This is a genomic window from Spirosoma flavus, assembly GCF_054778555.1.
Genome location: NZ_BAAGZL010000009.1, coordinates 171,995 through 229,665, shown reverse-complemented (window position 1 = coordinate 229,665; position 57,671 = coordinate 171,995). Strand labels below are relative to the sequence as shown.

Genomic DNA, 57,671 nt, shown 5'->3' with positions numbered 1-57,671 from the left:
GGTGCGTCATCTCTGAGGTAAAGATGGTATCGCAGCGAGCCATCATCACCGGCAGCGTTTCTCCCATATGACCGATGATAAGTTGCAGGTTCGGATACCGCTCAAAGGTGCCAGATAAAACGAGCCGTAATACGTGGATAGCCGTTTCTGCGTGCCAGCCAAAACCAGCCATGCCCAACTGGGTGGACAAGGCCGTTGGTAATCCTTCATAATAGGCTTGCCGGACCGCTGCGGGCGGAATGTTTGGATGCAGATATAGCGGTACACCTAACGTTTGGGCTCGTTCCAGCAGCGGAGTAAACCGGGGATGGTCCAGAAATTGATCCTGCGTCAATCCATTTATCATCGCTCCGCAGAAATGCAGGTCGGTCACGCTACGTTCGAGTTCGTCAGCCGCTGCTTCGGGGGCCGTCATGGGCAGGTGCGCAAATCCAGCAAACCGATTCGGATGGGCGGCTATCTTTTGGGCCAGCGCATCGTTATAGTCACGGGCTAAAGCGGGCCCTTCGGTAGGGTCTAACAGGTCAGCTCCGGCACCGGATACCGACAACACTTGCACGGTAATCCCCGATTCATCCATTTTTTCTAAACGCTCCTCACCAACTTCATCAAGTTGCCTGGACACTCGCTGCATGGGTGAGTTGGGGCTGGAAGGAGGAGGCCAGCCCCGCGCCGTTATGGCTTCCTGTGGAATCCGGCGGGTCAACTCAGAAAGGCTAACGTGTTCTTCAAGAGCTACTGTACGCATGGAAAATGGTTTATAAATTCTTTCAGTAGGATGTATATGTCGATTTCTGGATCACTGTGACGCGTTGTCAGGGATAACATGAACGATGGTTATTTTTTGGCGCTGTCGGGCAGGATCTTGTCAACCGTAATGGGTAGCTCGCGATGCCGTTTACCGGTAGCGTGGTAGATGGCGTTGGCAATCGCCGATACGCTGCCTACAATCCCCATTTCGCCAATGCCTTTCACCCCCGCCGGATTGACGTCTTCATCCTCTTCGGCAATAAAAATCGTGTCAAGCTCCCCAATATCGGCGTTAACTGGTACGTGGTATTCAGCCAGATTAGGATTCATAATACGCCCTGTGCGTGGATCACGCAGGGTATCTTCATGAAGTGCCATGCTCAAACCCCAGATCATCCCACCCAGCAACTGACTGCGCGCCGTTTTTTGGTTAACGATCTTCCCCGCCGATACCACCGACAGCATCCGCGTTATCCGAACCTCTCCCAAGGCTTCATCCACCCGCACTTCGGCGAAGATGGCCCCAAAGCCATACATGGAGTATTTGTCCTGTTCAGCGCCCGCTTTCGATTCCTGCATCTCTTCCAGAGGTTTTCCTCCGTTACGTTTCAGCAGACTGCTTAACGATTCGCTTTTGCGGGGGTCAGACTGGCGATATAACCTTCCCTTTTCAATCTTGATTTCGGATTCTGGCGTTGCATAAAGGGGCGATTTGGTATCGTTGAGCGCCATTTTTTTGGCTTTCGTCAGCACCTCTTTTGCTACCTGCACTACCGCAGAGCCCGTGGTTACCGTCGTCCGCGAGCCACCCGACCCTACGGCTTCCGGATACCGGGTGTCGCCCGCGGCCAGTGTAACCAAGTCGGGTGAGATGTCGAACACCTCGGCTACCAGCTGCGTCAGAATCGTGAACGTACCAGTTCCTAAATCCTGGGTGGCCGTCTCGACCCGCAGAGTTCCGTCCGCATTCAGTTGCACTTTCGCCGACGACTCCCCCCGATTAACCGGATAGACCGTGGTCGCCATGCCCATGCCGATTAGTTGATTTCCCTCCCGCATGGAACGGGGTTCAGCCTTTCGACTCGACCAGCCGAACGCTTCAGCTCCTTTCTGATAACACGCTCGCAATGACTTACTGGAAAACGGCAGATTCTTATGGGGGTCCGTTTCGGCGTAGTTTTTTAAACGTAGCGCCAGTGGATCCATCTTTAGCTGCGCGGCCATTTCGTCGATGGCGCATTCCAGCACATAAACGCCGGGCGCTTCACCGGGTGCTCGCATGGGCGAGGTCAGGCCAATATTGGCGGGAATAAATTTGTGGGTCGTTTCCTGATTGGGAACCGCGTAAAGCATACGACTGATAACTCCAGCCGGTTCGGCAAACTCGTCGAAATCGTCGGTCTGCGAGATGGTATGATGCGCCATCGCCGTAAACTGCCCATCAGCTTTAGCTCCCAGTGAAAAGCGTTGTACGGTAGCGGATCTTGACCCTACCATGCCGAACATATGCTCCCGTTTGAGCACCAGCCTGACCGGTCGCTGGATGAATTTAGCCGCTAGCGGTCCCAGCATATTCTGCGAAAAAATAGTCCCCTTACTGCCGAACCCGCCACCTATATATTGACAGACGACCCGCACGTTTTCTTTCGGAATACCGAATAATTCGGCCACTCGCTTTTGCGTAGACGAAACCGCCTGGGTGGCTGTGTACATAGTAAGTTTATCGCCTTCCCAATAAGAAATCAGTGCATGTGGTTCGAGCGCGTTGTGCGTTTGGGTTGGTGTTCGATAGGTTTCCTCCAATCGGGTCGTCGCTTCGCTCATACCCGCTTTCAGATCACCCCGCTCGGTATCGACCTGATCGTCCCCGCGAGGCAATCGTTTTGGTTTAACGGCCTTGTCTATATTTGCCGGTAGTTCAGGTTTAAGAGGCTCAGTGTCGTAGGTGACACGCACCCGGTCAGCGCCTTCGGTTGCAGCTTCGAAGGTTTCAGCCAGTACCATGGCGATGGGCTGGTTATTGTAATGAACCTGGTTATCCTGAAACACATGCAAAACCCGGTCACTGGCTTGTTCTGAATTCTTATTTTTATCGGCCCCACGTATTTTCGGTACGTTCTCGTGCGACATTACGCCCAGTACACCAGGAATTTTCAAGGCTGCACTCGTATCGATCTGCCGGACGCGGCCATGGGCAATCGTACTCATCACCAGTACGCCGTGGACCAGATTGGGGCGTTTAATGTCGGCTGAGTAGCGGGCTGCGCCGGTCACTTTCTCCTTCCCGTCAATTCGGTTGATCGGATCACCAATAAGTTTCTTTGCCATACCGTTGAAAGGCGATTAGACCAGAGTTTGCAACGTGCGAATGATGGTGTTTTCGGCCAGTTTAATCTTAAACGCATTGTGTTCGTACGGCTTAGCGTTCGCCAGCAGTTGCTGAGCGGCCTCCCGGAACGTAGTTTCCGCAGCGGGTTTGCCTACCAGCTGTTTTTCAACATCAGGTATTCGCCAGGGCTTGTGCGCTACGCCACCCAGTGCAATTCGAACGTCACGAATAGTACCATTTTCGACCGCCATTCGAGCGGCTACGGATACGAGCGCAAAGGCATACGAAGCCCGGTCCCGAACTTTCAGATAATGCGATTTGCCAGCCAGTTGCGGTGTAGGCAGATCAATCGCCACAATCAGTTCGTTTGGTTCCAGTACGTTATCGCGCTGAGGGGTATTACCCGGTAGGCGATGAAAGTCCAGTATTGGTACCGATCGATTGCCAGTTGGCCCCTGAATCTGCACAACGGCATCGAGCGCACTCAGCGCTACGTTCATATCGCTGGGGTTGGTGGCGATGCAACTCTCGGAGGTACCCAAAATCGCGTGAATCCGATTGATACCACCAATAGCGCCACAACCTTTGGGGCCGGCGTTAGCGTCAGGATTGCGCTTGTTGCAGGGTTGACTGGTATCGTAGAAATAGTAGCACCGAGTCCGCTGCATTAAGTTACCGCCCATCGTTGCCATGTTGCGAAGTTGAGGAGAGGCCCCGGCCAGCAGCGCCTGTGCCAGCAATGGAAATTGAGCGGTAACGAGTGTATGAGCCGCTACGTCGCTGTTGCGAGCCAGCGCGCCGATACGTAGCCCCGCAGCCGTTTTTTCGACTTTGTCCAGCGGTAAGCGACTGATATCAATGAGCGTATCGGGGTTTTCAACGCCGTACTTCATCAGATCAACCAGGTTCGTACCTCCAGCAATGAAGCGAATAGAGGGGGCCGGACTGATCAGTTTTACCGCATCGGCTGGCCCATTCGCCTGGATCAGATCAAAATTTTTCATGATCACTGCCCTCCTTTTTGAACCGATTCCACCGCTGCGACGATGCCGGCATAGGCTCCACAGCGACAAATATTACCACTCATCCATTCTTTAATTTCTTCTCTTGATTGAGCATGACCCTCCCGAATGATGGCGGCTGCCGACATGAGCTGACCGGGTGTGCAGAAGCCACATTGAAACCCATCGTGCTCCAGAAAAGCCGTTTGCAGCGGATGCAGCTGATCTTTTCCCGGCGCCAATCCTTCAATAGTCGTAATCTCTCGGTTTTGCTGCATGGCGGCCAGCAACAAACAGGCATTGGCTGTTCGTCCGTCAACATGCACAGTACAAGCCCCGCATTGACCGTGATCGCAGCCTTTTTTGGAACCCGTCAAATCGAGCCGTTCGCGCAATACGTCCAGCAACGTTTCGCGAGGCTCAATATCGAGTTTATACACCTTCCGATTGATTCGTAGCGTAATCGAGCGTTTACTCATTGTATTTGAAGGGCCCATCGCTGCGGGTTTTGAGTGGACTGGATCAATCAGCGGTGGCATGAGTAAGACACCCGCTACGGCCGATGATTGCTTTAAAAACCAGCGTCGGTTTGACCCATCTACCAAATAGGGATTCTGTTTAGCCATTGCCTTAAGCGGATATATGCAGATAACCCCTTGTTCATGCCAAAGTGTTTGACGGAGTTAGTGCTTTAGGGTTAATTGCCAGGGCTGAGTTAATGACGTAACGTTTGCAGAAGGATACTCCCCAAAAGCCCTTTAGAAAGTGAGCATGTGGTACGTCCTCCCCACGAATGATAGCCCATCTCCATTACGTCCGTTTAAAAACCTTCTTGAACGTAGTGGCCAGGGTTGACTTTTTCTTTTGGCCGACTTAACCTGATAAATGCCGTATGGTGCCAAAGGCTCAACTTGATCGCAAATGATTTTCACGATATCCAGAGCTAGCCCACGTAACTCAATGATGTAAGAAATGGCTAAGTTGCTTTATTCGTATCAACTGCTCTTATATAACTTAAGCACTTGTAAATCAGGGACTATTTTCAAAAAACAAATACGCTAACCTGTATTCCTTACTTACACTAAGCACCTATCTATTCACCTCTAAGAACTTTCTAAGATTAGCTTAAGTCCATTCTAAGATAGAAAGGCCTCTTTTGCCCTGATTATAACTTTATAAACGTTATGAAGAGGCACACGAAACTAATTAGATCGCTGTTTGCGACATCATTGATGACCCTTTCGGTCGTCGCATTTCAAGGCTGTAACACAGATTCGAATGAATCCCGAACGGAAGAAGCCGTTGAACAAACGGGTGATGCCATGAAAGCTGACGCCAAGGAAGCGACCGATGACGCGAAAGCTAATTTCCGTCAGGAACGTGATGAGGCCGTCGCTGACCTGGAACAACAACGTGACAAACTTGACCAGGAAATCAACGAGTTACAAACCAAGTTGGACCGAAAAAGCGATAAAGCCAAAGCATCTATGAAAAACCAATTAGCTAAATTAAAGACGGAGCGACAGGAACTGAACAACGACATCGACAAAGCAAAAAATGCGACGGAAGATGCCTGGCAGGACATTAAAGCGGGTTTTAAGAAAGCGGGTCGCACGATAGGCAATTCGTTTGAAGAAGCAGGCGACCGGCTGGACAAAACCGAACAGTAACGATAAGTTGTAGCTTGACGAACTAGACTCGTCGCAAAAAATTCCTTCTTCACTTTTTAGACAAAACGGAATGAATCATACAACCGAACTAAAATGCAATCTATCGGTAGCCGCTGAGACATTTCAGTTACCCGCAAAGGCTATTCAGGAAACGCAATGGGTGGAAGAGCCAGCGAATCCAACACAACAAAAGGGCGGGCTAATTCGAAAAGGAGAAATCGTTTGGTTTGCGCATGATCTGTTTGGCAGTGGTCCGGGTTGGCAACAAGCTCTCTTTAACGACCATCGGCTGGGCTATGTTAATCAGCATCATTTTGCGCCGGTCAACGAGAAGCCCAAAACTTAACGATAGTTTTCGTTGTTCGAAAACCAAGCGGTTACTCTTTACGGAGCCTGTGCTCTGCTTAATCTGCCGGTATTTCGACAAGAAATACCGGCAGGTACTCAACCTGATGAAAATTTTCTTGAATGATGGTCGACTCCTTATTTGGTGCCCCACCTATCCCTCTGGACCAGCTCTGGCGGGTAGATCAGGGGGCGCCTAATCTAATTTTATGGGCTGTTCCGGTTATGATTGTGCTAACGGCGGCCGAAATGATTATCTCCTACATGCAGGAGAAACCGTATTACGAAAAATGGGAAACAATCGGTTCAATTCTGGTCGGCCTGGGTTCGCTGGCGATTGGCGTTGCGATTAAACTTGCCCTGCTCTACGGCGTGGTATGGCTTTACAATCAGTTGCCCTGGCGGATGGCCCTGCACTGGTGGACGCTGCTTCCCTGCTACGTTATCTACGATTTTTTCAGTTACTGGGCGCATCGATTCTCACACGAGCAGCGCTTCTGGTGGGCAACGCACGTCGTACACCATTCGGGCGAGCATTACAACCTAAGTGTTTCGTTTCGACTGAGCTGGATACAGAATTTAAAGATTATCTTTTTTCTGCCCGTTGCCCTGGTCGGGTTTCATCCCATTATTTTCTTCGTGACCAATCAGATAGCGGTCCTATTCCAGTTCTGGGTGCATACCGAATACATCCGCCGGCTTCCTCGCTGGATCGAATACGTGTTTGCTACGCCATCTAACCACCGCGTCCACCATGGTTCGCAGGAGAAGTACATCGACAAAAATTACGGTGCTACGTTCATTTTCTGGGATCGGCTGTTTGGTACGTATCAGCCTGAAGAAGAGCCGCCTATCTATGGCATCACGACCAACATTGGCAATAAGGCAAATCCATTGCACATCAATTTTCATGAAGTAATGGACATTATTCACGATGTAAAAAAGGCAAAAGGATTTCGGCAAAAGTGGTTTTTCATCTTTGGTAGCCCCGTTGCGATAGATCAGCATAAAAAGCAGAGGATGAAACCGGAAGAAGTCGCTATTGACGAATAGATTAGCAATTTGCCGACAACCGATGCATCCGCTTATGGTTATAATAACTTTCTAAGTTCTGTTTAAGCTCATTCTAAGGGTAAGGGGCGAAATTTGGGTAAAACCAAATACTTAATACGTTATGTCGCCTACGCTTACTCAAGTAACACTGTCCCTGTTTGCCATTTCTCTGGCTACCATATCGGTTTCTCTTTTCCAGCTCTGGCGATTTGTTGCTACGTTACGTCAGCGGGTTAACGTCCGTGCGTTTCTTCTGTAATGACAGATAACTGGCGTTTAAACGAGTGCTACGTTGCCACGAGAATGGTTGCAGTGGACTATAAACAGGATGAGCCAATGAATAATCTAACTATAAACCGAATACTAGTTCCAGTCGATCTGGATCATACATCACCGGACATTATAAATCTGGTTATTGCGATGAGTCAGCGACACAAAGCTGAAATCAGGCTATTGTATGTGATTAACCCTGAACACTATACCTTCGCTACTGACGATAGTCTGATGGTGTCGATGCCTCATGATGAGGTGCTAAAAACCGAAACCCAGCGATTGCAGCAATGGGCTGATGAAACGCTAAGCGATCAGTCAATTCCTTTTTCAGTCGAATGCAGGATTGGGCCAATTACAGACCGAATTACGGAAGCCGCCACCGATTTTGGGGCCGATTTGATTGTAATGGGTACACATGGCTCCACTGGTTTGCTTCAGTACGTAATGGGATCCGAAGCTTATCACGTTGTCAATCAGGCGCTGTGCCCAGTACTGACGGTGCCTGAACAGGCCAATGTGCGCGATTTCAAAGAAATCCTTTTCCCGATCCGACCAGTGCCGGAAGCCATCGCCAAATACGAGTTCAGCCGGACGATTGCTCAAAAGAATAATGCCCATTTGACCGTGCTGGGTTTAACCGAAGAACTGGATTCGGATGCTGGTAAAGCCATTAATGTCAACATGGCCTTACTCAACAAAAGCATTTCAGAGGATGCCATTGAGGCTGATTCACTACTGTCGCAAACCAGTTCTGCGGTGAATACCGTTCTGCAACAAGCCGATGAGCAGAACGCGGATTTGATCATTATCACGGCGGATCGGGCTAGCAATATTCGGCATTTATTTGTGGGGCCTTTCTTTAAACAGATGATCAGCCAGGCCAAGCGTCCGGTGTTGTGTATCAAGCCAGAAACGCCCGTCCATAGTCAGCCCGCCAGAGGAGAAGCCATACCGCTGTTTCCAATTTTAAGCGAATCTGGCTCCTCGTTGGCCGTAGGCTAGGCCACGTGAACGTAGTATCTGCTTATTTTTCTTTGAGCAAAGTGAGCAACACTCCGTTGGTCCAGCCGAAACCGTCCTGATTCGGATATTCACCGCCTTTGGCTGCTGCCGTATTTACTACGTCGTATTTTTCGACCAGCTTGCCCGATGCTTTGTAAACCCGCAAATTTTCGGCTACCCAACTTTTTTTTATTTTGGCTGCTAAAGGCTGTTGGCGATAATTGCGCAGTCCCTGAATGGCTATCCATTGCAGGGGAGCCCAGCCGTTGGGCGCATCCCATTGTTCGCCGGTACGGATCAACGTAGTGGCCAATCCACCTGATTTCAGAAACGATTGTTCCAGTTTGCGGGCCACCGCAACGGCCTGAGCCGACGTAGCGATTTTCACAAATAGCGGATAGACACCAGCCAAGGAATAGACCGAAGACGGTTTCTGAGCCACGAAATCATAGTCAAAAAAGAAACCGTTTTTCGGGTTCCAGCAGTAGCGCTGAATGGCGCTACGTCGCTGCTGAGCCAGTTGATCGTATTCTTTCGATAAAGCCACATTTCCCTTCAATCGATACGCATCGGCTAATGTTTGTTCCAGATTCACCAGCAGCGCGTTCAAATCGACCGGGATAAAATCCGTAGTGTGAATGGTACGTAGACGCTTGCCATCCTTCAGCCACCGGCTGCTAAAATCCCAACCCGATTCAGCCGCAGCCCGCAAATGACGATACACAACCTGCGGATTTTTGGCGGATCGGGCCAGCTGAACATCTTCCCGATACGACTCCGGACGTGGAGTCTGATTATCATCAAAATACCGATTCAGATACACGCCCTCGGCCAATCGTACTACGCGTCGAAAGGCGGGCTGCTGGGCGGTCAACTGAGCTTTACCGGCCATCCAGAAATCATATTCGCGCTGCAGTTCCGGCAAATACGTAAGCAAAATCCGTCGCCCCTGCGTTTCACTTAGCAGATTCACCATAAACGAAAAAAATGGCGGCTGCGACCGACCCAGAAAATACGTTCGGTTGCCATTCGGTACGTAGCCAAACGTTCGGATCAGGTACGCGAAATTATCGACCATGTTTCTGATTAGTGTCGTTTGGCCAGATGTCCGTAGGCCCAGCATGGTGAAATAACTATCCCAATAATAAATCTCACCGAAGCGGCCACCTGGCACTACGTATGGTTTGGGGAGCGCAATCAGCGAACCCATCAGCTCACCCGATTTCGGTTGGGACGTAGCGGGCCGAGTCAGTACGGACCACAAATCGGTGATGTGCTGCTCGACCGATTGCCCGGCTTTACTGGTATAGCCGGAGGCTGGTCTGACGGGTAACGAAAAATGCTGACCAACAAAGTTTTTCAGATTGAAACCAGACTGTTGCTTAGCCTGGTCATAGTTCGCCAGAATTGTGGCTGGTGGAAATTTAGGCGTGCAGTCGGCGAATGTTTTCGAATCCGGAAAAACTGATTTCAACTGGACGGCTTCGAACAAAGCCCCAAACTGCTCATCGGGACTAAGCCGTGTCTGCTGAATTGCCTGTGTTTGTAAACCCTGTCCCAGATGCTCAGCCGGGTTAATAACGAAGAAGAAACTAGCGATGAATGTGTATTGAATGAATCGATTCATGGGTAATTAATTACAAAATCCATATGGGTTACCAACCCAGCGAAGCTGCTTATTGTCGATAAATGGTGTTGTCCTAGCGGAACGTTTGTTCCATCGTATTTCGTGTCTGATAAACTCTCCGTAATGACAGTTTCAGACAGCCGATAATCCAGACATAGATAACTCGCACGTAATCAATTTGGGTTACGAGATCACACACGTTTGCCCACCGCATCTGATCCAAAGCATATCTTTAACGCTCTGATTCAGATGCGGTAGGCAAACGTGAAAATGCCTGACTAACGTAGTGTGCTACGTCGAAAAATGGGGTGATTAAATATCGGCTATCGTACCCAGCACCGCATCACTTTCCTGTAATACGTTTTCTTTAGTTGCCAGCCCCGACGTAGCAAGAATCGATTGAATGATCCGCAACGGAATACGTACCCAATCGGGACGACTTTCGAGTTCACGGGTCAAATCGGCGATGGATTTTTCGAGCAGATACGTTTCCAACATCATTTGCAGATCGGCGGACTGTTTGGGGAGAAATGAACTGCCCTGAACCGTTTCCAGATACGCTTCCATAAAGAAATTAGTCATGCTTTTCGCCCAGAATTCCGCGTATGGAAGCAGCGTGACTGTATCGTCGGCCAGCACCTGATTATTCAGCAGAAAACCCTCGTAGGATACGTAGTAAAACGAACGAATCATGGACGCTACGTCGCGCAGGGGCGACCGCTTTAGTCGGCGTTCGCTGTAGCTGCGACTGGGATCACCGCCGAAATCCTGAATGGCCATGTCTTTGCCGGTCAATAGAATTTTCTCTAGTTGTAAATCGCCGTGAATTCGAATTTTCGTGGTATCGAGCTTTTTCGCATAAATCCGTTTCAGCAGATTTAAAACGTCCTCTTTTTGCCCAAGTATCTGTTGCACATCCTGTCGAATATCGTCGGGAAGGCGTTGCAGATTCTTTTTCTGGGTCTGGTAACTTTCCCGAACCAGCGACTGCAAACCCGCAAACAGGGAGCGTTGATAATGCAGCGAAAAATCTTCGGGCGCAAACTGCGGATCGCCAGGATTAGACGCCAGCGCCTGGTGCATTTGCCCGATACGTTCGCCCAGCAATCGGGCCTGCTGAGCCGCCCGATGACCAATTAATTCCTGGGTTTCGAACGGCAACGTACTGAAAGCAACCGGCTGGCTGAACGTACCCATTGGAGCCGCCAGCGCAGCCGAGAGTTGCGTCTGATTGCGCGCCAGAATCCGTTCAATAAAGTTGTTGATCCGTTCCAGGACGTAGCGTTTTCCGTCGCCATGCTGGGCATTCATTTCCTGCATAACGCCCAACGTAATGGGTTCGCCCGCCGAAAACATGTCGATGGAGCCTGTAAACGTCGGTACGTTCGTAAACCCGGCCTGTTCAGATAGAAACCGCGTCATTTCTGTATCCGGATTGGCCAACAGATCCACCTTTCTATACATTTTCAACAGATAACAGTGGTCATAAGCAATGGATACGTAGTCGGAGCCCGCCGAAAGCAGTTTGGGTTTGATCGTATCATGCTGCTGAAAATAATTCTCCAGCGCTGGTTTACTCTGGAATACGAGATTACCGCCATTGGGTCTGCCCTGCTGAGCAACTTTCTGAAACAGTGCCTGTTGCACGTCGGGTAAATACAATCCATCGCACAGAACGCCCGATTCATGCCCTAATTCAAGCGTAGCCAGTACCGCCTGCGGACAACTGTGCGTCAGCTTAGCCGTCTGCGACTCGTTGGCAAAAGCGACGATCAACTGGAAAATTTCGGGTAGTCCCCGTTCATACGAAACTTCGAGCAGCAGAACATACGCCGAACCGACGGGCAGCATCAACGGAGCATGGTTAAAAATAGTGACACTCCGCATGGTTTGCTGTTTCTCGCGAAACCAGTCAGATCGGATCAGATAATCGGGTAATACGTTCGTTTCCAGCCGTTCGCGGGCGCCATGACTCAAAATCTGCCCCCAAAGGGCAACGCGCAGATCGGGCAACTGAAACGGAGTTTGCACATCGGTATGCGCCTTCTCCAGCACGAACCACTGATAATCATGCGGAGCCAATGTGAAGAAATACGTCTCCTTTTCGGAAACAGCGGGAAACGAATTTCGACTGAATACATCGACCGGTACGTAACCACCGAATCCATCTAATTCGATTTCAGTAGGTTGCGAATACTTCGACAAATTGATGATAATCAGCAGCGTTTCGCCTTCGTAAGTACGCGTGAAAGCCAGCACTTTTGGATTTTCTACGGGTAGAAATGTCAATTCGCCCCGCCCAAACGCTTTGTATTTCTTGCGAAGCGTGATCATCCGCTTCATGAACCAGAACAGCGAGGACGTATTGGTGCGCTGCGTTTCCACGTTGACCGATTCGTAATGGTACTCGGGATCAAGAATAGTGGGCAGATAAAGCTTATGCGGGTTCGCCGAAGAGAAACCGGCATTCCGATCCGGCGACCATTGCATGGGGGTTCGGACGCCGTCACGGTCGCCCAGATACACGTTGTCGCCCATACCGATTTCATCCCCGTAATAAATCACCGGCGTACCACGTAGCGAAAACAACAGGCTGTTCATCAGTTCGATTTTCTTGCGGTTGTTACCCAAAAGGGGCGCCAGCCGGTGGCGAATACCGAGGTTGATACGTGACCGGGGATCTCTGACGTACGTTTTATACATATAATCCCGCTCTTCGTCGGTCACCATTTCCAGCGTTAATTCATCGTGGTTACGCAGGAAAATAGCCCACTGGCAATTATCTGGAATGGCGGGAGTTTGATCAAAAATATCGGTAACCGGATAGCGATCTTCCATTTGCAGCGCCATAAACAAACGGGGCATCACCGGAAAATGGTAATTCATGTGGCATTCGTCGCCCTCGCCAAAGTAAGACGCCGAATCTTCGGGCCACATATTTGCTTCGGCCAGAAATGCAACACCCGGAAAATGCTCATCAATGTGCTGACGCAGTTTCTTCAGAAAGGCGTGCGTTTCGGGCAGATTTTCGCCGTTGGTGCCTTCCCGTTCAAACAGATAAGGCACTGCATCTAACCGAAAACCATCCACGCCCAATCCGCACCAGAAATCGATTATCTTAAAAATCTCGTCCTGAACCAGTGGATTATCATAATTCAGATCGGGCTGGTGATGGAAAAAACGATGCCAGTAATACTGCTGCGCTACGTGGTCCCAGGTCCAGTTGGAGTTCTCAAAATCCTGAAAAATAATTCGCACATCGCTGTACTGCGTTGGATCATCCGTCCAGACGTAGTAATCCCGTTCGGGCGAACCTTTGAGCGCTTTTCGGGCCCGTTGAAACCAGGGGTGCTGATCCGATGTGTGGTTGATAACCAGCTCGGTAATCACTTTCAGATTCCGCTGATGCGCTTCGTGAAGCAAGGTTTTAAACTGCTCAATGGTGCCATACGACGGATTGATGGTGTAATAATCGGCGATGTCGTAGCCATCATCACGCAGGGGCGACGGATAGAACGGCAATAACCAGATGGCCGTTACACCCAACTCCTGAAGGTAATCCAGCTTGGTGAGAAGCCCCTGAAAATCACCGATTCCATCGCCATTACCATCGCAGAAGGCTTTGATATGCAGTTCATAAATAATGGCATCCTTATACCAATGAAGATTCGGGTCTGCCTCTATAGTTGATTTTGTCATGATCGCTTCGAGTAAAATGATTACTTACCAATCTGTTCGTGGTGTCGCAACCAGGTCGGTCTTTTAGCAACTTCCGTCTCCAAGCTAAAAATCAGCTTATAATCCCATTAGAAATTACTTAGAAAATAGCAATTCTCCTGATAATCAATCTAATCGCTGACTTCTAAGCAGTTTCTAAAAATTGCTTAAGCTCCCTCTAATACCTGATTACTTCTTTTGTTTAAGGTGCTTAGCGCACTTAGCGGTATTGTAATCCGACTATCGTTATTCTTTACAAACTACCGACTAAAAGCCAATTGCGTACTTAATCCACGATACACTAACGTAACAAGGTCATGTCTAAAAGTTCTTTTTTATATTACACACCGTTTTTTCCACCGGGCCCTGTTTCAGAGCAAACCCGAAACCACGACAAAAACTGTTTCGCGAAGAACCTGAAAAGCCGGACTGGCTTAGGATGTTGATGACAGCCCTGTTTTTGCTGACGTTGTTTCTTCTCTGGATCGTTGATGTTCCCGGCTTATTGGTACGTTCATGAATACAGTATTGATAGACAACGCAAGACACCGGCTATTCAACCAGCAGTTTTATTTTTCTGCTCTTCGTACGGCTTTGCAACCAGCGTTCAATCCGACGCTTTTCGCTAGCTGTATGCCGACGAGAAAATTTGGCGTAAACCAGCATAACGGTATCGGGCTTATTGCTGCTGGCGTTCATAACCAATGAGCGGGCAGCGGTAAACGTTTGTACGTCGGGCATCAGCGTTTTGAGTTCGTTTCGCAAGTCAGCAACGGACAGCCGCGAAGTTTGGGTTAGGTCAATATAGCGTCGTAAAGAGTCGATGGTATGATCTTTTCGGGCAATCGTTGCCTGGCTATATTGTATGACCTGATCGGCCAATGTCGTCTTCAGGGCATCCACGTCGATTTCCGTATCTTTAAAATTACCCTGTTTGACGATGAGGTTGGCGTTGTCCAATCCATAAGCGGGCATTTTGGTACGTAACAGATTGATCGAATCGTTAGGTAAAGGTTCACCCACCAGCGAGAGTTCTAGTGTACTCTGCTTCCGATTGAACCGGGCGGTGTAATTGATGACCTGTCGGTACTGAAAATTACATTCAGCCGTGACAAAGCGTTTGGCTGCCTGTTCAAAAATCGTTTTGCGAACAATCTGATAACCCAGGTAGCTACTGGGCACGACTACGATGAGCACGGCGACCCAAATGGTAGTACGCACCCGCCGTTCCACCTCGGGTGAAGGGTATTCTTTCTGGTGAAAATTTAGAAACCGGACAATCAGTACAGTGGCTAGGCTAATGCATACACTGTTGATCAGAAACAGGTAAAACGCACCGGCAAAATAATACAGATTACCCGTTGAGAGGCCGTAACCAGCGGTGCAAAGTGGGGGCATGAGCGCTGTAGCAATGGCAACACCCGGAATAACATTGGTCACTTTTTCCCGGCGCGACCCGGCGACTATACCCGCCAGCCCGCCAAAAAAAGCGATGAACGCATCCCAGACGGTGGGCGAGGTACGGGCCAGAAGCTCAGACTGTGCCTGGTGTAAAGGGCTAATGAAAAAGTAGAGCGTTGAGGTCAACAGACTAATAAATACGGCAATGCTCAAATTTTTCAACGCCCGCTGAATCAACGTCAGGTCATTGATGCCAATACCCAGGCCGATTCCCATGATTGGCCCCATTAACGGAGAAATGAGCATGGCACCGATAATGACGGCGGTAGAATTGACATTAAGCCCAATGGAGGCAATAAAAATAGCGAAGATGAGCGTCCACAAGTTAACACCCCGAAACTCAATGCCCCGGCTAATCGACTGAATGATACCTGCTTCATCGGCCTTATCTTCATCCAGACTGAAACGCTCGCGAATCATCTGGCTGAACCGAGTGAGCGGATCCGTGCGATTCGTTCGTGGGATTTTAGGATTATTGGCAAGCATAGTTGAAGCAGGTTAATGGGATTACTAGTATAAAAACGAGTGGTTTAATGAAAAGTTAATGTATTCTTGTTCAATTCATCCAATACAACATGAGCCTATTTACCTTGATTACCCTTTTGATTGTCATCGCAGCCTTATTTGCCTATCTGAATACGCGCTGGCTAAAACTGCCTGATGCCATTGGAATTATGGTGTTATCCCTGGGGTTTTCGGCGATGTTAATTAGCGTAAACGCTATTCAACCTTCCTGGTTTGTACTGGTGCGACAGGCTGCCAGGGAAATTGATTTCGGACGTGTGCTATTCGACGTCATGCTGAGTTTTCTACTGTTTGCTGGTGCTTTTCACACAGATGCCGCCCAATTACGGGTCGAACGCAAGTCGGTGATGTTGTTCGCGTTAGTCGGCGTATTGCTGAGTACGGCACTGGTTGGAACGGGCTTATATGTTATAGCAGGTTGGTTAGGGTTTAGCTTATCCCTACCGGTTTGCCTGCTCTTTGGCGCCTTGATCTCCCCCACTGATCCGATTGCTGTACTGGGCATTCTGGCCAAATTCAAACTCCCTGAAAGCGTCAAACTCAATATTGTCGGAGAATCTTTGTTTAACGACGGGGTTGGCGTAGTGGTTTTTGCGTCGATTTACCGAATTGTAGTGAATGGAACAGAAAGCATTAGTGTGGGTGAAATCGGATTGTTATTTCTGGAAGAAGCTGGTGGAGGAATCTTATTTGGTTTAGCGCTGGGTTACGGCATGTATTGGCTTCTGCGTTCGATTAACCACTACCAAACCGAGGTTATTATCACCATTGCGGGGGTTATGGGTGGTTATTTGCTGGCGCAGAAACTGCATATTTCCGGACCACTGGCCATGGTTGTAGCTGGTTTATTTGTCGGTGATCGCGCCCGGGGTGAAGCCATGAGCCATCAGACCGAAGAGTATGTTGATAAATTCTGGGAGTTGATTGACAGCATCCTCAACGCACTTTTATTTGTGTTAATTGGCCTTGAACTACTCACTCTGGATTTTCAGTCGAGCTATTGGCTGATCTGTGCAGTAACGGTTCTCGTGGTACTCTTGGCCCGGTTTATATCAATCTGGTTACCATTCCGATTGGCTCAGCGCTGGCTCGGACTGGATGATAAAGCACCGATCATGCTTACCTGGGGCGGTTTGCGTGGAGGGCTGTCAATCGCCATGGCGCTGTCTATACCCGATGCATTACCCCATAAAGATTTGCTGGTCACCATCACCTACAGCGTCGTTTTATTCTCTGTCATCGGGCAAGGGTTGACCATGGAGCGACTCATCCGACGGTTGTACCCAACAGAGTCGTAATCATGCAAAGCATTAGCTCTCTAAATATGAGGGCTAGCTTATAATAAATGGACCAACTCAGCCGTAATCTGACAGTCAGCCATTACTGACTTCGCAAAGGGCAAATTTCCTTTGGGCGCCATTAGGTATAGTTGTCCTCCTCGACTGGCGGCCAATTGTCCTAATAATTTCAGCTTAGACATCAACGGATCAATGTCGTCCGTTTTCATAATTACCTCAAAGTATGACTTTTGATCAAACTGTTTTCCGGTTACGTCGGGCGTAAACGATTCACCATCTTGTTGTCGATCATACGTAATCGGTTTATCATACCCATCGGTATTGGCTTTTATCTCGACAAAACCGTGAGTTCTGGCCCAGTCGGCTACTCGTTGGATATAGGCTTGTTTGTTCATAATCAGAGTGATCTAGCGTTTTAAACAAGGCTGCCCAGTTTAGAGAAGATTCGGTTGAGCGACCGTATTATATTAAAATAGCTTTTGAAGCTTGTAACTTGTGATCGACTATTTTACAGAGCTGTCAGATCTACATTAGCCTGGTCAAATTGCCAGGAATGCTGACTAACCGCTGGCTCTATTGGCGATTCAGGTCGTATCGCCAGTACAGGTATGAGGGCATTATGAATGATCTGCTGGGTGAAGGGACCGATAAAAAAGTTATCACTTGTTGTAGCCAGCCGGGCAGTAATAATTAACAAATCGGATTGTAATTCAGCGGCTTTTTCCAGGACTGTGTCAGCCATCGATTCGGTTGGTATATAGATAGTTTGACTTTTAATACCATCTTGTGTAAGCTTCTGGCCCAGTTCGGAAACAGCTTCCTGCACCTGATCCATACTAATGAACTCGTCCGGAATAGTTAGTGCTAATACCGTCAGGTCTGTACCGATGTTCCGAATAATCTTTCGCGCAAAATCATATTTTTTGCTGCATACGGTATGGGCCTTATCGGAAAAAGAACATGGCCAAACGTAGTACGTTTATGGTTATCTGGTACGGTCAGTACGGGACAAGGGGCTGTTTTGATTACCTGATAGGCTTCGTTATTGGTTTGAAAGGCCTGTAGAGATGATCCAATATGCGTACCCATCACAATCAATGCTGGATTAAGCATACGAGCTGCATTGATTATTTCCTCATGTACAAGCCCCACCCGAAGGCTAGCCGAGCAAAAAACATGCTGCTCCTGAGCTATTATCGTGGCCAGCATCTGAATCATACTGTCTCCTTCCCGGATCAGATGATTTGTCGGCAAAACAGTTGATGGCTGGTTAACAGATTTAACGCCAACTTCGTCATAAGGCAATATATAAAGTAGGTGAAGACCCGTTTGCTGCTGCCGACAGAACTGAATGGCAACGTCCAGTGCATTTAGCGATGTTTCCGTAAAATCGATAGAAACCAGTATTTTTTCTGATGGCAGACTATTCATAAGCTTGCTTTTCGGCCTTTTTCAACGTAGTGAAGGCAACGAAATGAAAATTGTTAAACTCTTCTTAAGAAAAGTTTAACAGGGCCTTAGAATTTGCTTAGAATAGAACTAGATCCCCACAAATTCGTGGATACTGGGTGGCTGGCCGTAAAGCACCGTGTAGAATAAAATAACCATTTTTAGAATTCAGGGTTAAAAGGGTTTGAGCGTTAACGCGCGCTAATTACATTTTCTCAACGTTCAGGTATGAAATTCAGCTATCGACTTATTTGGGGACTTTTTTGCCTAGGATTGATAATTCTTGCGCCCCCTGTAGTTGCTCAGACAAACAATTCGGGCAGTTCCTCCTTAAAAGCTAGTGGTGTAAAAACAGGAACGAGCCTGGGACTCAGCGCGGCAAAATCAGCTGATCATACTACGTTACTTCAGTTGCTGAAGGCGTCGGGTCTACTTAACCGAGCGTACGACAAGGGGCCATATACTGTATTTGCCCCTACTAATGCGGCATTTTCCGGACTCCCGGATGGTGATCTTAATGAACTACTGCTGCCTTCGAGTAAAAAGCGGCTTATTCAGTTTCTGGCTTATCACGTAGTAAAAGGACGACTCACGTCCGACCAGTTAAAAGATGGCCAGAGCCTGACCAATTTGACGGGGCAAATCCTTATCGTGCACAAACAGGGGAATGACATCACGATCAAAGACGGCCGGGGTACCGTAGCCGATGTCATTCAGGCGGACATTCGCGCCACAAATGGCGTCGTTTATTCTATCAATAAGGTATTACAGCAGGTTGTCAATAAAGGGCCAATCGTCCGCTAACCAGCAACATCCTATCCGTCTTCGCCAGCACTGGCAGCAGCTACGTGAATCGCGCTGGTTTGTACCGGGTCTGTTGGTACTCATATGATTTGGGTTTGTATACGCTTTGGTGGCGTTTCATGCAGGCACGAGCTGGCAAGTCGACAAATAATTTCCGTTGCGGTTTGGCACGGGGGCATATGGTGCCCGAGGGAGGCTGGTCGCCATGGCGAGTTCCAGGCTTATAGTTGCTGCGTTGACCTTTTCACTAACGTTATCGACTCTCCGCGACAAATCTAGCCAGTTGATTTATCGCGGAGAGTTTTAATTATGAGCAGCTTATACTATCGTGTCATTATCATCACACGATGGCATGGGTACGAAATACTATTGACCGATGCTGTGTTCCGGTATATTCAACCCGACTCAGTCTATTTCTTTTCCAATAATTGTTTAAGCATTGCCTCAAGCTGAGAGACTTTGGTATTTAACTCAGTATTGTCTGCCTGTAATTTCGTAATCGCTTGCTGCTGGTTCTCAGCTTTCTTCTCCTGTTGAATACTGTACAAGGTCAACTCTTCAATCTTCTCCAGCAACGTAGCATCCATCTTTGCTACGTCGATACCCTGATTCACTACCTCTTCGGCCGAGGGCACTCCCGGCAGGTGCTTGTTTATTTTAACGTACTGCTCCACTTCCGACAGACCTTTCAAGTGATACGTATCGGCAAACACGTAGTCGCTCCACTCACTGGTGTTCTTGACGGCCACCTTCACTTTCTCGGTCAGAATTCCCTCCTCCACAAACAGCTTGTAACCGACCGGAGTACGCGCTACGTTGCTGCCGATAATCACCGCATCATTCTGAGTGCTTTGCAGATACCCCCCGTTACGTTGCCATAGCGATTCACTTACGCCTTCGCGAGCGGAGCCATTCGAACTAGCCAGCACAACATCGCCACTGCCATTGACGGTCAGAAACTTGGTAGCGTTGGTCACCGAGGCCGGAGAGCCACTGGTTAGCTTGGTGAAGCGCAACCCCGACTGGTTAGCGCTGGCGTTGGTAATCTCTAAGGTGGCGTTAGGAGCCGAGTTACCAATGCCCACTTTGGCGCCCAGCGCCCCTATAATCACCGAATTGCTCTGGGTGACCACGGCATTGACGCCGATGGCGGTGGCATTGTCCACATTAACGCCCCCGGTACGGGTCTGAAAGCCAATGAAGGTGTTGTTGCTGCCCAACCCGTTGCCAGCGAAGTTAGCACCCCGGCCGATGTAGGTGTTGTTCTGACCGGTGGCGTTGGCATAGCCCGAACCATCGCCGATGAAGGTATTGCCCAGTCCCGAGGTGTTATTCTGGCCCGAGCCATTGCCGATAAATAGATTATACGAGCCATTGTTGCTGGCTCCCGCGTAAGAACCCATAAACAGGTTGCTGGCTCCGGTGGTGTTGGTTAGGCCAGCCTGTTGACCCAGAAACACATTATAGTCGCCGGTTGTGTTGTTCTGACCCGCCTGATAGCCCACAAAGGTATTGTTGCCACCCGTCAAAGAAGCCGCCCTTCCTGCCTGTGCACCAATGATGGTGTTGTTGTCGGCCTGCACACCATAACCAGCCCCGTAACCAATTAACACGTTCGATGATCCAGTATGGTTATATCCCGCTCTGGAGCCCATGACGGTATTGCCTATACCCGTTGTATTAGTCATACCAGCCTGATTTCCTAAGTAACAATTATTATGTCCCATTGAATTACTGCTACCAGCCTGCGCGCCCAGAAATAGATTGTTATAGCCATACGTGTTGGCGGTACCGCTGAAAGCGCCCACAAATACATTACTTCCACCATCAGATTGATAACCTGCTTTTGCCCCTAAATAGACATTGTTGAAACCGCTCTGATTGCTGTAGCCGGCTTGATAGCCGATGAAATTATTATACTGGCCATTCGCATTATTGACCCCTGCCTGATAGCCAATTATGCTGTTACCAAGACCACCCATGGTTGTATTACCGGCCGAAGGGCCAATTAAAGTGTTGTACATACCCGGCGTGGTCGAATTTGCCGTAGTAGCCGTGTAATTGGTCGGCTGGGCGCGAAGCGCGAAGGCGCTAAACAGTAAAGCCAATAGTGTAAAGCTATTTTTCATCTTAGTAAATGAGAGAAAAGAGATTAATTCGTGATGTCTGAACGGCTATCTGCTGTCCGATTTACACGACTAAGATGAGTTGCTGAACCGCCGTTTTTAAAGATGAATGGGGTTGAAATGAAAAGTTAGGTGTTTAAGTTGATGGGATGTATGGATGAGCTGAAGGCTCTACCTTAATTAAAATCAGACTCTTAGTTTTCACTGACCATCCTGGCGAAGGCTGTAGCTAGCAGGATGAGAAAGTACCAGACCGACCCTGGGAGACGTCGGTCTGGGAGGGAATTTACAAGGATACTTAACTGGCTATTTCTTTGCCAAAAGCTGTTTTATTAACGTTTTCAATTCATCAATCTCTGCCTGTTGTCGATCTGACTTTTTCTCCTGTTGAATACTGTACAGGGTCAACTCTTCAATCTTCTCCAACAACGTAGCATCCATCTTTGCTACGTCAATACCCTGATTCACTACGTCCCTAGCCGAAGGAACGCCGGGTAAGTGCTTGTGGAGGCTAACGTAGTGCGCTACGTCGGCTAAAGGCTTCAGTCGATACGTATCAGCAAAGACGTAATCACTCCAATCACTGGCATTCTTAACCGCTACTTTCACTTTCTCGGTCAGAATTCCCTCCTCCACAAATAGCTTGTAGCCGGCTGGGGTGCGTGCTACGTTACTACCGATGATAACGGCATTATTCTGGGTACTCTGCAAAAATGAGCCGTTACGTTGCCACAGCGATTCACTTACGCCTTCGCGAGCAGACCCGTTTATACTGGCCATTACTACGTCGCCCTGCTCATTGACACTGAGAAACTTAGTCTGATTAAGGAACGTAGCGGGTGATAAATTAGTCAGGTTAGTAAACCGCAGCCCCGATTGATTGTCCGCGCCTTTCGTGATTTCTAGGCTGTTGTTGGGAGCCGAGTTGCCGATGCCCACTTTAGCGCCCGGCGCTCCCAGAACCATTGAATTGCTGGCCGTTACGATGGCATTGACGCCAATAGCCGTGGAATTATCGACGTTGCCACCACCGGTACGTGCCTGAAAACCAATGAAGGTGTTCTGATTCCCTGCCCCATTGCCTGCCAGACCGGCCGACCGGCCAATATAGGTGTTATTTTTACCAGTAGCATTGCCCGTTCCGGAGCCATCACCGATCAACACAAACTACCGCTGGTGGCTGCGGGCGTTCACGAAGGAAAAAACGAGATCACGGTACGTATCGGCTATTTCAAAGTTGGCATCAACCTGAAAACCGAAACGCCCACACCCGCCAGAATAAAGAAGAGTGTTGAGCAGGTGCTGAGCGATCCGTACTACCGAATTAACGTCCAACGACTTGGCGCTGAGTTTAAACAATATGACACCAACCGGCTGTGCGAACAATACATCGCCGAACTGCTCAATCAATCGACAAAGCCTTTAGCCGAAAAAAAGTCAACTGCCCTGATTTGATCCAGGCTTTTTAGCCATTTCTAGTTTCTCTTTTTAAACAACCAATCATGATGAATACAGTCAATCGTTTTTTATTAGTTGTAGGGCTGCTGAGTTTAACGGCCTGTACCAAAAATTCGGACGCACTTTCCCCAGATTCCGGTAAAATTCAGCCAGGCTTTGTCAAAGGACACGTTGTCGATACTCAAGGGCGCCCGTTAGCGGGAGCTACTATTAATGCCAATAGTGCTATCTGGTTCAATTAGAGCGTGGTAGGAACAACCGACGCGAATGGGAATTACAAAATCAGCATACCCAACGAACCCGGTATCGGCGCGTTTTACGTAAGGGGTTCGGTTAAAATGACCTTTGAAGGAAAGGTGTATAAGTTGCCACTATTTATCGAAGACGACGGAACATTCACGCCCGATGAAGGAGCTATCAAAAATTTACAACTCAAACTATGGGGTGAAAAAACTGGGAATTTCGGCGATGACGGACTATACGGCGGAACTGTTCGGGTAACAAATAGAACCCGCTTCAGCACGGGTGATATTGAATTCAAATTAGAACCCGTTGCGCTGATTGATGGAACAAAAGGCGAAACGCTCACCTTTCACACCGATTATTATTCGGCTCAGGGCGTCCCCATCGGAACGTATCGGGTTTCGGCCCGGCGAATTTCAACCAAACAGCCTTTATTCGTCCGCGTGTTGTATTCAAATCAGGAATTTACCGAATCGGTAACGACGACTTTCAAATCAAGCTACTACATCGATGATATCTATGAAATGGAAATCGAGGTAACTGACTGAATCCAGTTCTCAATACCTTTCTCGTTATTCATCATTTAATTTTCAAGGTGACGACTATGAAATTACCGATCGCCTTTTACGCTAGTTGCGCCGTTAAATGATGAAAGAATATGGTTGAGATGGTTGCGCTCGTTTTCAAACTTAGACTATTGTTGGCTGTTCAACCTAGAGCATTCCCACAGTTCTATTCATGTGTGGGAATGCTAAGCACTACGTTCGACAGCAGGGGGAGAAAGATACAAAGTCAGTAACTTGCTTCACTGCCAGCCGCCACCCAGCACCCGATACAAATCGGTAATCGTTAAAAACTGTTGCTGTTTAGTATTGATAAGTGCTAATTCGGCTTCCAGTACGCTACGTTGTGCGGTAATGACTTCGAGGTAGGACGCATAACCATTGGAAAACAGATCATTCGACGTAGTGACAGCCTCTTCGAGTACATCGACTTCCTGCGCCTGCAAATCTGCTACGTTCCGGTAATTTTCTACACCGCGCAGATTGGTCGTTACTTCACTAAAACCGGTTAGGATGGTCTGACGATAGCGATAGAGTGATTCTCTCGCCTGTGCCTCCGATTGTCGATAGTTTCCTTTCAGAAAGCGTCGGTTGATCACAGGCGCCGAAAGGCCGCCCAAAAGTCCAGCAGCAATGGATGCCGGATTAAATAACACCGCCGTTCGGAAAGCATTCAGACCGACATAGGCATTCAGATTCAGACTAGGCAGGAATTCCGCTCTTGCTACGTCTATATCCACATTGGCAGCCTGTAAGTTAAGTTCAGCCTGCCGGATGTCAGGCCTACGAACCAACATCTGCGTCGGAAGACCCGCCAATACCTGACCGGGCAATTCGCGTTCCTGCAACGATTTTCCGCGGGAAACGGGTTGAGGATAACGGCCTAGCAAACGATTCAACTGGTTTTCAGCTTCAACAATTTGCTGGCGAACGCGCCCCTGTCGACTTCGGGTATTCAAAAGCTGGGCCGAGAACTGCTGAACAGCCAGCTCAGTAACGCGACCAGCCTGTTTCTGAATACGGACTAACTCAAGCGCATTTTGTTGGAGATCGATGTTTTTCTGAAGAATTTCCAGTTCACCATCCAAAGCGAGCAACGAATAATAGTAGCGAGCCACTTCAGCAACCAGCGCCGTAACAACTGCGTGACGCCCTTTTTCGGAAGCCAGCAAGCGTAGGTAAGCCGCTTTTTTCCGGTTGCGGAGTTTTCCCCAGATATCCACTTCCCACGTACTGCGGGCACCTAAAAAATAGTCGGGCGTAGGGTTTGGAATTCTATCGTTACCCCGAATATTTTCGGACAAATTCGTATCGAAATTGCCTACACCATTCATTGTATAATTCCCATAGCGATCTACCCCCGCCGATGCCACAGCGTTGACCTGCGGAGCCAAAAAACCACGGCTGTATTCAAACGCGCCCCGTGCGGCTTCAATACGTTGGGTCGCGATACGTAGGTCCAGATTTCCTGCCAGTGCCGTGTCGATGAGCTGAACCAGATTTGGATCGGCGAAGAAGTTTCGCCAATTCTGACTGGCGATACCGACAGAATCTCTTTGGCCTGCAAACGTAACGGGTATCGGTTTAGCGGCCGGTTGGGTCATAGTTTTCGGCAATTGGCAACCACTCAGCAAGCCTGTAAAAACGAGAAAGAAGATAGCCGAATACTTTACCCCCACCCCCCTGAAGGGGGCTAAATTAATTGTGCGAGAAGTCCCCTTCTGGGGCGGTCCGACGGGTCGGTTGGGGGTGTTAACTGATTTATGAGTGAATAACGGTGCCATTGACGTGTGGTTGATTGGATATATTGGCTACGTGCGCATCGGCTTTGGGTGAATGATGGTCTGAAAACTCATCATCGTCAGTCGGCTGATTGGAGCCAAACCGCTGGGCGATTTTGGCGAAGAATACGTACAGACCGGGTACAATGATCAGCCCAAACAACGTACCGGTAAACATACCCCCAGCCGCAGCCGTACCGATAGACCGGTTGCCCAATTCACCCGCGCCCGACGCCATACACAGCGGAATTAGTCCGGCGATGAAAGCAAAAGAAGTCATCAAAATCGGACGTAGTCGGGAGACGGCTCCTTCTATAGCGGCATCGACAATGGGTAAGCCTTCTTTCTGGCGTTGATTCGCGAATTCGACAATCAGAATAGCATTTTTACCCAGCAACCCGATCAGCATTACCAGGGCGACCTGCGCGTAAATATTATTTTGCAAACCCATCAGTTGCAGGAAAGCAAACGACCCAAAAATCCCGGTGGGCAGCGATAACAGTACCGATAGTGGCAGGAACACACTCTCGTACTGCGCCATCAGCAGGATGTACACGAACACCAGACAGATCGCGAAAATGTACAGCGCCTGATCGCCAGACATAACCTCCTCCCGCGACATACCCGACCATTCGAAACCGTAGCCTTTGGGCAGTTCTTTAGCCGCCACTTCCTCGATAGCCCGAATAGCGTCGCCACTACTGTAGCCGGGTGCGGCATCCCCGTTGATCATCGCCGAGGTATACATGTTGTAGCGGGTAAGCTGCTCAGGACCGTAGACGCGTTCCAGCCGGACGAAGTTTGAATAAGGGACCATTTCGCCCTGATCGTTCTTCACGCGCATGTTCAATACGTCCTCGGGTTTAGTACGGTAGATGGGCGCGGCCTGCACCATCACCTTGTACATCTGCCCAAACCGGATGAAGTTCGACGCGTAAAAACTGCCCATCATGGTTTGCAGTGTACTCATAGCATTGTCGATGGACACGCCTTTTTGAGACGCTTTCTCCTGATCGACGTGTAGCATGTACTGCGGGAAGCTGGCATCGAAGCTGGTGAAGGCATCGCCGATTTCCGGGCGTTTTTTCAGAGCCGCGATAAAATTCTGCGCTGCTTTGGCCGTTTGCGTCAAGTCGCCACTACGTCCCCGGTCGAGCAATCGCAATTCAAATCCACTCGAATTACCGAAACCCGGAACGGTAGGTGGTGGAAAGAATTGAATCGTAGCATCGGTGATGTCTTTGGTTTTTTCTTCCAACGTAGCAATCAACTCCGCCACCGAAATTTTGCGTTCATCCCAATGCTTGAGGTTAATCATCCCCATTCCGTACGAAGCACCGGCCCCATCGGTCAGCAAGCTATAGCCCGCCAGCGTCGAAACGTTCTCTACGGATTCTTGCTGAGATGCCACCTTTTCGATAGCGTCCAGCACTTTTTCGGTTCGATCCACGGTAGCGCCAACGGGAGTCGTTACGTTCACGTAAATCATTCCCTGATCTTCGGTCGGGATGAAGCCGCCGGGCAGAATAGTACTGACGCCCCAGGTACCCAGAATGAACAGTAATAACAGTCCCCACGTAACGGTACTTCGGTTTACAATCCGACGTAGCAGGCCTTGGTATTTTCTTGCCAGTGCTTCGTAACCCTGATTGAATCGAGCGAAAAATCGGCCCAGTAATCCGGTTTTCTCACCGTGCACAGGTCGAAGCAGAATCGCGCACAAAGCGGGCGTCAGCGTAAGTGCATTGATACCGGAAATCACAATGGCAATAGCTAGCGTAAGTGAGAACTGCCGATAAAAAATACCCACCGGTCCCGACAAAAACGCTACCGGCACAAACACGGCAGACATCACCAACGTAATGGCGACAATCGCCCCGGCAATCTCGCCCATAGCCGCGAACGTAGCAGCTCGTGGCGACAAATGCCCCGATGCTCTGGGTTCTTCCATCTTGGCGTGAACGGCCTCCACCACCACAATGGCGTTATCGACCACAATCCCGATGGCCAGCACCAACGCAAACAGGGTTAACAGATTGATTGAGAACCCAATAGAACTCATAAAAGCGAACGTACCGACCAGCGCTACCGGCACAGCCAAGGCGCAAATCAGCGTCGAACGCCAGTCTTGCAGGAAGAGGAATACAATGATGAACACCAGCACAAAAGCTTCTATCAGCGTACGCACCACTTCGTGAATTGACGCGTCCAGGAAGCGCGATACGTCGTAAGCATAGTTGTAGGTCATCCCCGACGGAAACGAGGTTTCTTTCAATTCCGCCATACGCGTTTTAACGGCTGCAATGACGTCGCTGGCGTTTGAACCGGGACGCTGTTTGAGCATGATAGACGCCGACGGTTTACCATCGTTTTTGGAAAGAATTCCGTAATTCTGAGAGCCGAATTCAACGTCAGCAATATCTTTCAGACGTAGCAGCGAACCATCCGGATTGGTCCGTAAGATGAGATTTTCGTACTGAGCCGGCTCAAAGAATTTACCGGTATAACGTAGTACGTATTGCAGCGTTTGGGGGGCAGTATCGGCGCTTTCACCGGCTTTTCCGGGAGCGGCTTCTACGTTCTGCTTCCGAATTCCGGCCACCACTTCGTCGGGCGAAATGTCGTAGGCGGTCATGCGGTCGGGTTTGAGCCACACGCGCATGGAATAATCGCGGCTACCCATAATGGCAGCAAAACCGACTCCGTCAATACGTTTGAGCTCGGCCAGTACGTTGATGTCGGCAAAGTTGTAGATGAACTTCTCATCAACCTTGGGATCGTCACTTACGATGTTGAGGTACAGCAACATACTGTTTACTTCTTTCTCGGTCACCACACCCGCTTTGATGACTTCTTCCGGCAATTCATCCAATACAGTCGTTACGCGGTTTTGTACGTTGACAGCTGCCAGATCGGGGTCGGTGCCTACTTTGAAGAAAACCGTAATTAACGTAGAGCCATCGTTACCAGAAATGGACGTCATGTACGTCATGTCTGGCACGCCGTTGATGGCCCGTTCGAGCGGAGTCGCTACGGCCTTCACGCACACATCGGCGCTGGCACCCGTATAGCGTGTGGTTACCGTTACCGAAGGCGGCACGATTTCGGGAAACTGCGTAACGGGCAGGCCGAACAGAGCCAGCAGACCCAACAAGACAATCAGGACGGAGATGGCCGTAGATAGTAAGGGCCTTTTTATGAAGGTATTGAACATAAGCAGTTGAGTACTGTGATTACTGAGCCGACGCGTAGAGCGCTTGTAAATTCTTAGTAGGCAGCGATTTAGGAACGATGGTCATGCCATCGCGGAGGCTCTGAATGCCTTCGTATACAATTCGGTCGCCGGGTTGGAGACCCGATTGGACGATGTACAATTGATCGACGCGGCTGCGCGGTACAAAACTCCGGGCCTTCACTTTATTCTGAGCATCGACTACATAAACGAAGTTTTTATCCTGCACTTCGAAAACCGCTTTCTGAGGCACTAGTACAGCGTCATCTACGTCGGTTTCCACGCGAACTTTACCCGTAGCGCCATGTCGCAATATTCGTTTTGGATTGGGGAAGGTGGCCCGGAACGCAATCGTACCGGAATTGTCTTCAAATATGGTTTCGGTCGTTTCGATTTTGCCTTTATAGGGATACGGGGAATCGTCGGCTAAGAGCAGATCGACCTCGCGAACCGTAGTTTTTTCGGGATCGCGCCGTTTTTTGATAAAGGCGAGGTATTCCTTTTCCGATACGTTGAAGTACGCGTACATCTGCCGGATGTCGGAGATGGATGTCAACAGGGCGCCTTCTTCAATTAAGCTACCCCGTTTAAACGGTAATCGGTTGATAACGCCATCGAAGGGAGCGCGGATGCTGGTTAGTGATACGTGAAATTGCGCCTTGTTTAAAGCCGCTTTCGCGCCGTTGATGGCCGAGCGGGCAGTGGCCATTTTTGATTTAGCCAACTTTAGTTCAGAGGGAGAAATGACGTTTTTATTCACCAGCAATTTTACCCGATCCAGCTCGACTTCAGCCGATTGTTCTTCGGCAACAGCACTTTCTAAAGCCGATTGTACCCGGTCAACTTCTACCTTATACTCGGTGAGATTGAGCTGAAACAGTAGCTGACCTTTATGAACCGGCTGGCCTTCATCCACCAGAATTTTATCTAAATAACCAGCAACCCGGGCGCGGATTTCTACGTTTTGTACGGCTTCCAGATTGCTGGCATAGTCATGATCCAACGTCGCATCCTGACGAGTCAACTGAATGACCGGAAGCGTGATGACCTGCTCCTGTTTTTTCTCCTGATGATCGGAGCAGGCCGTCAATAAAGAACTTAGTAAGAGAGCCACTATGCCCGGATAGTATCGCATAAAGAAGTATAGATCTGCTGTAATTGAGACAATTAACAATCACTGATCGGGTTAGCGGTAGCCTACCTGATCCTGTTGCAAGAAGGTCTAGGCGATTAAAAGGAGGCTTAAAAAGTGCTTAGAATTTGCTTAGAACGTCTACTATCTGATTGACTTTGCCGACAGTAGCAGGGTATACGCTGAGCAAAAATGAATAGTGTAACGTATTGAAATTGATATAATTCCATTAAGCATCAATATCAATTTCTGCTTTCAAGAAGCCTCTAATAGACTTTAGCGGTGTAGCCGTTTTATCAAGACCACGAACCCGCCACATTGGCTTCGCTTGAATACATATAGACCCTCAAAATCCTTAATAAATCAGGCATCGTCTTAGCTGGCCAAAGGTTTTGCGAGTTTTGACTAAAGGAAAGGGTATTTCGACTAAATCTGTTTTGACGGACGTACAGAGCTTTGCACAAACAAAAAACAGAGCCATGAAAGCAATCAGAATTCATGAATTTGGCGGACCGGAGGTCATGAAGTTAGAAGACGTAGAACGACCCACTCCCGCAAATGATGAGTTATTAGTCAAGGTTTATGCATCTAGTGTAAATCCTGCCGACTACATCATTCGACAGGGCGGAAATGACTTATTGAGACCCTTCTTAAAACTACCGTTAGGATTGGGTTTAGACGTTTCGGGTGTCGTCGAGGAAGTGGGTAGCGAGGTAACTGATTTCAAACCAGGCGATAAAGTGTATGGCGTCCCCAACTTTCCCGGCGATGGTAGTTACGCCGAATACGTTGCGGCCAAGGCAAGCCAGTTTGCTTTAATGCCCAAAAACAGTAGTTTTAATGAAGCGGGGGCCATTCCTTCGTGCGCGTTGATTGCCTGGAATGGCATTGTGGATTTGGGTCAGATACAGCCCGGCCATCGCGTTTTGATTCACGGAGCCGCTGGCGGTGTTGGTACGTTGGCCGTGCAATTCGCCAAAGCCAAGGGCGCCTATGTGATCGGAACGGCGTCGGACTACAATACTGATTTTTTAACGCAACTGGGTTGTAATGAGGTGATTGATTATAAGCATCAACGATTTGATGAACTCCTGAAAGACATAGATCTTGTGTTTAATGCCTCCCCCGTTCGGGATAACAACACGCGATTAAAATCAGCCGCTGTGTTGAACCAAGGTGGCCTCTATGTGTGTACGCAGTTGGATAGCCCTTTTAGTGATGAGTTTCTGAATGCGCTGGCCCAAAAGCAGGCCACGGGCGTCTTTGTGGGCGGTGGTGGACTGGGTTATACAGCATCCCTCAGCGGCACTACGCAACTGATTGAAGAAGGCAAGGTAAAAGCGATTATAAGTAAGGTGTATCCATTGGAAAAAGTGGCAGACGCTCATCGGGAAAGCGCAACCAACCATGTGCGGGGTAAACTGGTATTAGAAATCAGAAAGGAAAAGTAATGTCTGTAAAGCGTTTCAAAACGATAAGCGAATTTCATCAGTTCAGGGACTTGCCCAAGCCGGAACACCCCTTGATCAGCGTGTTTCAGGTTCAGTCCGTTGAACGCCTGACCATTCATGAGCCAATGAGCTGGGTCTATGATTTCTACTGCGTTGGCCTAAAACGAGTGGTTAATTCCAGAAAGGTCAAACTAAAATATGGGCAGCAGGAGTATGATTTCGAAGATGGAATTATGTCGTTTGTCGCGCCGAATCAGGTGTTAAGTCTTTCCATCGATACCGACAAAGGACTAACCCAGTCAGGATGGCTACTGCTGATCCATCCTGATTTCTTATGGAATTCCTCCTTAGCGAAAACCATTAAGCAGTACGATTTCTGGGATTATTCGGTCCATGAAGCGTTGTTTCTGTCCGAAAAAGAAGAGAAAACGCTCATTACCATCCTTCAAAGTATTCAGCAGGAGTGCCAGTCTAATATTGACAAGTTCAGTAAGCGGATTATCCTTTCACACCTTGAGACATTTCTCAACTATGCGGATCGCTTTTATCATCGGCAATTCCTTACCCGCGAAAAATCGGCTCATCTAATACTAGAGCGTATGGAACAGGTTTTGACGGATTATTTCAACAGCGACGATCTGCTGTCAAAAGGCTTACCGACGGTGCAATTCCTGGCCGACTCCTTACACCTGTCACCCAAGTATTTAAGCAGTCTGCTTAAAGTGCTTACCGGGCAAACCACTCAGCAACACATTCACGAGAAACTGATTGAGAAAGCGAAAGAAAAGCTGTCTACCACCGATCTGTCCATTAGTGAAGTGGCTTATGGATTGGGTTTTGAACATCTGCAATCATTTAGTAAACTGTTCAAAACCAAAACGAACCTATCTCCGCTGGCATTCAGGCAGTCGTTTAATTAAACACCAGCAGATTCAGGCATAAAAAACCGCTACCCGAGATCAAGCTCCGGTAGCGGTCTGGTGGGCATGTTCAACCTTGAAAAAAGTAATTTATTTACTGCTGGCTGCCGTATCGGGGGCTGCAATTTTGGCTAGATCCTTATTATCAGGAAATAACGAAAGTCCTTTCTGAAGCCACTCGTTTCGGGCATTTTCATCTTTAGTGACTAGTTCGTGGTAGGAAATCAGGTACTTAAAGGCAATAACTAGATCGTTTTTGTAGCGATTTCGCTCCTCTGGTTTATCGGATACCATGCTGATGAACTGCTCAAAATACGGTTTCGCTTTGCCATTGCGCACGGCCTCTTCGGGCGTATAGGCGTAGTAATTTGCTTTGGCCCGATATAATATAGTCGGTGCATAATCGGGAGAAGCTTTTTGAGCCAGGGCCAAGGCTGAGTCGGCTTTGGCGAAACGAAGCGTATCGCGAACTAATTTACCCAGGCTATCGCGTTGAAAACCAAGTGTGTAGTTACTCATCCCGTATCGGAATAAATCCTGCACATCGGCTTTGAAGCCATGTTTAGCCGCCGAATTGAGAGCTGCCACTGCTTCGGGATGTTTCTTGGCACGGTAATAATATTTGGCGATATCGCTGTACAGATTATCCGTCGTATCGAATGGCGCGGCTTTCGTCAGATACGTTACGCCAATCGAATCACTAATCGCTTTGAGCGAATCGCTGCCTGCATTTTCGATACCTAAATAGGCATTACCCAAGTACTTATAATCGTCGGGCATGGCTTTGTCGGGCGCTCTTTCCAGGAACATAGTGATATTCTGTATAGCTTCCTTCGGCTGTTTCAGCGACGAATACGCCCACCCTTCGATGCGGTAAACGATTGGATTCTGCGCCAGGGCGGTTCGATTGCTATCAATCAGATTAACAGTACGTTGATAGTCTTTAGCCAGGAAATGAAACTGAGCCTGACGTAGCAGCGTTTCCTGCCGTTTATCCTTCGATACGTTCACGTACCGATCAATGTAATTGGCAGCCTCCTTATAGCGATTGACCAGAAAATACAGTTCAGCCAGTTGGTTATAAGCGGGGGCATAGTTCGCATCGGCTTCAATCGCTTTTTTATAATTTTCGACGGCCAAATTAAGATTGCGTCCCTGCCAGTAGATGTCGCCGATACGTTGGTACACGCGCGATGGATTCATACCTAATTCAATCGCATTTTCGTAGCGCGTCACAGCCGTACCCGCGTTACTGCTCAGGTAATAGGCATCGCCAAGTGCCAGTTGGATGGCTGCGCTTTTCTTATCTCGTTCGGCAGCCCGATTCAGGTAATCGATGGCTTTGGCGGCATCTACCGCTTTCGGATAAATTGGCTTAATCGAACCGTTACCGGGTGTTAAATAACCCGTGTACGCTTCGCCAATTCGATACAGGATTTCCGCGTTTTTGCCTTTGCTTTTATCGACAACCTCTTCGAGTTTGGGATTCGCATTGGCCATATCGCTTTTCACGAGGTACGTAATGGCTGCTCCCGTCTGATTCAACGGAACGCGCTTTTCATCCATTGAGATGCCTTTGTCAAACCAAACTCGAGCCGAGTCTGGTTTACCGGCGCGTAAGTAGCCGTAACCGGCGTCGAAATACGTTTGTATGGATGGATTTTGCTGAGCGTTTCGAGTCAGTAATACGTTGGCTTCATCGAAACGCCCCAGATTCATCAGGGTAGTTGCATCGGGAGCCGGGGTTTGCGCCAACGTAGCGCTTGCCAGACCCGAAAGCAATAAATAGGTTAGATGCGTTTTCATGCTTGCTTCGGTTTAGTGCCCACCGGTTATCCGGGGAAGCATCAGCAAGCTACTATTCAGATCTAAGAGGGGGCTTAAATACTGCTTAGAATTGGCTTAGAAAGCATTTCTACCTCCATACCCCTAAATCCCCTGAAGGGTACTTTCATCACTTGTAGACAAAGTACCCTTCAGGGGATTCAGGCTTAGTACACAGATTTCTTATTTACTTTCTGGTTGTCAGAACAACTTCTCCATCTGGATACTGTATATCGGCATTGTTTTCTGCTGTAATAAAAATTTGGTCAGGTTTATCAATCGACGTAGCACTTAGCGTTCCTTTCAACCCCTTACCTTTTGGCATCAACTGCCCTAGTTTTTTTGCGGAGTTATTGTTGGATTCCATCCAGACCAGATACGTGTTTTTGGCCGAACTAAGGTTTTTGGGCTCGGCCAGATTCATCACCGTTACGTTCGTAACGTAGTTCTTATTCTTATCTTTTTTTACGCTGACCGTTCCGGAAGCGGCCGGAACAATTGTAGACGTAACAAAAGTCATTTTGGGTGTACAGGCGTTCAGTCCAATACCTAAAAATATGGCCGTAGCCACACTATATATCGTTTTCATAATCGTTGAGTTTTATCAAATTGGCATTCTTACCCAGCCACCTGCTCGGCCTGGAAACCCGCTTTCCGAACGGCCTGTTCTACTAAGTCGGCAATGCGATTGTCGGTCGTTTGCACGGTTAGCAACTTGTCGGCAGATTCTGTATTTATATTCCAGCCGTCGACCTGTTCAATGTCATTCAGCGGCAACGTAACAGCCGCGACATCCTCACTGGTTTTGATGTTTGTTTTGAAGTTTAGTGTTTCCATAGTTCTTCAATCTGTTTATTGATTAACTAAAAGAACCAGAAACTGTCCCGCAATTGAAACTCAATAGAGCCCAAATACGTGTCTTTCGTAAAAACCGATGCCCGATACGTTCCCGCTTTTACGGCAGCGTCTGGCGTAATACTAAACGAAATTCGCTGTGGGTTTCGGGCGAAATTCACAGTCTGCTCGGCATGGATGGGAATAACCTCGTTGATATTGGGTAACGTAACGGTCGTGTTGCGAATGGCGGGCATCATGGGCTCCTGTTGTTGATTGGTTAAGCTTAAATAAAGCTCCTGCTTACCCTCCAGATTAAGGGATGTTGGTACGTTCAGCGATACCGTGAGCGTGTTTGCTTTTTTTGCCTTAGCCGTCACTTTATTGTTCGGTTTAAAAACGTCTACTCGAAACGCATCACCCGTAATGGTAGAACGAGGCACCATCGTTAATAGGCGTTCGTCCATGACTTTCTGAGTCTGTTCCAGCTCATTTTTCTGCCTAGTCAATAAAGCAACCGACTGGTTCTGCCAATTCAATTTATCGTGCATGGCCACCAGTTGATTTTCCAGACTATCGCGAATAACCAGTAGCTGACTAAGGCTATCGGCCAGGTTTTGAATGGTACGTGTCTGTTTGGTTTTGGATTGACGCAAGCCCATCATCATACGGCTATTTTGGGCTAATTGTTCGTGCAGTTTTTTGTTACGTCTATCCAGAAAGTCGTTGTCGTCAGCGGTCGTTTCCAGTTGTCTTTGCAGATCACGGTTATCTCCCTCGAGCAGAAATTTGACTGATAACAAGGAATCCGCCCGTTGATCAGCCTGATCATAGAGATGCGTTAACGTCTGATTATTGTTCCAGTAAATACCTCCGAATAAGCACAGGCCAATCAGAGTCGCCAGTATCCAGGCTAAATTTATTTGGTTGCGTGTCGCAGTTTCCATAAACGTTGGTTTGTTACACGTGAAGGAATGCGACAAAGCTGATACTGAGACGTTACAGAAGTCTTAAAGACTCCTTAGAATTTGCTTAGATCGTTCCTCCCGCTAAATCAACCCATGGCAATTTGCGTTACGTATAAAAAGAAATATTTCTAATGCAGCTTCCCAAATTGACCCGGTATGCACGTGTGCTCGCCTGGCTCGACCAGTACGTCATTCGCCGGTTGTATACCGATCGTGTCCGTAAAATTATCTTACAAAGTCTTCCATTTTGGATTGCGTCTTTATTGGTTGGACTCACAGCGGTTGGTTACGAAGAACTGTTTGCATGGGCTGAACATCTGAGCTTTACCTGGCTAAGTAAGCAGCCGTTGCTGGCTTTTCTGCTGACGCCAGTAGCTTTCGTATCCGCCTGGTTAGCAGTAAGGCTGTTGGCACCGGCAGCGCGTGGAAGCGGCATTCCGCAGGTGATGGCCGGCATCGAACTGTCGGCGCCTACCACCCATGGCCATACAGCTTATTTACTCAGTTTGCGCGTTGCCCTTGTTAAAATATTGAGCAGTGTTGTTCTGTTAATGGGCGGAGGAGTGATTGGTCGGGAAGGTCCAACGATTCAGATTTCAGCCGCAATTTTTCGGGCTATTAATCGATTACAACCCTCTGGCTGGCCGCAGTTGTCTCGCCAAATTGCGCTGGTGACGGGCGGTGCTGCCGGGCTAGCGGCTGCGTTCAATACGCCACTGGGTGGTATTGTTTTCGTGGTTGAAGAACTCACCCAAACCCACATCACCCGATTTCGAACGGCGGTTTTTACGGCGGTGATCATTGCGGGTATGACCGCTCAGGCTATTCAGGGGCCTTATCTGTATCTGGGCTTTCCGAAAGTGATTGCATCGACCGGCTGGGTGCTGGGTATTGTGGTGTTAGTAGCCATTTTTTGCGGACTGGCGGGCGCCGTTTTAGCCAAAACACTATTGTGGCTCAATGCCTACCGTCGGCGGTTTCGCACTTGGTCGGAGCAGATTGGCTGGGTGGCCGGATGCGGTGTATTACTGGCTGGACTGGCTTTCTGGATCGGTACGGATGCCATGGGAACCGGGAAGCCGATTATCAATCGACTTTTGTTCCAAAACGATCATCAAACGGCCTGGTATCTATTTCCAGTGCGATTTGCCGGAATGGCGCTCAGTTACAGCAGCGGAGCCGCCGGGGGTATTTTCGCTACGTCCCTCAGCGCCGGTGCAATCCTCGGCGATTTGATTTCACGACTTACCAACGTAGCTCCGAGCGATACGAACCTGATTATTCTGGTGAGTATGGTCAGTTTTCTGACGGGTGTGGTACGTTCACCTTTCACAGCGGCCATTCTTGTGCTGGAAATGACGGACAGGCACTCGGCTATATTTCAGTTATTGCTGGGTGGACTTATGGCACAGGGGGCAGCATCCTTAATTGACCCTGTTTCGTTTTATGAGCACCTTAAAACCGGTTTCGCTCGTGAAGCGATGACCCAATCAAAACTCGTCGTAAAAGATCAACTTGCAAATCCAGAGCAGATAAGCTGACCAACGGCCGATGTATCGCTGTAATACGTCGGGAATCCGCTCGTATTCGGAAAATTTCCCGACCCCATACGGCCAGCGAAAAATGTCGGATTGAAAGGTGGCTGCAAATTCGGACAGAGAGCAAAAAATAAAATTACTGACTCTTGTTCAGTCAGTTACTCATCTATTAGATTCTGATTATTTTATTAAACTTGGAATATCTACTAACCAGACGATAAGTAACGTCGCCAGAAATACAATGCCCATAAAAATCAGGAGCCAATCCGGATTTTTGGGTGGTTCTTCGCCAAACAATTTTTTATTGTGGTTTCGGGTCTGCTTCGAAACTGGGCTGGGCGGAAAAAAAGGCGTGTAAAGTAAAGGGTCAGTACGTTCGGACATAAGTTTGTTACGTTAGTAGGCTAATCGTTAGGCGGGTGATACGTTCAAAGATGTCACCCGTTACTTAGGATTCGCTGATAAACTCCTTAGAATCTGCTTAGAAGACAGGTACTATCGAGGAAGCTCGATAGCGAAAATGGTCGGTTGGCCAGCTGCTGACGTAACGCTAATTAGTCCGCCGTGCAGCCGAATGATCCGCTCAACCAAGGATAATCCCACACCATATCCCTGTATGTTAGCCGTCTGACGACTTCGGTAGAAAGGCTCAAAAATATACGGCAGGTCTGCCTGCGAAATCGGCTTGCCTGTATTCTGAATCCGTATATGTACTACGTTCTGATCAAAATTGATGTGTACCAGCGCCTGTCCATTGTCCGAAAATTTACAGGCATTTTCCGTGAGGTTTTTCAGGGCGGTTTCCAGCAACGTTTTGTTACCCTGCACGGTCAGTTGGTCGGGTTCGTCGGGCAATTCGCCTAACATGACTTTTACTTCATATTGCGGGTTCATAGCCATCACCTGCTGGCGAATATCCCAAACGATCTCATCCATACGTACCGCATCGGTCAACAGGCTGCTGGCGCCATCCTGATTCACTTTTGAGAGTTGCAGGAGTTCATGGGTGAGTGTGGTTAAGTCGCTCACATCATCCAGTACCGAGCGTATCGTCTGGCGATAAGCTTCAGGATCACGCTGGTTTAACAAACTGACTTCCAGCTGCGAGCTAATCTGCGTAAGTGGATTTTTTAGTTCGTGCGATACGTTGGCAACGAACATACGCTGCAACCGAAACGACTCGGCCACCCGATCCAGCAATCGATTGATCGTTGCCGACAGTCGGCTGATTTCATCCGCTTCCTGAGTAACCCGTAAACGCTCATCCTGATTATTCGGAAAGATATCGTTTACAATTTGGTCAATCTGTTGCATCGGACGTAACGCATCGCCCGCAAAAAAGTAACCCGAAAAGGCCGTGATGCCCACAATCAGGAATAAAAGCCCGGCTAATGACCAGAGCAGTCTCCTTAAAAATTCGTCTCCATACGTATTTTCGGCGCTGGCAATCACAACGAGTTGACCCGAAGCGGTCATAAACCGAATACCCGACAGATAAAAGCCATCCTGTTGAAAATCTTTTCGTTTGTTTGCCCGAATACTGGCAATGACTGATTCGGGAATGTCCAGTATAAGTGACTCATTCGTATTCAGGAGTACTACGTTCTTGTTATCGTAAACAATAACTTTCTGGTTCGGTAACTGGTCTTTTCGAATCTGGCTTAGTTGCTGAACCAGTCGGGCGTCCAGCCGATGCCGGACCAGCATATCGCCGACCGTGGTCGCTTTGCGGTCAAGTCGGCGATAAAAATCAGAAGAGATAAAATACCAGCAGAAAGCATATATGCTCACAAACGCTAACAGTAAAATACTGGATACCAAGCCTGTGAAGCGTATGGTCAATCGTTTGCGAATGGTCATAGGGAGGTACCACTTTATTCTTCTTTGAACATATACCCCATTCCGAACTGCGTGTGAATCAGTTTTTTGGGAAAATCCCGGTCGATTTTTTTGCGGAGGTAATTGATATACACCTCTACTACGTTAGTACCAGTATCGAAGTTTAGATCCCAGACGTGTTCGGCAATTTCCGGCTTCGACAAAACACGTCCCTGATTTCGCATCAGAAACTCCAGTAGCGCAAACTCGCGGGCTGTCAGTTCAATCAGCTTACCGTCGCGCATTACGGTTTTGGCATCAAGGTTCATTTCAATGCCTCCATAGCGCAATGTCTGGGCCGTCATGGTTACCTGCGTACCCCGTTTTGTGAGCGACCGAACCCGCGCCAGTAACTCGGCAAACTGAAACGGCTTGGTCAGGTATTGATCAGCCCCAGCGTCGAAACCCGAAATTTTATCCTCCGTTTCGCCCAACGCCGTCAGCATCAAAATGGGTGTAGTTAGCCCTTCGGCCCGCAATTGCCGACAGAGTTCATAGCCGTTTAACCCCGGCAAAATGAGGTCGGTAATGATGGCGGCATAATTATTTTTCAACGCCAGCCGCCGGGCAATCAGTCCATCATAGGCAATATCTACCTCGAACTGGCTTTCTTCCAGCCCCTGCTGAATGGCTTGCAGCGTTTTGGCCTCATCTTCAACTACTAAAAGCTTCATAGCATTAGGAAAAGGGTTGGTGTTTCAAAGCCAGCGATTACCATTATCGGCTGATAATCTGTGACAACAGACTGAAAACTATTTAGATAAACGGGTTTCTAGCGATGGTGTTCTAAGTAAACCTTAAGTTCTCTTTAAGGTCTATTCGGCCGCAACACCCACACCACTCATGCGATGCAGTAATGTTTCTACGTCCTGTTGGCGAGCCAGCCGATAGCGGGCGAAGGATTGACCAGCCCCAACTTTCACGGTGTACGCCCAGTTTGGTAATTGCCGAAACATATCTTCATCGGTGGTATCATCGCCAATGCTGACAATGAAATCATACGATTTCTGCTCCAAAATGGTGAGGGCTACGGTTCCTTTGCTATGCTGAGCCGCTTTCACTTCCACTACTTTATTGCCCTGAATCACGGATAACGGGATGGAAAATGATGTTCCCCGAAGTCGATTCGCCAGATCTGCCGCTTGTCCTTCAATGTCCTCAAAATCAGCCATTCGGTAGTGCCAGACAAGTGCTGTTTCCTTTTCCTCGATAAAAGAACCTGCGAAGCTTTCTGTATATGGCGCCATTGTCGACCGAACCTCCGTCAGCCAATCATCCGTCGATAAATCGAGTCGTTTCCAGGGTTGATCCGGTTTTTTCAGAAAAGCACCGTGTTCGGCCACTAAATGAACCGGAATATCCGCGAATGTTTTTTCGAGAAACGCCCTATTTCGGCCACTAATGACCACTACGTCACTGCTTTCGGCCAGGTTCTGCAACGTATTTTTCAGCGATTCAGATGGGCTGGCATCCGCCGGATTATTCACTATTGGAGCCAACGTACCGTCGAAATCCAGCAACAATAAACGCTGATGCGCTTCTTCGAACGTGTTGACGAACGGCTGAACCGGCAAGTCTGTTTCCAGTTCAGATTGATGATTTATTACGTCGTTAAAGGCCGCCAGAAAATCATGGCTCCAGCGAAATACGGTATGGTTTTGCAGGTGTTTCCGCATACGTAGCATTCGACGTTCCTGTTCCGATTCTGGCATTTCCAGACCCTTCTGGATAGCTTTTCCTACTTCCTGCGTATCGGTTGGATTAATAATCAGCGCATCCTGTAACTCCTGAGCAGCTCCAGCTAATTCACTCAGAATCAATACACCTTTATGATCGTGTCGGCTAGCCACAAACTCTTTGCAGACCAGATTCATGCCATCGCGAATCGGTGTGATAAGCGCAATATCGCAGGCCGTATACAACGCCAATAATTCAGTGAAGGTTAATGAATTGTACGAGTACACAATTGGTCGCCAGCCAATCGTACCAAACCGCCCGTTGATACGTCCGACGGTTTCTTCAATCTCGCGTTTAAGTTCCTGATACTGACCAATTTTATCACGCGACGGCACAACCGTCATCACAAAAGCCACTTTATCATGCCACTCTGGATGGTGGGTCAAAAACCATTCAAAACCACGAAGTCGGTAAATAATTCCCTTCGTATAATCGAGCCGGTCCACCGAAAAAATAATGCGGTTATGGCGAAGCAGCTGCTGGTAGTGAAGGCGTGTCTGAAGTACGTCGGGTTCCTTCCCACTTTCGTTAAACTTGTGAAAATCAACGCTAATTGGAAAATCTTTTACAACTACAGACCGGTCTGATAATACGATTCGGGAATCAATTATGGGCAGTTCCAACACTTCGGAAACGCACTGCCGGAAATGCTGTACGTAGTCCATTGTATGGAAACCAACCACATCGGCGCCAATTATTCCCTTGATCAGCATATGGCGCCAGGTACGGGGCAGTAATTTCACAATCTCATACGTAGGAAACGGAATGTGAAAAAAGTATCCAATGGTGGCATCGGGTACCGCCTGACGAACCATATCAGGCAAAAGCATCAACTGAAAATCGTGAATCCAGACTAAATCACCCGGTTCAATTAGGGTAGTCAGTTCTTCCAGAAATCGCGTATTGGCCTGCTGATAACATTGAAAATCAGACTCCTTAAACGACGCATAGGAAGGAAAATAATGGAACAAAGGCCAGATTAAGTCATTACTGAAGCCGTAGTAGAATCCCGTATGGACGTCATCGTCTATATAAACCGGGTGTGCTACAAACGTATCATTTTCGAGCATTTCCGGATTGGCTTGTTGCAGCGACGTATCGCCATAGCCTACCCAATGTATTTTGGTTGCCAAATTGCCCTGCTTTTGGCCCATTTGCTCCGCCATTGATAGAACCGCAGAAACCAGGCCACCCGAATTTTGTCGTAATTCAGTACCTTCATCGGTTTGTTGAATCGTAAAGGGCAACCGGTAAGAAACAATCAGTAATCGCTTAAACGTGGATTTATAAGTTTGCATGCAGTGTCGCGTTTCTGAACGCTCAGTGTACTACGGCAAAGTACGTTTCGGGGCTTAGAGGGTGCTTAAACAAATCTTAGAAAGTGCTTAGAGAAACGTAGCATCTTAGGGTTTGAGACTCTCAAATATCCCATAAAATACTACGTCCCTGGGCGTACCATTTTCTTTGTTTTGCTACGTAGTGGCTTTGTAAACCACGATAGATGTCGGTTGTAAACGTAACGTAGCGGTATCTGATAAATCATCGGGAGACAAACCCGGCCCATCCCAAATCGGATCAGCCGAATCGAGTAATTTTTGCCAGTTTTTGCCAAGAGAAGGCAACGTAACAGTCTGTTTCTCACGGGAGAAATTCATCAGACACAGTACGTGGTTCGTCTTGTAGGAACGATGCAGAAGCAGGGTTGACTCGCCTTCCTGATAAAAAACCTGTGCCTGATTCGGATTCAAATGATATAACGCCGGCTGCTCGCGACGTAGCGCCGTAAGCGACTGATAATATTGGTATAAGGTTCGATTCGGAAGCTCGTCCAGCATTTCCCACGGCAAAACCGTTACTGGCTGACTTTCCGTGTCAACCAGTAACGACGATTCCTGATCAGCCCCAACGGGGATAGGATCACTGTGGATCAGCCGCTGAAACGGATTCGTAACGCCCCATTCTTCACCCATAAACAGCGTAGGAATGCAGGGGCTCACCATAATTGAACCCGCTATCAATTTTACGAACTCACTGTCGAATTGCTGATCGGATTCCGGCTGTTGATACGTTTGCAGCACCATAACAAAATCTTCGTTGGCGGATGCATCGAACTCGCGGTCAAATAGCTCCTGAAGAATTCCCGAAAACGTACTGTCGCATAAACAGTCCTTTCGGTACTGCTTCGTTGTATGTCGATTATGGTTAAAATCCATGTAATACGTATTGCATTGGTTATTTGCTTTTTTTGCCCCGTTCGAAACAAGGGTTAAATCTTGTTCAGCGAGCAGATAATGTTGACGGCCCGTGTGCGCGGTCAGCGTATTGGTATGCTCCCGAATGTCGCTCAGTAACTGGTCAGCATCAGATAACGTATAGATATTTTCGAGACGTAGTGCATCGACATGAAAATCGCGAAACCACATCAGCGCATTCTCAACCAGATATTGTCGATAAGCATCCCTGGAAACAGCAGAGGTCGTTTCAATTTTCGACTTCCGGGCTGGCCGTTTCTGGGTAGAGTAGCCATCCGGCTCGTTGAGTGCATGGTTGGGCTGATCAATCTGTTTATACGAAAGATCCAGAATAACGGCTAATCCTTCGAAATGGCAGGCATTGACCAATTGCTGCAATTGACCAGGGCCGCCGTACGAAGCCTGTACGGCAAACAAAAAAGCAGCATCCTGCTTTCGATTATCCCCACTCGGGAAGTCTGAAACTGGCCGAATTAGAATTGCATTGACGCCAAGTTTTTTTATGTGATTCAGCTTACGGATAATGGCTTTGAGCGTGCCATCTTCTGTAAACGTATGTATGTCAATCTCATACACAATGTATTCATCAATCGGTGGATTGACCCAGCTTGAATCTTCCCAGTAAAAACTAGTTGAATTAAAGGCTTGGGAAGGCCCATATACACCTTCAGGCTGTAACAGCGAGGCTGGGTCAGCCCATTCTTTTTCATGATCAATCACAAAAGAATATGTATCACCCGGCTTTAGTTGATCAGTAATTAGCCGCCAGTAACCACTTGAGATTTTTGTTAAGGGAATAAACCGTGAGTGATTATTGATTGACAGGGCAACCTCTTGGGCCTGAGGCATCCATAATACAACAGTTGCCTGAAGATCGGCCGTAAAGGTTACGCCGAGTTCTCGTCTATCTATGGCTAATTGGCTCATTATATAAAGGCCACTACCGCCATTTTTTCCAATCGACAATCCGCATTCACGGATCAAAACTCGTTGTTGTACCGCCTTGAAACATGCCTGAATCAGAGAAAAGGCATTAATGCAATGACAATAGAAATGGCTAGTAGTGTTTCGTTAGTTGAGTAATGATTGGACAATAAGCTGCAGTTTAGGATTGATATCAACCAAACTACGCTCCATTCCCTTAGAATGAGCTTAAACAAAGCTTAGAAAGTACTTAGAACAAACCGATTACAGCAGTTACAAGTCAAGCGATCAGGACTTTATCAGATCGTTCTTTTAACGAATGTCTGTTGTCAATAGCTGAATAATCCCTCCAAATATTTCTACTTTAAGAAGGGTAAGGCTCTAAATAACCCTTAAAGCAGCAACCGGGGGAATAGCCTCAAGGAGCTTTAAGATTCCACTTAGAATTATCACTGTTAAAATCAAATTCTGCCAGACTCGGTGTGCTGTCACCCGAAGAGATCAGTACAACCTTTTTTCCTGAGTTCGGTACCAGCTTTGGCATGATTCTATAGGTGCCATCTGTTAATTGATCGATACGCCACAGCTGTTCGGGTGTGCCCGTAAAGGTTGGTACGGTGATGACTTCGGCATCGGCAGTAGCCGCTAAGGCCCGATCGGTTCCTGCCAAGACAATTTTATAATAGGGCCCTCCTAAATAACCGGTTGTATCAGGCGCATCGGTAATCGTCCATTGCTGATGGGGGCGGGACAGGTAATCTCCTATTCTCAAGTTGATGGTACCGGTTGGCCAGTTTTTCATTACGTCGGCTAGTTGCTGAGGTGGAACAGGCTTTATCGGGTCGTTATTAGGCTGGCCAAATCCCCGTGGTCCAACGGCCATTCTCGTAAAATCAACCGCCAACTCTAAGCTATAGCCTCGTCTTACAGATTCAATTTCATACGTACCTTCTTTAAACTTTTCGCCGGCAACCGGCCAGCCATCCTTCCAAACCACCGGAAGTATGCCCAATACACTTCGGCCGCCCTGCTCTAAATCGGCTTCATAATGGATAGACATTTTTTCAACACCTTTCTCTAAAACAATATGACCGAAATGACCGGGACCGATTAATCCTCCACGGGTAGCCACCACTAGTTTCCCTCCTCCTTCCAACATGCTTCTACCTACATTATCAAGGTAAGGTCCTGTTATTTTTTTTGAACGACCTACTACCACATTGTAGGTCGAGTTGGCGCCATCGCAACAACTACCATGCGTAGCCAGCAGGTAATACCAACCCTCTCGGTAAACCAACGTACTGGCTTCACAGACGATAGCGACATCCACAGGTTTATTTCCTGGCTTGAGTTTTCCTGTTTTTGGGTCTAATTCTATCAGGCGAGTGAATCCAAAATAAGTACCGTAGGTTAGCCAAAGCCGTCCGGTAGTGGGATCTAGCATCACACCGGGATCAATGGCATCGTTCTCTTCATAGCCATCTGAGGTTGCTACGACAATCGGTTCTGAGTATTTAAAATCAGGCGACTTCGGATCCAATGTCTTGTTCCACATAGTCAGAATGGCACCTTTGTGGTTGGGTGAACCACCGGTTGCTCCATAGATGACCAGGTATCGATCCCCAAGTTTTATGACATCAGGAGCTGCTCCTCCACCCGGTCTCACTCCGCCACCATGCCATGTCCAGCCATCTTCAGAAATTAGTCCGCCACCACCTGTGCCGAACGTATAGTACTTGCCGTTACATTCAGCGACGGTTGACGGATCATGGATAAATGGCCTTCCAACCTGTGCTAGGGTGGTCTGTGTTACCAATAAGGCGCATAAGGGTGCCAGTATGGATAGGTTTATTCTTTTCATGTACTAATTTGGTTTAATTAGCGTAAAGAGGATACTGGCTATTATTGGTAACTGATACTGAGGTTTTTTACGGGCGATCCTTTTTCATCCAAGAAACGAACACAGAAATTAGCCATACCTGGTCCATTTATGACGGCACCACGGATGATATTCTTTCCCTTTTTAAGTGTCAAACGGGCAGAAGTACCATTATCGGCAATCATATCCCGGTCACCGGAAAGCAACAAGGCTTCCTGACCATTCAACCACCACATGCTGCCGGAATTGCATCCGGCCGCCATCCGGACGTTTTTGATTTCTTCAGGGCAGTCGATAACCGTGACCAGCCAGACAAGTATTCCGTATTTTGGCTTATTTAGGGCGTACGTAAAATGGTATAAATTGATATTGAAGGATTTACTATCCAACGCGTACCACTTTAGCTCTTGATTTCCTACTTTTACCGTCTGGCCATTTTGGGGAACTGTAGTATAATCGCCGGAAAAATTATCGGTCGCAAACGTTGTTTTGAGGTAGTTATCCGTAAAAATATTATTCCTGACAATATCTTTCTTTATAGGCTCCAGCATAAGCCAACGTTGAATAAATCCCTTTGCGTCTGGTGTTTTATTGGCCACAGAAGCTATGGTGAAGTGTTTGGAAAGGGTATGTGACGTATCGCCTTTGATAGGTATGGGAGGGAGAGGAATTCTTTGTGCCGGACCTGGCCCCTGTGCAAAAGCGGTTAGGCCTCCTCCGTGTAATCCTGATAAAACGATAAACAATATAAATGACAATACGTATTTGTATTTTGTATTCATAGCTTATTGTATTAAGTATTGTTTCTAGATAAAGCAGAACAAGCTACCTTTTACTGAAACTTTTACACATTCTTAAACCTCTTTGTAGTCGATGGCAACTCAATCTCTTGAAACACTATTGTTCCAGGCAAAACGATTGCCGAACCGACTCTTTACTACGTAGAATAAATGAGCCCAATAGTACATTAAGTTAGTTTTCGAGCAGGACCGTAACAACGTAGTGATCAAGGCCAACAGCCAGCAAACTACTTAGAATCAAATCTCACTGACTAGTGATGATTTTAATTTTATCATACAACTGCGTCTCCCGGTCTACAATATAAAAAAGCAACCCATTTGTCACTAGTAAAAGAATAGCAACTACTTAATTATCTTCTTATTATCAACTCAGTGAACATCAAACCATCGTATCTAAAATCTTTTGTATATTTAGCCCATAACCTAATTTTTTACCATTGCTGCTTCTATCCGTGAAACAATTTGTACTGAATTTAATAGTAGTTTGCCTGCTTACTAGTTGCTGGAATTGGGACCCTAAGGAACTAGTGCTCCCCCCCACAGCCGATTTTTCGTTTACCGGTGGCGACTGCATCGCTCCCTGCGAAGTGAGTTTCACCAATAAATCCACAGGAAACAGCACGTCTTACCAGTGGAATTTTGGTGATAATACAAATTCTACCGAGGCTAATCCAAAACATACTTTCCAAAATGGTGGTACGTTCACCGTTACGTTGACGGTTACCGGACCAGGGGGTAACAGCCAACCCAAAACTCAGCAAGTGACCATAAAAGCGGCCATTCCTTCGTCGGTATGGGACAAATCATTTGGTGGAGCCATTGATGATCAGCTCCGCTCGATGGTGGCCACTTCAGATGGCGGCTTTCTGTTGGGAGGCTATTCCAGTTCATTTGCTACCGGTGGAAACAAGTCCGCCACCAACTATGGCAGAAATGATTATTGGGTAGTAAAAGTCACTGGCGCTGGCGATAAAGTCTGGGACAAATCCTTTGGGGGTACCAACGAAGATTTCCTCTTCGCTACCGTACCGACCTCAGACGGAGGATTTTTACTGGGTGGACACTCCTACTCACCGGGAGACGGTGGCAACAAAACCGCTCCTAATTACGGCGGTACCGACTACTGGGTAGTAAAAATTAATGGCAACGGAGACAAGATTTGGGAGAAAACATTTGGGGGTACTGGCGACGATCAGCTCCGAGCGTTGGTACCTACTCTGGATGGTGGATTTCTGTTAGGCGGGGCTTCCAATTCACCTGTGAGTGCGAGCGCAGTTAATGGCAATAAAACTGCCCCTGGCTACGGTGCTAATGACTACTGGGTAGTGAAGATCGATGCGAGTGGAAACAAAGTCTGGGATAAATCGTTCGGGGGTGCAACTGACGACATTGCATTGGCAATGTCGGCCAACTCGGATGGGACCTTCCTGCTAGGAGGCTACTCTAACTCTGGCCAGACCGGAAACAGAACTGCTACGAACTATGGACTAACCGATTTCTGGGCGGTTAAGGTCGATGCGAGTGGAAACAAAGTTTGGGATAAATCATTCGGGGGAACTAGCGAAGACCAACTCCGCTCGATGGTAGCTACTTCGGATGGCGGCTTTCTGCTGGGAGGGGCTTCGGCTTCACCAGCAACCGGAGGCAATAAAACTGCAGCCAACTATGGGCTGGATGACTACTGGGTAGTGAAAATCAATAGCGGTGGCGATAAAGTCTGGGACAAAACCTACGGGGGCGCTGTTGATGACATCCTTTTTACCATGCTGGCCGTCGCGGACGATAGCTTTCTACTGGGTGGCTATTCTAGTTCAGCGTCAGACGCAGGCAATAAGACTGCCACTAACTTTGGCAGTAATGATTACTGGGTGGTGAAAATCAACAAAAATGGCGAAAAAATAGGCGAAAAATCCTTTGGAGGCTCTACTGATGATCAACTCCGCACCCTGTTGAGTACGTCGGATGGCGGCTTCGTGCTGGGAGGAATATCTACTTCTCCAATAAGCGCCAACGCAGCAGCGGGCAACAAAACCGCCACCAATTACGGCAGTAATGATTTTTGGGTTCTGAAAATCAAGTAAATAGTATTATTGTCCACATACCATAAACAGATTTTTACATCAATGTTCAGGATTAGTTGTTTACTGATTGTTGCCCTATTCCCTTTAGTAACCCGCGCTCAGACGGCCAGTAATATCCGAATGCAGGTCGATCCGGATATTAAAAAAATGGTCATTACGTATGATCTGCAGGACGTTCGGCCTACTGATTCCCTTTACGTTCAGATTGAAACCGCTTCCGGACGGGTTATCGAACCTAAAGCCATTACCGGAGCGATTGGCAAGGGGCTTCGTCCGGGCCCCAATCAGGTGGCGTACTGGGACGTAGTACGGGATAGTACCCGGCTTAACGAAAGTATTCAGGCCCGTATTCTGTTCTCCCGCCCTGCCCCACCCCCACCGGTAGCTCCAGCACCGGTAGCCGTCACCGAGAAACCAAAACCCGAAAGCCAGAATTTAGCCATTCAGCCAAAAGCCCAACCTGTTGTCGCAGTACGTAAAAAAAGCCCGATTCCGATTATTGGTTACGTAGCAACCGCCGGACTGGGAGCTTATAGCTTCGTGCTGGCGTCAGCCATCAGCAAAGACTCTGATACGTATAATAGTAAACAGTTTGTTACGTCGGCCGCTGAAAAAGCCGAGTATGACGATAAATTAGCCTCGCTTAATAGTCGCAAAAGTACGCTCACCATTGTGGCTGGAGCAGCAATTGCGGTGGGTGTTGCCACAACCATTTACACGTTCATTCACAAGCCGAAATCATCTCGTATCACCCTTGTCAGCCCACCTGGTACACGTAGCACCAATCTAGGTGTGGCATTAAACTTCTAATCTACCATGCCAAAAAACATTTATTTACTCTACCTGCTTTGCTGCTCCGGCTTTGCGTTAGCACAGTCGCCTAGCACTACCGTATACCGGAGCCAGCCGGTTACCGTCAATACGGATGCCCTGTTCGAGAAACCTGCCATCAAGCCTACCATTGAATGGTCTGGCGGTACGACGGATTATACGGAAAAAGAAGAGTACATTCTGAAGGCCTGCATCCAGAACGACGCCAAGCAGGTTAAGGTTGAACTCAACGGCCAGCTGATACCACAGCAAACGCGGGGTTTCGGGCAGCCCGGCAGTTGCGACAAGGGCACGCCTTTTACAAATACGGTACGTTTGCAGCTCGGTCGTAATCAGATAGTTGTCATTGCTTCTAATAAGGCCGGCGAAGTTCGTTCAAGTACGTTGACCGTTACGTACGAAAAGCCTCAGAAGCGAGTAGCGCTGGTAATTGGTAACTCGGAATATCCACAGGGAAACCGTCTGACAAATCCTGCCAACGATGCTAAGGCTGTTGCTGCTCAACTGAAAGGATTGGGCTTCGATGTGATTGAGCGGAAGAACACCAACCAGACCGAGCTGCGCATGGTAGTTGCTCAGTTCGGCAATAGCCTGCAATCGCAGAAATACGACGTAGCATTGTTTTATTATGCAGGACACGGCATGCAGGTGGATAGCAAAAATTACCTCATCCCTGTCGACATAACCCCCCAATCAGCGTCAGAAGTGAAAGTTTTAGCCGTATCGGCCAACGACATTCTGGAGCAGATGAGCAGCGATACAGATGTCAATCGTACGAACGTAATGATTCTGGACGCCTGCCGTAATAACCCGTTGATTCAGTCACGGGGTGGAAAAGGGCTGGCAGAAATGAACGCCCCTTCAGGTTCATTGATTGCGTTTTCGACCAAACCGGGCTCAACGGCTCTGGATGGAACAACCAACAACAGCCCTTATACTGAAGAATTAGTTAAAGCGCTGGGAGAACCAGGCATGCGGTTGGAAGATGTCTTCAAAACGGTTCGCGTTCGCGTAATGAGTCGCACGCAGAATCAGCAGGTTCCTGTAGAAACCAGTGTGCTTACGCAGGATGTTGTTTTACACCGGGGCCTTAAAAAGTAATCATGGCTATGGCCTGGTCTAAAAAATTCATTCTGATCAATCTGCTTCTGTTTATAGCTGTTTGCGCGGGCATTATCTGGGCGGGTAGCCGGTCTAGTCAGGCTGCGATGCCTACTCACCAGACCTCGCGGGAGCGTTTTCTGGACGACGCTCGGGAAGTAAAAAGTGTATACGCACAATTGTCACAGGGCATTTCGAACGATGTTCCGGGCCAATTAACCAACCCAAGGAAAATTCTGGAGCATCGGCTGGAAACGATGAACGAAGGGTACAGTAGTACCGACAAATTCGGTCCAATAGCAAAGCACTTTACGCATAATTATGAACGACTGATCAGTCTTCATGAAGTTACGTCGGGCGGTCAGGAAAATCTTGGGGTACGAAAAGATAGCCTGCTGAGTCGAATTCGAAAAGCCCAGGCAGAAGCCCAGGAGTTGGAAAAAACGCTGAGAACCCAGTAGCATACGAGTACTCTAATCCACATCGACCATGAATCTTTCTCATAATCAGGAACGCCAACGTAGCATCAGGCAAATGGTACTTTTTTATACCATCTTGTTGCTGCTGCTAGGCATCTGCTGCTACGTATCATTCTGGCTCCTCCCCGCTTATGCCAATAAAACCACGGCGAACGTTAGCCAGAATACCAGCCCACAACTGGTTCAGGCCGACGCAGTATTCATGAGCAGCCTCGATTCGCTCAGCCACCGACTGGCCGTGCTGGAGTCGTCACCAACAATAAAGCCTGAGCAGCAACAGGCGGTCCGCCGGCAAATTGACTTATTGAGCGTTACGTTCCCCGATTCCGTTCATCAGGCCGTTTTACAGAGCTACTACGCTCTGCTTTCGCAGTTGGCCATATCCAGAAGCAAGGGCGATACCGAATTAGTTAAATTAGACCAGCAGCTCGGTCAACTACGGTTGGGCGTTGATCAGTTGAAAACGAAAATCGCCCAGAAAAAACTAAATGTTCCATCAGCTCAGGTGGCTCGAGCAGATCAGGAGCCCGAACTGGTAGCAACTGAGAAAACTGCGGCCGTTAATCGTTCGGCTACCTCTGTCGTAAAGGCGCAGAATCTGGGAACATTTATCCCGAAATTGGAAAAAGGCAGTGGCTACTTTGAGTCAGCCAACCCGAATATCAAATTTATTATATGGTTCGAAGTTGAAGCTAATAAGCTCGTACTCAATATCAACTTTAGTGCTTCAGTCCGTCCCACTACGTCAACGGGCATAGATAGCCGGGTGGCTACTCAGAAAGTGCTGTTCATAGCACCGCCTGGTTCATCCATCGATCCGGCCAGTGTTCCTTCTTCAGATAAATGGGAGTACAGTTATTTCGATAATTCGGAAGAAGAAGAAACGCTGACCTCCGAAGATGGCCTGCTGACCTGCCGACTCGTGGGTAAGTCGACTCAACGAGTTGGCGATCCCGGTGGAACGCAGCTTTCGGTACAGCTGAATCGCTCCATACCCGTCAAACTTCTTAGGTAATCGCTTCCATAATACTATGTATCCAACTAGTGATCAACGACATAAATATCCATTCCATCTTTTAATTAATAGCACTCGTGAGAACAGTTCTTATTTTTTCTATCCTTATACTGCTGGGGTTTCCTACCCTTTCCCAGCCAAAGGGTAGTGATCATCAAAAGAATTCTATCAATACAGATCCCGATCTGAAAAATTTTCAGGAACGGTGTCGCCAGCAGGTCGAAGCGCTGCAAAACTACCTGTCAATCATTGCCGACCCAAACACAGCTGGCGAAGACAAAGAAATGGCCATTGACGAAACGCTACGTATGTTTCTGAAAGGGTCGACCATGCAGGTTTCGTCGATTAAGAATCCAAAGCAAATCAATACGTTGCCACTGGAAACGTATTTACAGAATCTGAGCAAACTCTCCTCCCGTAAAAACATTAAGGAAGTAACCATCACGTTTTTTCAACCGGTAAAAGTATCTGACTTCTCGCGCAACCAGGACGGAACCTACTCGGGAACAGCTACTTACTTTCAGCAATTTGAGGCTCGGACCGTTTCGGGACGGCTTGTCAGAGATCGGACTCAGAAAAACATTGATACCCTGCTTAAATCGCTCGACGACCCTTTTGTGAACGAAAAACGGTGGGCGCTCTTGCTGGGTAATATTACCGTTATGGAGTCGACTCCTGCGGTTGACAACTAACTCTGGCCATTCTCTATGCTATTGCTAATCAATCTACTGACGCTGGCTGGAAGTTGTGCCTTCTCGACGGATACGTTACCAACCCAACCCGATTCCACCAAAACCACTTTCCGGACTGAGCGAAAACCCGGTCAATCGTATATGATTCACCAGGTATCGCACATCAGTGAATTTGTTCGTCGTTTCAACGGCGAGCAACCCAAACTCATTCGAGCCGGTGAAGACTCCATTCAATTAGCAGCCGAAAGTCGTGAACAAAAAGTAGCCCGGCTGTTCGACCATAACAACGTAGCAAGCTCATCTAAAAACAGCCTGATTCAGAAGCGTAAATCCCTTTTTCTGGAGGCCGTCAGCCGTACCGATCAGCCGATGCTGCTGACTTTTCCGACAACAAACATGCTTGCCACCGTTGGTATGGACGTAAACTATGGGGGTGTGCAGCAGAACGTAAAATTTTTTCTCAAGGCTACAGAGAAGGACAGCGCCTATAGCTGGAAAATTGTTGCAGTATCTGTTCCATTTGCCATGCCGCCCCGCACGAAGCCGTCTGGCAAACCAGGTGCCGATTCAACGCAGGTATTTATCCCTCTAAATGCCCAGGAAACGAGTTTTCTGGCTTTATTTAATCTTATCAGAGATCGGCAGAATCTGTTACCACTTGCCGCCCGGTCTGCGTCGAATGACAGTAAACTTCTGCAATTGAGCCAGTTAGTGCAGCAAGGCAAAATTCAGCCCACGCGCACAGAGCAACCTGTGGTCTGGCTACAATCGGGCGACGCATGGCTCATGCAGCTTGAATATCGCAATCGGGAAAATCTTAATTCGGGCTGGCTCATTACAGATTTATTCTGGTTACCCGGTGGCGATGCTGTTCAACTTCCTAAAGAATTCAGCAACTGTTTACCCACACAGAAACCATAACTTTTCGAAACGCTATGCTGACCACATCCATCCATAAACTGCGCTACGTTCTCCTGCTGGTGTGCTGGGGTTGTTCGCTTCTGGCTCAGTCGCAATCCTTACTGCAGGCTGATTATGCCCAGTTCGAGAATCAGATAAGAGATTTTCTGAATCGCGAATATTTCAGTACGTTGGATGCCTACGTAAAAGCGCAGCGTGAAGAAGATGCTGTTACGTTACGGTACAAATTGCTCAGCAAAGCCTGGAGCGCCAACACTCAGGTTTTCAGCGACGTAAGTCCAGCCCCAGCCGTTACTTGGGCGCAGTTTCTTACGGATGTTCGGCTAAAAAATACGGTCAGTAAGAGTAACTTTTCGATAGGCTCAGCACAGGATGCCCCTTTTCAGCGACCAGCCACGATTCAGTTTGTTGGTACCGATTCGCTTGTGACGAGTATTTATGTAAAACAACGTATGAGTGGAGGCCGGGCAGGCGGAAGTTTTGCCATTCGAACCGTGCCCCTTACGTTTACGATTTCAGCTCGTTTCAAGCGCGACGCCAGCAGCCAGTTGGGCTATTTTTATAACATTCAGATTGGCAACATTCGATCGGGGGTTCCACCGGCTGGTGCTATCGCCTTTTCGTCGGATCAAACCGTAAAAACCAACCCCTATCCGATTTATCTGGCTGAGCAAAGCCTGGGCCGGGTTCTGGCTAAAGCGGGCAATTCACTGGCTGAGAAGTTACCCGCTACTGCAACCAGGCTTTTTATTAAAAACCTATCCTATCGTAACTGCGGCATTGGCGATGCCTTTGCACTGGAAGTAGGCGCTACGTTGCAGACCTACTTTTCGACGCTCTTAAATCGACCAAAATTAACAATCAGCACCACGGAAGCAACGCCCCAAAGCTATACACTGACGGGTCAATATGAAGACAATGGCAGTCTGTTCCAATTGACGATGCTTTTGCTCGGCCCTAATGGTCAGCAACTGGGTCGGGTTGTTAACTCAGATTTGCCGCTCAATTGGTTCGAAGCCAATAACCGACGATTTATTCCGGCTGATTACGCTAAAATCAACAAGGAAACCAATACGTTGAACAATTATCTGGTCAGCGATGATAGAAACCTGTCGCTCCGACTGAATACCAACAAAGGCCGGGAAAGCGCTCGCTTTTTTAAAGGAGATACCATGCACTTGTTTGTGGAGGTCAATAAGCCCAGTCATGTACGAGTTTTATACCGGCAGGCGCCTGATCCACAGGGCGTTGAACGTATCGTGCTCCTTTGCGACCGAGTGATCAAGCCCTCCGAAACCAGTGTAAACGTATTGTTGGGTGACTTTGTCTGTAGTGAACCCTACGGCTCAGAACGTCTGGTAGCCGTTGCCGCCACTGATCCGATGTGTCCGCTAACCATTGATCGGCAAACAATTGGTGGACTGACATTTGAATTTGTCAACGAAAGTCTGGAGGAAGCGCTCAAAAGCTCGCGCGAGAAGAGTTGTATGCGTGGGCTGGGTCAAAGCGGAAGCCCGTTTAAAGCTTTCGATCAACTGCTTATCACTACGTTACCCGTTCAGTAAATAGAAACACCACTTAAACACACCTACTTATGAAACGCAACTGGTATTGGAGTTTTGGCTGCTTCGTCACTTTTTTGTGTCTGACACAGTCGCTAGCGGCTCAAACATTGCACGTAGTGATGATGGCGGCCGTTGACGATAAAAATCTTGGCGCTGCCTGCCAGAGCGACGTAGCAGTCATGACCGAGAATTTTAAGCAGATTAGTAAAGGCATTGGTTATGAGCTCAATCTGAAACAATTACAAAACGATCGGTTCACTGGCAAAGCGTTACGTGCTGCGCTGGATTCAGTCAAGCCAGCCGCTAATGACGTACTGGTATTTTATTATACGGGCCAGGGATATAATCACATGGACCATAAAAGTGAATTTCCCTATTTAAAAGTGAATGATTACCAGGCTAGTGCTATTGACCTCGACGAAGTTCACCAGCGGCTTAAGCAAAAAGGTGCCAGATTAAGCGTCACCATGAGCGATTGCAGCAATGAACTGCTTCCCTCATTAACCCGAAGTTTTACGAAGCCAGTACGTATTACAGCGGCTAAGATTAGTGACGAAGATGTGTCCCGACTGCTTCAGAAACTGTTTATTACGGTTAAAGGGGATGTAAAAATTGCAGGTGCCGAACGATCTCAATACTCGTACGCTTTTCCGGGCGGGCGCGGTTCACTTTATACAACCTCGTTTGAAAATGCGTTTGAAACGGCACTGAATAACAATGTCGATCTAACCTGGGCCAGTCTTTTGGAAGATATTCAAAACCGACTGGAGCAAATTCCGGTTTCCGTTTCGGCCAAGGATACAATTCGTCAACAATCTATTTTTGAGGTCAATGTAACGGCTATGCGCCCGTCGGCTAATGCAGGAATTGCCTTCAATCAGATCAATAAATACCTGAATACCCTGGCCGACGAGAGCCGCCCGAACAACCAGCGACGTACCGAATTACGAACAGCCGACCAGCTATTTACGCCAACCGCTCACGCCCGAATCTACGTTGGCAACACGGAAGTAGCCAGCCAGAACGTTGACCAGCTAACCCGGCGTTTGTACCTTAACGCCAAGCAGATTAAACAGGTGAACATCATCGAAAAACTCTCGACTTTCGATCCTGTTCAGAAACGCTATAAAGTAATTGCGGTGCAGGAGTTATGGGAGTGATTCTTTTCCTAATTTGTCCTCAATAGTATGTAATATATGGCGTAGTGGACTGCTACTCAGCAACAATCATCACTACGTATGCATCGGGCTGATCCACTGCCCAGGTAGTAGGTAATTTCCCTCCTGAATTTATCGAAACTCCCCTGCTTTCAGGTTGTTACGTAGTGCTACGTAACAACCTGACGTTTAATGCTACGTCCTTCAGACAAAGCCGCTACCGAGGCATAATATAATAAAAGCAAATGTCGTAAATTGAGATAAAAGATTAAGGAAGCCTATTTCAGGACGACAAAATCAGTGATGTTTTCCAGCAGCGGTTTCCATTCGTCAGGGGTGCGGTATTTGCGGTAGTTTTTGACGCGATGGAACGTCAGGAAGTTAGAATCGTGCTGGTTATTAGCCCCGCCCATACCATCATCGAAGGCAGTTCGACAAGCCACGACGATATCTTTGCCATCAAACTGCCAGTCAACGTATTGAAATCCGTGTTTTTCAACATCTGTGTTGTACAGAATAATCCCGCGAATAGTCCAGTTTTCGAGGTCGGGAGATGACAGCATGACCTGCGAATTCCGAGCACGTTCCCGCTTAAAGACGCGATGTTTGGGCAGGGCGTAGTTCGTAAAGGTATAGTAGAGTTTCGTTTTGGGATCGAAACGAATGTTGAATTTCTTGCAGGCGCCGGGCAGTTTAATGAACTTGACAGTAGTCGAATCCGCTGTCTGCCCATCGTTGCTGACGCGGTACATCACGGCCTGATCATCCCCCAGATTGTTGACACGTAGTATATTCCAAATTTCGCCTTTGGGATTCATCACTACGTTGCCTTCCAGCCAAGCATTGCCCGGTTTCCAATCAGTTTTGTTGTAGATTAGGTGCTGGGTAAACGACCAGTTTTTGGGATTGAGCAGATCAGCATCGACAGGAGCGGACGCCACAAAACTGCGAAAATTACCCCAGCTTGTAGTCGGTACGTTACGTT

49 protein-coding genes (2 of these 49 running past the window's edge) are annotated in these 57,671 nt (G+C 48.1%); 22 read left to right on the top strand and 27 right to left on the bottom strand.

Annotated features, from left to right (window positions below):
- The 4 genes from ACYVF1_RS30735 to ACYVF1_RS30720 all read right to left on the bottom strand — a co-directional run.
- Positions 1–748: the 5' portion of an amidohydrolase family protein gene (locus ACYVF1_RS30735; RefSeq protein ID WP_461086279.1), read on the bottom strand. The gene continues 260 nt to the left of window position 1, outside the view; 748 of the gene's 1,008 nt are visible here — the first part of the coding sequence; its start codon is at positions 746–748; its stop codon lies beyond the left edge, outside the window.
- A gap of 89 nt (positions 749–837) precedes the next feature.
- Positions 838–3,078, bottom strand: coding sequence for a xanthine dehydrogenase family protein molybdopterin-binding subunit (locus ACYVF1_RS30730; protein ID WP_461086277.1), 2,241 nt, complete (start codon positions 3,076–3,078; stop codon positions 838–840).
- A 15-nt stretch (positions 3,079–3,093) separates the two neighbouring features.
- A complete protein-coding gene (locus tag ACYVF1_RS30725; protein WP_461086275.1) occupies positions 3,094–4,083 on the bottom strand; it encodes an FAD binding domain-containing protein in 990 nt (329 codons plus the stop codon).
- Positions 4,084–4,085: 2 nt separating this feature from the next.
- On the bottom strand, positions 4,086–4,706 hold the full coding sequence (locus ACYVF1_RS30720) for a (2Fe-2S)-binding protein (RefSeq protein ID WP_461086273.1): 621 nt from the start codon (positions 4,704–4,706) through the stop codon (positions 4,086–4,088).
- Between the two features lie 558 nt (positions 4,707–5,264).
- On the opposite strand from ACYVF1_RS30720, the gene ACYVF1_RS30715 reads away from it, so the two are divergent.
- The 5 genes from ACYVF1_RS30715 to ACYVF1_RS30695 all read left to right on the top strand — a co-directional run bounded on the left by ACYVF1_RS30715 (position 5,265) and on the right by ACYVF1_RS30695 (position 8,423).
- Entirely contained in the window at positions 5,265–5,750 is a 486-nt protein-coding gene (locus tag ACYVF1_RS30715) for a sll1863 family stress response protein (protein WP_461086271.1), read from the top strand.
- 70 nt (positions 5,751–5,820) lie between these two features.
- Positions 5,821–6,096 (top strand): hypothetical protein, encoded by a 276-nt coding sequence (locus ACYVF1_RS30710; RefSeq protein ID WP_461086269.1) that lies wholly within the window; start codon positions 5,821–5,823, stop codon positions 6,094–6,096.
- A 125-nt stretch (positions 6,097–6,221) separates the two neighbouring features.
- Positions 6,222–7,148 (top strand): sterol desaturase family protein, encoded by a 927-nt coding sequence (locus ACYVF1_RS30705; protein WP_461086317.1) that lies wholly within the window; start codon positions 6,222–6,224, stop codon positions 7,146–7,148.
- Positions 7,149–7,269: 121 nt separating this feature from the next.
- Positions 7,270–7,407 carry a hypothetical protein gene (locus ACYVF1_RS30700; protein ID WP_461086267.1) on the top strand — a complete coding sequence of 46 codons (138 nt, stop codon included), beginning with the start codon at positions 7,270–7,272 and terminating at the stop codon, positions 7,405–7,407.
- Positions 7,408–7,484: 77 nt separating this feature from the next.
- Positions 7,485–8,423, top strand: a complete 939-nt coding sequence (locus tag ACYVF1_RS30695; RefSeq protein WP_461086265.1) for a universal stress protein — start codon at positions 7,485–7,487, stop codon at positions 8,421–8,423.
- Positions 8,424–8,445: 22 nt separating this feature from the next.
- Here the strand turns inward: ACYVF1_RS30695 and treF are convergent, their stop codons facing one another.
- The 3 genes from treF to ACYVF1_RS30680 form a co-directional block, all read right to left on the bottom strand.
- On the bottom strand, positions 8,446–10,050 hold the full coding sequence (gene treF, locus ACYVF1_RS30690) for an alpha,alpha-trehalase TreF (RefSeq protein WP_461086263.1): 1,605 nt from the start codon (positions 10,048–10,050) through the stop codon (positions 8,446–8,448).
- A gap of 312 nt (positions 10,051–10,362) precedes the next feature.
- On the bottom strand, positions 10,363–13,749 hold the full coding sequence (gene treS / locus ACYVF1_RS30685) for a maltose alpha-D-glucosyltransferase (protein ID WP_461086261.1): 3,387 nt from the start codon (positions 13,747–13,749) through the stop codon (positions 10,363–10,365).
- A gap of 570 nt (positions 13,750–14,319) precedes the next feature.
- On the bottom strand, positions 14,320–15,714 hold the full coding sequence (locus tag ACYVF1_RS30680; RefSeq protein WP_461086259.1) for a TIGR00341 family protein: 1,395 nt from the start codon (positions 15,712–15,714) through the stop codon (positions 14,320–14,322).
- Between the two features lie 89 nt (positions 15,715–15,803).
- Here ACYVF1_RS30680 and ACYVF1_RS30675 point away from each other — a divergent pair, with 89 nt between their 5' ends.
- Complete coding sequence (locus ACYVF1_RS30675) at positions 15,804–17,051, top strand: cation:proton antiporter (protein WP_461086257.1); 1,248 nt, start codon at positions 15,804–15,806, stop codon at positions 17,049–17,051.
- A 38-nt stretch (positions 17,052–17,089) separates the two neighbouring features.
- Here the strand turns inward: ACYVF1_RS30675 and ACYVF1_RS30670 are convergent, their stop codons facing one another.
- The 3 genes from ACYVF1_RS30670 to ACYVF1_RS30660 all read right to left on the bottom strand — a co-directional run bounded on the left by ACYVF1_RS30670 (position 17,090) and on the right by ACYVF1_RS30660 (position 18,482).
- Positions 17,090–17,446 carry a hypothetical protein gene (locus ACYVF1_RS30670; protein ID WP_461086255.1) on the bottom strand — a complete coding sequence of 119 codons (357 nt, stop codon included), beginning with the start codon at positions 17,444–17,446 and terminating at the stop codon, positions 17,090–17,092.
- A 113-nt stretch (positions 17,447–17,559) separates the two neighbouring features.
- Entirely contained in the window at positions 17,560–17,886 is a 327-nt protein-coding gene (locus tag ACYVF1_RS30665; RefSeq protein ID WP_461086253.1) for a universal stress protein, read from the bottom strand.
- Between the two features lie 38 nt (positions 17,887–17,924).
- Entirely contained in the window at positions 17,925–18,482 is a 558-nt protein-coding gene (locus ACYVF1_RS30660; protein ID WP_461086251.1) for a universal stress protein, read from the bottom strand.
- A 246-nt stretch (positions 18,483–18,728) separates the two neighbouring features.
- Between ACYVF1_RS30660 and ACYVF1_RS30655 the strand changes: the two genes are divergently transcribed.
- Positions 18,729–19,304, top strand: coding sequence for a fasciclin domain-containing protein (locus ACYVF1_RS30655; RefSeq protein ID WP_461086249.1), 576 nt, complete (start codon positions 18,729–18,731; stop codon positions 19,302–19,304).
- Between the two features lie 410 nt (positions 19,305–19,714).
- Here ACYVF1_RS30655 and ACYVF1_RS30650 read toward each other — a convergent pair whose 3' ends face one another.
- A complete protein-coding gene (locus ACYVF1_RS30650; RefSeq protein WP_461086247.1) occupies positions 19,715–21,433 on the bottom strand; it encodes an autotransporter outer membrane beta-barrel domain-containing protein in 1,719 nt (572 codons plus the stop codon).
- A gap of 303 nt (positions 21,434–21,736) precedes the next feature.
- Complete coding sequence (locus ACYVF1_RS30645; protein ID WP_461086245.1) at positions 21,737–22,594, bottom strand: hypothetical protein; 858 nt, start codon at positions 22,592–22,594, stop codon at positions 21,737–21,739.
- 12 nt (positions 22,595–22,606) lie between these two features.
- On the opposite strand from ACYVF1_RS30645, the gene ACYVF1_RS30640 reads away from it, so the two are divergent.
- From ACYVF1_RS30640 to ACYVF1_RS30630, 3 genes are read left to right on the top strand one after another with little or no spacing between them, the layout of a single operon-like run.
- Positions 22,607–22,885: a hypothetical protein gene (locus ACYVF1_RS30640; protein WP_461086244.1), complete on the top strand. Its 279-nt coding sequence runs from the start codon at positions 22,607–22,609 to the stop codon at positions 22,883–22,885.
- A gap of 47 nt (positions 22,886–22,932) precedes the next feature.
- Positions 22,933–23,130, top strand: coding sequence for a hypothetical protein (locus ACYVF1_RS30635; protein ID WP_461086242.1), 198 nt, complete (start codon positions 22,933–22,935; stop codon positions 23,128–23,130).
- 3 nt (positions 23,131–23,133) lie between these two features.
- Complete coding sequence (locus ACYVF1_RS30630; RefSeq protein ID WP_461086240.1) at positions 23,134–23,679, top strand: hypothetical protein; 546 nt, start codon at positions 23,134–23,136, stop codon at positions 23,677–23,679.
- 257 nt (positions 23,680–23,936) lie between these two features.
- Here ACYVF1_RS30630 and ACYVF1_RS30625 read toward each other — a convergent pair whose 3' ends face one another.
- From ACYVF1_RS30625 to ACYVF1_RS30615, 3 genes are read right to left on the bottom strand one after another with little or no spacing between them, the layout of a single operon-like run.
- On the bottom strand, positions 23,937–25,478 hold the full coding sequence (locus tag ACYVF1_RS30625; RefSeq protein WP_461086238.1) for a TolC family protein: 1,542 nt from the start codon (positions 25,476–25,478) through the stop codon (positions 23,937–23,939).
- Positions 25,456–28,689: an efflux RND transporter permease subunit gene (locus ACYVF1_RS30620; protein WP_461086236.1), complete on the bottom strand. Its 3,234-nt coding sequence runs from the start codon at positions 28,687–28,689 to the stop codon at positions 25,456–25,458. Before ACYVF1_RS30620 ends, ACYVF1_RS30625 begins: the two co-directional genes overlap by 23 nt.
- Before the next feature lie 19 nt (positions 28,690–28,708).
- Positions 28,709–29,842 carry an efflux RND transporter periplasmic adaptor subunit gene (locus ACYVF1_RS30615; RefSeq protein ID WP_461086234.1) on the bottom strand — a complete coding sequence of 378 codons (1,134 nt, stop codon included), beginning with the start codon at positions 29,840–29,842 and terminating at the stop codon, positions 28,709–28,711.
- A 476-nt stretch (positions 29,843–30,318) separates the two neighbouring features.
- Here ACYVF1_RS30615 and ACYVF1_RS30610 point away from each other — a divergent pair, with 476 nt between their 5' ends.
- Complete coding sequence (locus ACYVF1_RS30610) at positions 30,319–31,290, top strand: NADP-dependent oxidoreductase (protein ID WP_461086232.1); 972 nt, start codon at positions 30,319–30,321, stop codon at positions 31,288–31,290.
- Positions 31,290–32,210, top strand: coding sequence for a helix-turn-helix domain-containing protein (locus ACYVF1_RS30605; protein WP_461086230.1), 921 nt, complete (start codon positions 31,290–31,292; stop codon positions 32,208–32,210). Before ACYVF1_RS30610 ends, ACYVF1_RS30605 begins: the two co-directional genes overlap by 1 nt.
- A gap of 90 nt (positions 32,211–32,300) precedes the next feature.
- On the opposite strand, the gene ACYVF1_RS30600 is transcribed toward ACYVF1_RS30605, so the two are convergent.
- The 4 genes from ACYVF1_RS30600 to ACYVF1_RS30585 all read right to left on the bottom strand — a co-directional run bounded on the left by ACYVF1_RS30600 (position 32,301) and on the right by ACYVF1_RS30585 (position 35,815).
- A complete protein-coding gene (locus ACYVF1_RS30600) occupies positions 32,301–34,016 on the bottom strand; it encodes a tetratricopeptide repeat protein (protein ID WP_461086228.1) in 1,716 nt (571 codons plus the stop codon).
- 205 nt (positions 34,017–34,221) lie between these two features.
- The gene (locus ACYVF1_RS30595) at positions 34,222–34,623 is read right to left on the bottom strand and encodes a hypothetical protein (RefSeq protein WP_461086226.1); all 402 of its coding nucleotides are present in this window, start codon (positions 34,621–34,623) and stop codon (positions 34,222–34,224) included.
- A gap of 29 nt (positions 34,624–34,652) precedes the next feature.
- Complete coding sequence (locus ACYVF1_RS30590; RefSeq protein ID WP_461086224.1) at positions 34,653–34,871, bottom strand: copper chaperone; 219 nt, start codon at positions 34,869–34,871, stop codon at positions 34,653–34,655.
- Between the two features lie 26 nt (positions 34,872–34,897).
- The gene (locus ACYVF1_RS30585) at positions 34,898–35,815 is read right to left on the bottom strand and encodes a hypothetical protein (protein ID WP_461086222.1); all 918 of its coding nucleotides are present in this window, start codon (positions 35,813–35,815) and stop codon (positions 34,898–34,900) included.
- Positions 35,816–35,967: 152 nt separating this feature from the next.
- Here ACYVF1_RS30585 and ACYVF1_RS30580 point away from each other — a divergent pair, with 152 nt between their 5' ends.
- Complete coding sequence (locus ACYVF1_RS30580) at positions 35,968–37,377, top strand: chloride channel protein (RefSeq protein ID WP_461086220.1); 1,410 nt, start codon at positions 35,968–35,970, stop codon at positions 37,375–37,377.
- A 177-nt stretch (positions 37,378–37,554) separates the two neighbouring features.
- Here ACYVF1_RS30580 and ACYVF1_RS30575 read toward each other — a convergent pair whose 3' ends face one another.
- From ACYVF1_RS30575 to ACYVF1_RS30545, 7 genes are all read right to left on the bottom strand, one after another.
- The gene (locus tag ACYVF1_RS30575) at positions 37,555–37,758 is read right to left on the bottom strand and encodes a hypothetical protein (protein ID WP_461086218.1); all 204 of its coding nucleotides are present in this window, start codon (positions 37,756–37,758) and stop codon (positions 37,555–37,557) included.
- 111 nt (positions 37,759–37,869) lie between these two features.
- Positions 37,870–39,234: a sensor histidine kinase gene (locus ACYVF1_RS30570; RefSeq protein ID WP_461086216.1), complete on the bottom strand. Its 1,365-nt coding sequence runs from the start codon at positions 39,232–39,234 to the stop codon at positions 37,870–37,872.
- 14 nt (positions 39,235–39,248) lie between these two features.
- The gene (locus ACYVF1_RS30565; RefSeq protein ID WP_461086214.1) at positions 39,249–39,926 is read right to left on the bottom strand and encodes a response regulator transcription factor; all 678 of its coding nucleotides are present in this window, start codon (positions 39,924–39,926) and stop codon (positions 39,249–39,251) included.
- Positions 39,927–40,067: 141 nt separating this feature from the next.
- A complete protein-coding gene (locus tag ACYVF1_RS30560; protein WP_461086212.1) occupies positions 40,068–42,287 on the bottom strand; it encodes a bifunctional alpha,alpha-trehalose-phosphate synthase (UDP-forming)/trehalose-phosphatase in 2,220 nt (739 codons plus the stop codon).
- A 174-nt stretch (positions 42,288–42,461) separates the two neighbouring features.
- Positions 42,462–44,090 (bottom strand): alpha-amylase family glycosyl hydrolase, encoded by a 1,629-nt coding sequence (locus tag ACYVF1_RS30555; protein ID WP_461086210.1) that lies wholly within the window; start codon positions 44,088–44,090, stop codon positions 42,462–42,464.
- Between the two features lie 493 nt (positions 44,091–44,583).
- Complete coding sequence (locus ACYVF1_RS30550; protein ID WP_461086208.1) at positions 44,584–46,026, bottom strand: family 43 glycosylhydrolase; 1,443 nt, start codon at positions 46,024–46,026, stop codon at positions 44,584–44,586.
- Positions 46,027–46,067: 41 nt separating this feature from the next.
- Positions 46,068–46,826 (bottom strand): acetylxylan esterase, encoded by a 759-nt coding sequence (locus tag ACYVF1_RS30545; protein ID WP_461086207.1) that lies wholly within the window; start codon positions 46,824–46,826, stop codon positions 46,068–46,070.
- A 545-nt stretch (positions 46,827–47,371) separates the two neighbouring features.
- On the opposite strand from ACYVF1_RS30545, the gene ACYVF1_RS30540 reads away from it, so the two are divergent.
- The 9 genes from ACYVF1_RS30540 to ACYVF1_RS30500 all read left to right on the top strand — a co-directional run bounded on the left by ACYVF1_RS30540 (position 47,372) and on the right by ACYVF1_RS30500 (position 56,689).
- Positions 47,372–48,925: a PKD domain-containing protein gene (locus ACYVF1_RS30540; protein ID WP_461086205.1), complete on the top strand. Its 1,554-nt coding sequence runs from the start codon at positions 47,372–47,374 to the stop codon at positions 48,923–48,925.
- Between the two features lie 42 nt (positions 48,926–48,967).
- The gene (locus ACYVF1_RS30535) at positions 48,968–49,735 is read left to right on the top strand and encodes a hypothetical protein (protein WP_461086203.1); all 768 of its coding nucleotides are present in this window, start codon (positions 48,968–48,970) and stop codon (positions 49,733–49,735) included.
- A 6-nt stretch (positions 49,736–49,741) separates the two neighbouring features.
- Positions 49,742–50,857, top strand: a complete 1,116-nt coding sequence (locus tag ACYVF1_RS30530) for a caspase family protein (RefSeq protein WP_461086201.1) — start codon at positions 49,742–49,744, stop codon at positions 50,855–50,857.
- Positions 50,858–50,865: 8 nt separating this feature from the next.
- On the top strand, positions 50,866–51,318 hold the full coding sequence (locus tag ACYVF1_RS30525) for a hypothetical protein (RefSeq protein ID WP_461086199.1): 453 nt from the start codon (positions 50,866–50,868) through the stop codon (positions 51,316–51,318).
- A 28-nt stretch (positions 51,319–51,346) separates the two neighbouring features.
- Positions 51,347–52,351: a hypothetical protein gene (locus ACYVF1_RS30520; RefSeq protein WP_461086197.1), complete on the top strand. Its 1,005-nt coding sequence runs from the start codon at positions 51,347–51,349 to the stop codon at positions 52,349–52,351.
- Positions 52,352–52,428: 77 nt separating this feature from the next.
- Positions 52,429–53,043 (top strand): hypothetical protein, encoded by a 615-nt coding sequence (locus ACYVF1_RS30515; RefSeq protein ID WP_461086195.1) that lies wholly within the window; start codon positions 52,429–52,431, stop codon positions 53,041–53,043.
- Positions 53,044–53,058: 15 nt separating this feature from the next.
- Positions 53,059–53,964 carry a hypothetical protein gene (locus ACYVF1_RS30510; RefSeq protein ID WP_461086193.1) on the top strand — a complete coding sequence of 302 codons (906 nt, stop codon included), beginning with the start codon at positions 53,059–53,061 and terminating at the stop codon, positions 53,962–53,964.
- 14 nt (positions 53,965–53,978) lie between these two features.
- Positions 53,979–55,529 (top strand): hypothetical protein, encoded by a 1,551-nt coding sequence (locus tag ACYVF1_RS30505; RefSeq protein ID WP_461086191.1) that lies wholly within the window; start codon positions 53,979–53,981, stop codon positions 55,527–55,529.
- A gap of 29 nt (positions 55,530–55,558) precedes the next feature.
- Positions 55,559–56,689 (top strand): hypothetical protein, encoded by a 1,131-nt coding sequence (locus ACYVF1_RS30500; protein WP_461086189.1) that lies wholly within the window; start codon positions 55,559–55,561, stop codon positions 56,687–56,689.
- Positions 56,690–56,964: 275 nt separating this feature from the next.
- On the opposite strand, the gene ACYVF1_RS30495 is transcribed toward ACYVF1_RS30500, so the two are convergent.
- A protein-coding gene (locus ACYVF1_RS30495; protein ID WP_461086187.1) for a sialidase family protein crosses the window boundary here: on the bottom strand, positions 56,965–57,671 show its 3' portion. It continues 481 nt past the right edge of the window; only the last 707 of its 1,188 coding nucleotides appear in the window; the start codon falls outside the window, past its right edge; the stop codon is at positions 56,965–56,967.

Bases quoted from the DNA above. Each gene is read 5' to 3' on its own strand.
- ACYVF1_RS30730 (WP_461086277.1), bottom strand. From the start codon at position 3,078: ATGGCAAAGAAACTTATTGGTGATCCGATCAACCGAATTGACGGGAAG.
- ACYVF1_RS30725 (WP_461086275.1), bottom strand. From the start codon at position 4,083: ATGAAAAATTTTGATCTGATCCAGGCGAATGGGCCAGCCGATGCGGTA.
- ACYVF1_RS30720 (WP_461086273.1), bottom strand. From the start codon at position 4,706: ATGGCTAAACAGAATCCCTATTTGGTAGATGGGTCAAACCGACGCTGG.
- ACYVF1_RS30715 (WP_461086271.1), top strand. From the start codon at position 5,265: ATGAAGAGGCACACGAAACTAATTAGATCGCTGTTTGCGACATCATTG.
- ACYVF1_RS30710 (WP_461086269.1), top strand. From the start codon at position 5,821: ATGAATCATACAACCGAACTAAAATGCAATCTATCGGTAGCCGCTGAG.
- ACYVF1_RS30705 (WP_461086317.1), top strand. From the start codon at position 6,222: ATGGTCGACTCCTTATTTGGTGCCCCACCTATCCCTCTGGACCAGCTC.
- ACYVF1_RS30700 (WP_461086267.1), top strand. From the start codon at position 7,270: ATGTCGCCTACGCTTACTCAAGTAACACTGTCCCTGTTTGCCATTTCT.
- ACYVF1_RS30695 (WP_461086265.1), top strand. From the start codon at position 7,485: ATGAATAATCTAACTATAAACCGAATACTAGTTCCAGTCGATCTGGAT.
- treF (WP_461086263.1), bottom strand. From the start codon at position 10,050: ATGAATCGATTCATTCAATACACATTCATCGCTAGTTTCTTCTTCGTT.
- treS (WP_461086261.1), bottom strand. From the start codon at position 13,749: ATGACAAAATCAACTATAGAGGCAGACCCGAATCTTCATTGGTATAAG.
- ACYVF1_RS30680 (WP_461086259.1), bottom strand. From the start codon at position 15,714: ATGCTTGCCAATAATCCTAAAATCCCACGAACGAATCGCACGGATCCG.
- ACYVF1_RS30675 (WP_461086257.1), top strand. From the start codon at position 15,804: ATGAGCCTATTTACCTTGATTACCCTTTTGATTGTCATCGCAGCCTTA.
- ACYVF1_RS30670 (WP_461086255.1), bottom strand. From the start codon at position 17,446: ATGAACAAACAAGCCTATATCCAACGAGTAGCCGACTGGGCCAGAACT.
- ACYVF1_RS30665 (WP_461086253.1), bottom strand. From the start codon at position 17,886: ATGGATCAGGTGCAGGAAGCTGTTTCCGAACTGGGCCAGAAGCTTACA.
- ACYVF1_RS30660 (WP_461086251.1), bottom strand. From the start codon at position 18,482: ATGAATAGTCTGCCATCAGAAAAAATACTGGTTTCTATCGATTTTACG.
- ACYVF1_RS30655 (WP_461086249.1), top strand. From the start codon at position 18,729: ATGAAATTCAGCTATCGACTTATTTGGGGACTTTTTTGCCTAGGATTG.
- ACYVF1_RS30650 (WP_461086247.1), bottom strand. From the start codon at position 21,433: ATGAAAAATAGCTTTACACTATTGGCTTTACTGTTTAGCGCCTTCGCG.
- ACYVF1_RS30635 (WP_461086242.1), top strand. From the start codon at position 22,933: ATGATGAATACAGTCAATCGTTTTTTATTAGTTGTAGGGCTGCTGAGT.
- ACYVF1_RS30625 (WP_461086238.1), bottom strand. From the start codon at position 25,478: ATGGCACCGTTATTCACTCATAAATCAGTTAACACCCCCAACCGACCC.
- ACYVF1_RS30620 (WP_461086236.1), bottom strand. From the start codon at position 28,689: ATGTTCAATACCTTCATAAAAAGGCCCTTACTATCTACGGCCATCTCC.
- ACYVF1_RS30615 (WP_461086234.1), bottom strand. From the start codon at position 29,842: ATGCGATACTATCCGGGCATAGTGGCTCTCTTACTAAGTTCTTTATTG.
- ACYVF1_RS30610 (WP_461086232.1), top strand. From the start codon at position 30,319: ATGAAAGCAATCAGAATTCATGAATTTGGCGGACCGGAGGTCATGAAG.
- ACYVF1_RS30605 (WP_461086230.1), top strand. From the start codon at position 31,290: ATGTCTGTAAAGCGTTTCAAAACGATAAGCGAATTTCATCAGTTCAGG.
- ACYVF1_RS30600 (WP_461086228.1), bottom strand. From the start codon at position 34,016: ATGAAAACGCATCTAACCTATTTATTGCTTTCGGGTCTGGCAAGCGCT.
- ACYVF1_RS30595 (WP_461086226.1), bottom strand. From the start codon at position 34,623: ATGAAAACGATATATAGTGTGGCTACGGCCATATTTTTAGGTATTGGA.
- ACYVF1_RS30590 (WP_461086224.1), bottom strand. From the start codon at position 34,871: ATGGAAACACTAAACTTCAAAACAAACATCAAAACCAGTGAGGATGTC.
- ACYVF1_RS30585 (WP_461086222.1), bottom strand. From the start codon at position 35,815: ATGGAAACTGCGACACGCAACCAAATAAATTTAGCCTGGATACTGGCG.
- ACYVF1_RS30580 (WP_461086220.1), top strand. From the start codon at position 35,968: ATGCAGCTTCCCAAATTGACCCGGTATGCACGTGTGCTCGCCTGGCTC.
- ACYVF1_RS30575 (WP_461086218.1), bottom strand. From the start codon at position 37,758: ATGTCCGAACGTACTGACCCTTTACTTTACACGCCTTTTTTTCCGCCC.
- ACYVF1_RS30570 (WP_461086216.1), bottom strand. From the start codon at position 39,234: ATGACCATTCGCAAACGATTGACCATACGCTTCACAGGCTTGGTATCC.
- ACYVF1_RS30565 (WP_461086214.1), bottom strand. From the start codon at position 39,926: ATGAAGCTTTTAGTAGTTGAAGATGAGGCCAAAACGCTGCAAGCCATT.
- ACYVF1_RS30560 (WP_461086212.1), bottom strand. From the start codon at position 42,287: ATGCAAACTTATAAATCCACGTTTAAGCGATTACTGATTGTTTCTTAC.
- ACYVF1_RS30555 (WP_461086210.1), bottom strand. From the start codon at position 44,090: ATGCCTCAGGCCCAAGAGGTTGCCCTGTCAATCAATAATCACTCACGG.
- ACYVF1_RS30550 (WP_461086208.1), bottom strand. From the start codon at position 46,026: ATGAAAAGAATAAACCTATCCATACTGGCACCCTTATGCGCCTTATTG.
- ACYVF1_RS30545 (WP_461086207.1), bottom strand. From the start codon at position 46,826: ATGAATACAAAATACAAATACGTATTGTCATTTATATTGTTTATCGTT.
- ACYVF1_RS30535 (WP_461086203.1), top strand. From the start codon at position 48,968: ATGTTCAGGATTAGTTGTTTACTGATTGTTGCCCTATTCCCTTTAGTA.
- ACYVF1_RS30530 (WP_461086201.1), top strand. From the start codon at position 49,742: ATGCCAAAAAACATTTATTTACTCTACCTGCTTTGCTGCTCCGGCTTT.
- ACYVF1_RS30525 (WP_461086199.1), top strand. From the start codon at position 50,866: ATGGCCTGGTCTAAAAAATTCATTCTGATCAATCTGCTTCTGTTTATA.
- ACYVF1_RS30520 (WP_461086197.1), top strand. From the start codon at position 51,347: ATGAATCTTTCTCATAATCAGGAACGCCAACGTAGCATCAGGCAAATG.
- ACYVF1_RS30510 (WP_461086193.1), top strand. From the start codon at position 53,059: ATGCTATTGCTAATCAATCTACTGACGCTGGCTGGAAGTTGTGCCTTC.
- ACYVF1_RS30505 (WP_461086191.1), top strand. From the start codon at position 53,979: ATGCTGACCACATCCATCCATAAACTGCGCTACGTTCTCCTGCTGGTG.
- ACYVF1_RS30500 (WP_461086189.1), top strand. From the start codon at position 55,559: ATGAAACGCAACTGGTATTGGAGTTTTGGCTGCTTCGTCACTTTTTTG.